The 56,599-nt window shown below is 69.3% G+C and carries 53 protein-coding genes, 1 tRNA gene and 1 pseudogene (1 of these 55 running past the window's edge); 31 read left to right on the top strand and 24 right to left on the bottom strand.

The genetic code is table 11. From position 1 onward, the window contains the following. The 4 genes from fbaA to ACIN94_RS01415 all read left to right on the top strand — a co-directional run. Positions 1-16, top strand: the 3' end of a protein-coding gene (gene fbaA, locus ACIN94_RS01430; RefSeq protein ID WP_400698005.1) for a class II fructose-bisphosphate aldolase. The gene continues 1,007 nt to the left of window position 1, outside the view; the window shows 16 of its 1,023 coding nt (coding positions 1,008-1,023); its start codon lies beyond the left edge, outside the window; the stop codon is at positions 14-16. 140 nt (positions 17-156) lie between these two features. Beyond that, a complete protein-coding gene (locus tag ACIN94_RS01425) occupies positions 157-579 on the top strand; it encodes a DUF3151 domain-containing protein (RefSeq protein ID WP_400698002.1) in 423 nt (140 codons plus the stop codon). Between the two features lie 128 nt (positions 580-707). Next, positions 708-1,991, top strand: coding sequence for an adenylosuccinate synthase (locus tag ACIN94_RS01420; protein WP_400698000.1), 1,284 nt, complete (start codon positions 708-710; stop codon positions 1,989-1,991). An 86-nt stretch (positions 1,992-2,077) separates the two neighbouring features. Further along, positions 2,078-3,004 (top strand): glycerophosphodiester phosphodiesterase family protein, encoded by a 927-nt coding sequence (locus tag ACIN94_RS01415; protein WP_400697997.1) that lies wholly within the window; start codon positions 2,078-2,080, stop codon positions 3,002-3,004. A gap of 33 nt (positions 3,005-3,037) precedes the next feature. Here ACIN94_RS01415 and corA read toward each other — a convergent pair whose 3' ends face one another. Then, entirely contained in the window at positions 3,038-4,153 is a 1,116-nt protein-coding gene (corA, locus tag ACIN94_RS01410) for a magnesium/cobalt transporter CorA (RefSeq protein ID WP_400697994.1), read from the bottom strand. A gap of 395 nt (positions 4,154-4,548) precedes the next feature. Between corA and purD the strand changes: the two genes are divergently transcribed. The 5 genes from purD (at position 4,549) to ACIN94_RS01385 (ending at position 10,988) form a co-directional block, all read left to right on the top strand. Next, complete coding sequence (gene purD / locus ACIN94_RS01405; RefSeq protein ID WP_400697991.1) at positions 4,549-5,781, top strand: phosphoribosylamine--glycine ligase; 1,233 nt, start codon at positions 4,549-4,551, stop codon at positions 5,779-5,781. 70 nt (positions 5,782-5,851) lie between these two features. Continuing rightward, positions 5,852-6,892: a hypothetical protein gene (locus ACIN94_RS01400; RefSeq protein WP_400697988.1), complete on the top strand. Its 1,041-nt coding sequence runs from the start codon at positions 5,852-5,854 to the stop codon at positions 6,890-6,892. A 222-nt stretch (positions 6,893-7,114) separates the two neighbouring features. Continuing rightward, positions 7,115-8,383, top strand: coding sequence for a UDP-N-acetylglucosamine 1-carboxyvinyltransferase (gene murA / locus ACIN94_RS01395; RefSeq protein ID WP_400697985.1), 1,269 nt, complete (start codon positions 7,115-7,117; stop codon positions 8,381-8,383). Between the two features lie 222 nt (positions 8,384-8,605). After that, positions 8,606-9,895, top strand: a complete 1,290-nt coding sequence (locus ACIN94_RS01390; RefSeq protein WP_400699919.1) for a GTP cyclohydrolase IIa — start codon at positions 8,606-8,608, stop codon at positions 9,893-9,895. 145 nt (positions 9,896-10,040) lie between these two features. After that, a complete protein-coding gene (locus ACIN94_RS01385; protein WP_400697983.1) occupies positions 10,041-10,988 on the top strand; it encodes an EamA family transporter in 948 nt (315 codons plus the stop codon). Positions 10,989-11,052: 64 nt separating this feature from the next. Here the strand turns inward: ACIN94_RS01385 and hisC are convergent, their stop codons facing one another. Then, positions 11,053-12,114: a histidinol-phosphate transaminase gene (hisC, locus tag ACIN94_RS01380; protein WP_400697980.1), complete on the bottom strand. Its 1,062-nt coding sequence runs from the start codon at positions 12,112-12,114 to the stop codon at positions 11,053-11,055. Positions 12,115-12,188: 74 nt separating this feature from the next. Between hisC and ACIN94_RS01375 the strand changes: the two are divergent. Next, positions 12,189-12,368, top strand: a pseudogene (locus ACIN94_RS01375) (Uma2 family endonuclease); the annotation flags it as partial. Positions 12,369-12,379: 11 nt separating this feature from the next. On the opposite strand, the gene ACIN94_RS01370 reads toward ACIN94_RS01375, so the two are convergent. The 5 genes from ACIN94_RS01370 to ACIN94_RS01350 form a co-directional block, all read right to left on the bottom strand. Continuing rightward, entirely contained in the window at positions 12,380-13,045 is a 666-nt protein-coding gene (locus tag ACIN94_RS01370) for an NUDIX hydrolase (protein WP_400697978.1), read from the bottom strand. Positions 13,046-13,063: 18 nt separating this feature from the next. Then, positions 13,064-14,914 carry a DUF4434 domain-containing protein gene (locus ACIN94_RS01365; RefSeq protein ID WP_400697975.1) on the bottom strand — a complete coding sequence of 617 codons (1,851 nt, stop codon included), beginning with the start codon at positions 14,912-14,914 and terminating at the stop codon, positions 13,064-13,066. Positions 14,915-14,974: 60 nt separating this feature from the next. Further along, positions 14,975-16,063, bottom strand: coding sequence for a glycosyltransferase (locus ACIN94_RS01360; RefSeq protein ID WP_400697973.1), 1,089 nt, complete (start codon positions 16,061-16,063; stop codon positions 14,975-14,977). 19 nt (positions 16,064-16,082) lie between these two features. After that, on the bottom strand, positions 16,083-17,345 hold the full coding sequence (locus tag ACIN94_RS01355) for a nucleotide sugar dehydrogenase (protein WP_400697971.1): 1,263 nt from the start codon (positions 17,343-17,345) through the stop codon (positions 16,083-16,085). A 198-nt stretch (positions 17,346-17,543) separates the two neighbouring features. Further along, the gene (locus tag ACIN94_RS01350) at positions 17,544-19,112 is read right to left on the bottom strand and encodes a glycosyltransferase family 4 protein (protein ID WP_400697969.1); all 1,569 of its coding nucleotides are present in this window, start codon (positions 19,110-19,112) and stop codon (positions 17,544-17,546) included. Between the two features lie 155 nt (positions 19,113-19,267). Here ACIN94_RS01350 and wecB point away from each other — a divergent pair, with 155 nt between their 5' ends. The 4 genes from wecB to ACIN94_RS01330 all read left to right on the top strand — a co-directional run bounded on the left by wecB (position 19,268) and on the right by ACIN94_RS01330 (position 26,759). Next, complete coding sequence (gene wecB, locus ACIN94_RS01345) at positions 19,268-20,437, top strand: non-hydrolyzing UDP-N-acetylglucosamine 2-epimerase (protein ID WP_400697966.1); 1,170 nt, start codon at positions 19,268-19,270, stop codon at positions 20,435-20,437. A 78-nt stretch (positions 20,438-20,515) separates the two neighbouring features. Continuing rightward, on the top strand, positions 20,516-22,585 hold the full coding sequence (locus ACIN94_RS01340) for a glycosyltransferase (protein ID WP_400697963.1): 2,070 nt from the start codon (positions 20,516-20,518) through the stop codon (positions 22,583-22,585). 332 nt (positions 22,586-22,917) lie between these two features. Then, complete coding sequence (locus ACIN94_RS01335) at positions 22,918-24,597, top strand: DEAD/DEAH box helicase (RefSeq protein WP_400697961.1); 1,680 nt, start codon at positions 22,918-22,920, stop codon at positions 24,595-24,597. A gap of 182 nt (positions 24,598-24,779) precedes the next feature. Beyond that, positions 24,780-26,759, top strand: a complete 1,980-nt coding sequence (locus ACIN94_RS01330) for an NAD(P)-binding protein (protein ID WP_400697958.1) — start codon at positions 24,780-24,782, stop codon at positions 26,757-26,759. Positions 26,760-26,781: 22 nt separating this feature from the next. On the opposite strand, the gene ACIN94_RS01325 is transcribed toward ACIN94_RS01330, so the two are convergent. Beyond that, positions 26,782-27,603 (bottom strand): SDR family NAD(P)-dependent oxidoreductase, encoded by an 822-nt coding sequence (locus ACIN94_RS01325; protein ID WP_400697956.1) that lies wholly within the window; start codon positions 27,601-27,603, stop codon positions 26,782-26,784. A gap of 177 nt (positions 27,604-27,780) precedes the next feature. Here ACIN94_RS01325 and ACIN94_RS01320 point away from each other — a divergent pair, with 177 nt between their 5' ends. From ACIN94_RS01320 to ACIN94_RS01305, 4 genes are all read left to right on the top strand, one after another. Beyond that, a complete protein-coding gene (locus tag ACIN94_RS01320; protein ID WP_400697953.1) occupies positions 27,781-30,084 on the top strand; it encodes a nitrate- and nitrite sensing domain-containing protein in 2,304 nt (767 codons plus the stop codon). Then, a complete protein-coding gene (locus ACIN94_RS01315; RefSeq protein ID WP_326819266.1) occupies positions 30,084-30,491 on the top strand; it encodes a roadblock/LC7 domain-containing protein in 408 nt (135 codons plus the stop codon). The genes ACIN94_RS01320 and ACIN94_RS01315 overlap by 1 nt, the downstream gene beginning before the upstream one ends. Positions 30,492-30,555: 64 nt before the next feature. Continuing rightward, on the top strand, positions 30,556-30,903 hold the full coding sequence (locus ACIN94_RS01310; protein WP_400697950.1) for a DUF742 domain-containing protein: 348 nt from the start codon (positions 30,556-30,558) through the stop codon (positions 30,901-30,903). After that, the gene (locus ACIN94_RS01305; protein WP_400697948.1) at positions 30,884-31,459 is read left to right on the top strand and encodes a GTP-binding protein; all 576 of its coding nucleotides are present in this window, start codon (positions 30,884-30,886) and stop codon (positions 31,457-31,459) included. The genes ACIN94_RS01310 and ACIN94_RS01305 overlap by 20 nt, the downstream gene beginning before the upstream one ends. A 72-nt stretch (positions 31,460-31,531) precedes the next feature. Here ACIN94_RS01305 and ACIN94_RS01300 read toward each other — a convergent pair whose 3' ends face one another. From ACIN94_RS01300 to xylA, 5 genes are all read right to left on the bottom strand, one after another. Continuing rightward, on the bottom strand, positions 31,532-31,903 hold the full coding sequence (locus ACIN94_RS01300; RefSeq protein ID WP_400697945.1) for a DUF742 domain-containing protein: 372 nt from the start codon (positions 31,901-31,903) through the stop codon (positions 31,532-31,534). After that, complete coding sequence (locus ACIN94_RS01295; RefSeq protein WP_400697942.1) at positions 31,900-32,289, bottom strand: roadblock/LC7 domain-containing protein; 390 nt, start codon at positions 32,287-32,289, stop codon at positions 31,900-31,902. Before ACIN94_RS01295 ends, ACIN94_RS01300 begins: the two co-directional genes overlap by 4 nt. Before the next feature lie 99 nt (positions 32,290-32,388). Continuing rightward, positions 32,389-34,596 (bottom strand): nitrate- and nitrite sensing domain-containing protein, encoded by a 2,208-nt coding sequence (locus ACIN94_RS01290; protein WP_400697940.1) that lies wholly within the window; start codon positions 34,594-34,596, stop codon positions 32,389-32,391. Between the two features lie 215 nt (positions 34,597-34,811). Continuing rightward, positions 34,812-36,206: a xylulokinase gene (xylB, locus tag ACIN94_RS01285; RefSeq protein WP_400697937.1), complete on the bottom strand. Its 1,395-nt coding sequence runs from the start codon at positions 36,204-36,206 to the stop codon at positions 34,812-34,814. Next, complete coding sequence (gene xylA / locus ACIN94_RS01280) at positions 36,203-37,354, bottom strand: xylose isomerase (RefSeq protein ID WP_400697934.1); 1,152 nt, start codon at positions 37,352-37,354, stop codon at positions 36,203-36,205. The genes xylB and xylA overlap by 4 nt, the downstream gene beginning before the upstream one ends. A gap of 78 nt (positions 37,355-37,432) precedes the next feature. Between xylA and ACIN94_RS01275 the strand changes: the two genes are divergently transcribed. Further along, the gene (locus ACIN94_RS01275; RefSeq protein ID WP_400697931.1) at positions 37,433-38,602 is read left to right on the top strand and encodes an ROK family protein; all 1,170 of its coding nucleotides are present in this window, start codon (positions 37,433-37,435) and stop codon (positions 38,600-38,602) included. A gap of 16 nt (positions 38,603-38,618) precedes the next feature. Here the strand turns inward: ACIN94_RS01275 and ACIN94_RS01270 are convergent, their stop codons facing one another. Next, positions 38,619-38,840 carry a hypothetical protein gene (locus tag ACIN94_RS01270; RefSeq protein ID WP_400697928.1) on the bottom strand — a complete coding sequence of 74 codons (222 nt, stop codon included), beginning with the start codon at positions 38,838-38,840 and terminating at the stop codon, positions 38,619-38,621. A 77-nt stretch (positions 38,841-38,917) separates the two neighbouring features. Further along, positions 38,918-39,367 (bottom strand): MarR family winged helix-turn-helix transcriptional regulator, encoded by a 450-nt coding sequence (locus tag ACIN94_RS01265; protein WP_400697925.1) that lies wholly within the window; start codon positions 39,365-39,367, stop codon positions 38,918-38,920. A 73-nt stretch (positions 39,368-39,440) separates the two neighbouring features. On the opposite strand from ACIN94_RS01265, the gene ACIN94_RS01260 reads away from it, so the two are divergent. Next, positions 39,441-39,950 carry a VOC family protein gene (locus ACIN94_RS01260; RefSeq protein WP_400697922.1) on the top strand — a complete coding sequence of 170 codons (510 nt, stop codon included), beginning with the start codon at positions 39,441-39,443 and terminating at the stop codon, positions 39,948-39,950. A gap of 16 nt (positions 39,951-39,966) precedes the next feature. Here ACIN94_RS01260 and ACIN94_RS01255 read toward each other — a convergent pair whose 3' ends face one another. From ACIN94_RS01255 to ACIN94_RS01245, 3 genes are read right to left on the bottom strand one after another with little or no spacing between them, the layout of a single operon-like run. Continuing rightward, positions 39,967-40,863 (bottom strand): DMT family transporter, encoded by an 897-nt coding sequence (locus tag ACIN94_RS01255; protein ID WP_400697919.1) that lies wholly within the window; start codon positions 40,861-40,863, stop codon positions 39,967-39,969. Between the two features lie 22 nt (positions 40,864-40,885). Next, positions 40,886-41,188: a transcriptional regulator gene (locus ACIN94_RS01250; RefSeq protein ID WP_400697917.1), complete on the bottom strand. Its 303-nt coding sequence runs from the start codon at positions 41,186-41,188 to the stop codon at positions 40,886-40,888. Then, complete coding sequence (locus tag ACIN94_RS01245; RefSeq protein ID WP_400697914.1) at positions 41,185-41,637, bottom strand: hypothetical protein; 453 nt, start codon at positions 41,635-41,637, stop codon at positions 41,185-41,187. The genes ACIN94_RS01250 and ACIN94_RS01245 overlap by 4 nt, the downstream gene beginning before the upstream one ends. A 217-nt stretch (positions 41,638-41,854) precedes the next feature. On the opposite strand from ACIN94_RS01245, the gene ACIN94_RS01240 reads away from it, so the two are divergent. Both ACIN94_RS01240 and ACIN94_RS01235 read left to right on the top strand, forming a co-directional pair. Next, complete coding sequence (locus tag ACIN94_RS01240) at positions 41,855-42,505, top strand: RNA polymerase sigma factor (RefSeq protein ID WP_400697911.1); 651 nt, start codon at positions 41,855-41,857, stop codon at positions 42,503-42,505. A gap of 41 nt (positions 42,506-42,546) precedes the next feature. Next, positions 42,547-42,786: an anti-sigma factor family protein gene (locus ACIN94_RS01235; RefSeq protein ID WP_400697908.1), complete on the top strand. Its 240-nt coding sequence runs from the start codon at positions 42,547-42,549 to the stop codon at positions 42,784-42,786. Here ACIN94_RS01235 and ACIN94_RS01230 read toward each other — a convergent pair. Further along, positions 42,751-43,032: an anti-sigma factor family protein gene (locus ACIN94_RS01230; RefSeq protein WP_400697906.1), complete on the bottom strand. Its 282-nt coding sequence runs from the start codon at positions 43,030-43,032 to the stop codon at positions 42,751-42,753. The two genes, ACIN94_RS01235 and ACIN94_RS01230, sit on opposite strands and share 36 nt — an antisense overlap. Positions 43,033-43,160: 128 nt before the next feature. On the opposite strand from ACIN94_RS01230, the gene egtA reads away from it, so the two are divergent. The 4 genes from egtA (at position 43,161) to egtD (ending at position 47,469) form a co-directional block, all read left to right on the top strand. After that, the gene (gene egtA, locus ACIN94_RS01225; RefSeq protein WP_400697903.1) at positions 43,161-44,387 is read left to right on the top strand and encodes an ergothioneine biosynthesis glutamate--cysteine ligase EgtA; all 1,227 of its coding nucleotides are present in this window, start codon (positions 43,161-43,163) and stop codon (positions 44,385-44,387) included. After that, on the top strand, positions 44,384-45,685 hold the full coding sequence (egtB, locus tag ACIN94_RS01220) for an ergothioneine biosynthesis protein EgtB (RefSeq protein WP_400697900.1): 1,302 nt from the start codon (positions 44,384-44,386) through the stop codon (positions 45,683-45,685). Before egtA ends, egtB begins: the two co-directional genes overlap by 4 nt. Then, on the top strand, positions 45,686-46,390 hold the full coding sequence (egtC, locus tag ACIN94_RS01215) for an ergothioneine biosynthesis protein EgtC (protein WP_400697898.1): 705 nt from the start codon (positions 45,686-45,688) through the stop codon (positions 46,388-46,390). Positions 46,391-46,488: 98 nt separating this feature from the next. Then, complete coding sequence (egtD, locus tag ACIN94_RS01210; protein WP_400697896.1) at positions 46,489-47,469, top strand: L-histidine N(alpha)-methyltransferase; 981 nt, start codon at positions 46,489-46,491, stop codon at positions 47,467-47,469. A 191-nt stretch (positions 47,470-47,660) separates the two neighbouring features. Here the strand turns inward: egtD and ACIN94_RS01205 are convergent, their stop codons facing one another. The 3 genes from ACIN94_RS01205 to ACIN94_RS01195 form a co-directional block, all read right to left on the bottom strand. Then, the gene (locus ACIN94_RS01205; protein WP_400697893.1) at positions 47,661-48,209 is read right to left on the bottom strand and encodes a hypothetical protein; all 549 of its coding nucleotides are present in this window, start codon (positions 48,207-48,209) and stop codon (positions 47,661-47,663) included. Positions 48,210-48,331: 122 nt separating this feature from the next. Then, entirely contained in the window at positions 48,332-49,822 is a 1,491-nt protein-coding gene (locus ACIN94_RS01200; protein WP_400697891.1) for an MDR family MFS transporter, read from the bottom strand. Between the two features lie 538 nt (positions 49,823-50,360). Beyond that, positions 50,361-50,433: transfer RNA gene (locus ACIN94_RS01195), tRNA-Arg, on the bottom strand. A 152-nt stretch (positions 50,434-50,585) separates the two neighbouring features. Between ACIN94_RS01195 and ACIN94_RS01190 the strand changes: the two genes are divergently transcribed. The 3 genes from ACIN94_RS01190 (at position 50,586) to ACIN94_RS01180 (ending at position 52,978) form a co-directional block, all read left to right on the top strand. Beyond that, positions 50,586-51,761 carry an esterase-like activity of phytase family protein gene (locus ACIN94_RS01190; protein ID WP_400697888.1) on the top strand — a complete coding sequence of 392 codons (1,176 nt, stop codon included), beginning with the start codon at positions 50,586-50,588 and terminating at the stop codon, positions 51,759-51,761. Between the two features lie 628 nt (positions 51,762-52,389). Continuing rightward, on the top strand, positions 52,390-52,686 hold the full coding sequence (locus ACIN94_RS01185) for a hypothetical protein (RefSeq protein WP_400697886.1): 297 nt from the start codon (positions 52,390-52,392) through the stop codon (positions 52,684-52,686). Between the two features lie 97 nt (positions 52,687-52,783). Further along, positions 52,784-52,978, top strand: a complete 195-nt coding sequence (locus ACIN94_RS01180; protein ID WP_400699917.1) for an SIP domain-containing protein — start codon at positions 52,784-52,786, stop codon at positions 52,976-52,978. A 413-nt stretch (positions 52,979-53,391) separates the two neighbouring features. On the opposite strand, the gene ACIN94_RS01175 is transcribed toward ACIN94_RS01180, so the two are convergent. Further along, positions 53,392-53,571, bottom strand: a complete 180-nt coding sequence (locus tag ACIN94_RS01175) for a hypothetical protein (RefSeq protein ID WP_400697884.1) — start codon at positions 53,569-53,571, stop codon at positions 53,392-53,394. A gap of 480 nt (positions 53,572-54,051) precedes the next feature. Between ACIN94_RS01175 and ACIN94_RS01170 the strand changes: the two genes are divergently transcribed. Further along, a complete protein-coding gene (locus ACIN94_RS01170; protein WP_400697882.1) occupies positions 54,052-54,405 on the top strand; it encodes a hypothetical protein in 354 nt (117 codons plus the stop codon). 343 nt (positions 54,406-54,748) lie between these two features. Here the strand turns inward: ACIN94_RS01170 and ACIN94_RS01165 are convergent, their stop codons facing one another. Next, on the bottom strand, positions 54,749-55,183 hold the full coding sequence (locus ACIN94_RS01165; protein ID WP_400697879.1) for a hypothetical protein: 435 nt from the start codon (positions 55,181-55,183) through the stop codon (positions 54,749-54,751). 465 nt (positions 55,184-55,648) lie between these two features. Between ACIN94_RS01165 and ACIN94_RS01160 the strand changes: the two genes are divergently transcribed. Continuing rightward, positions 55,649-56,257, top strand: coding sequence for a hypothetical protein (locus ACIN94_RS01160; protein ID WP_400697876.1), 609 nt, complete (start codon positions 55,649-55,651; stop codon positions 56,255-56,257). Positions 56,258-56,599: the final 342 nt, after the last annotated feature.

Here is a 56,599-nt window from a genome sequence, read left to right as displayed (position 1 = left end):
CACCAGGCTCTCCTAGGTCCGGGTCTTTCCGGATCCCGGTCATCGGCTCCCTGGCGACTCTCCGGGGGGCCGATCCCGGCCTGGCGGCGGCATGCGGGACGGCAGAAGGGGAGCGAACCGCCTACCGGGCGATCTCAGCAAGTACCCTCACTAGGCATGACGGAATCGCACGAGAACCTCCTCGCCGGCCCTCCGCCCACCCGGCTGCCCGACCTCCCCGAGGCCCGCGAGGCGCTGGAGTCCGGCGTCCAGGCATCCGATGTCGCCGCACGTTTCCCGGCCTATCCGGCCGCCTGGGCCGCGCTCGCGGACGAATACTTCGCGGGCGGACACGCCGTGACGTCGTACGCGTTCGCCCGTACCGGCTATCACCGCGGTCTCGACCAGCTACGCCGGGCAGGCTGGAAGGGCCATGGCCCGATTCCGTGGGGACACGGGCCCAACCGCGGTTTCCTGCGCTGCCTTCACGCGCTGGCCCGCGCCGCCCAGGCCATCGGCGAGAAGGACGAGGCCGAACGCTGCTTCCAGTTCCTGAAGGACTCCAGCGCCGAGGCCGCCGAGGAACTGATCGGCCGCTGAACCCCGGGATCTCTCCCCCTGAAGGGTGGGGGATCCCCCTTATCTCATTCGGTCGGGTATTCTCTCCACGCAAGAGCCCCTGTCGCGATTGCGTCAGGGGTTTTCGTTTTTGTGGTGGGAGATTAACAATGCCGGCTGTCGTTCTCGTGGGTGCCCAGTGGGGCGATGAGGGCAAGGGTAAGGCGACCGACCTGCTCGGCGACAAGGTCGACTACGTCGTCAGATACCAGGGCGGAAACAACGCGGGGCACACGGTTGTCATCGGCGACCAGAAGTACGCGCTGCACCTGCTGCCGACAGGCGTGCTCTCCCCGAACGTCGTCCCGGTGATCGGCAACGGCGTCGTCATCGACCCGGGTGTGCTGCTGAGCGAGATCGATGGCCTGGCGGCCCGCGGGGTCTCCTCCGAGCGCCTGCTGATCTCGGCCAACGCGCACCTGATCATGCCCCACCACAAGGCCCTCGACAAGGTCAGCGAGCGCTACCTCGGCAAGGCCAAGATCGGCACCACCGGCCGGGGCATCGGCCCCGCCTACGGCGACAAGATCTACCGGATGGGCGTGCGTGTCCAGGATCTGCTGGACCCGGGCATCCTGCGGAAGAAGATCGAGGTCGCCCTCAACGAGAAGAACCAGATCCTCACCAAGATCTACAACCGCCGGGCGATCGATGCCGACAAGGTGCTGGAGGAGTATCTCGGCTACGCCGAGCGTCTCACGCCGCACATCGCCGACACCTCGCTGATCCTGAACAAGGCCCTGGACGAGGACAAGGTCGTGCTGCTGGAGGGCGGCCAGGGCAACCTGCTCGACATCGACCACGGCACCTACCCGTTCGTCACCTCCTCCTCCCCGACGAGCGGTGGCGCCTGCTCCGGCTCCGGCATCCCGCCGACCCGCCTCACCCGCGTGATCGGCATCCTCAAGGCCTACACCACCCGTGTCGGCTCCGGTCCGTTCCCGACCGAGCTCACCGACGAGATGGGCGAATGGCTGCGCTCCACCGGCGGCGAGTACGGCGTGACCACCGGCCGTAACCGCCGCTGCGGCTGGTTCGACGCGGTGATCGCCCGTTACGCCAGCCGGATCAACGGTGTCACCGACTTCTTCCTCACCAAGCTCGACGTGCTGTCCGGCCTGGAGAAGATCCCGGTCTGCGTCGCCTACGAGGTGGACGGCGTGCGTTACGACGAGATCCCGATGACCCAGACCGACTTCCACCACGCCAAGCCGGTGTACGAGGAGTTCCCCGGCTGGCAGGAGGACATCTCCGGCGCCACGTCCTTCGAGGACCTGCCCGCCAACGCGCAGGCCTACGTGAAGGCCCTGGAGCAGATGAGCGGCGCCCGGATCTCCGCCGTCGGCGTCGGCCCCGGCCGTACCGAGACGCTCCAGATCCACCCGATGATCTAAATTTCCCCCATTATGGCTCGCGCCTGGCGCCTCCCCTGCGCGAGCCATAACAAGAGATCGGCACATGAGATCGGTAAGGTCCCCCTGTGCATGCCGAGATTCATGGTCACCGCGGAGCCCGCGGACTCCGCCCGGAGAACACTCTGCCCGGTTTCGCCCATGCCCTGGAGCTGGGCGTCGACGCGCTGGAGTTCGATGTCGCGCTGACGGCCGACCGCCGGCTGGTGCTCACCCACGACCTCACGGTGTCGGCGGTGACCAGCGTCGACACCCGGCCGGCCCGCCACGGCGATCCGCTCTTCCCCTACGTGGGCAGGCCGGTCGGCGAGCTCACCTTGGCGCAGCTGCGCACCCTCAACTGCGGAGTACGGCTGCCGCGCCATCCTGAAGACCGTTTTGTCCGGACCCAGCTGCCGTTGCCGCACACGCGGATGCCGACGCTCGGAGCGGTGCTGGGGTTGGTGGACGCTTACGGCGCCGACGGCGTGCGGATACACGTGGAGCTCAAGTCCGATCCGACGAGGCCGGAGCTCAGTGCCGATCCCCGCGAGTTCACCGAAATGGTGATCGCCGAGCTCGACCGGCACCACCGGCTCGGCGGGGCGGCGATCCTCAGTTTCGACTGGCGGATTCTCGACATCGCCCGCTCCCTGGCCCCCGCGACCCAGCGGTACGCCCTGATCGAGCGCGCCACCATGGACAGCGTTTGGCTGAACGGCCTGCGGCTTGAGGACTTCGACGGCGACATCCCCGCCGCCGCCGTGGCTGCCGGGGGCACCACCCTGTCTCCGGACCATGTACTGGTGGAGGAGGAGCTCGCGCGCCGCGCCCAGAAGGCCGAACTGCCGCTGGCCGTCTGGACCGTCAACGAACCCGAGCGGGCCGCCGAGCTGCTCGACCTCGGGGTGGCCGGGGTCATCACCGACTACCCCGACCGGATGCGCGCGCTCTGGACCGACCGGGGGATGCGCGTCCCCGCGCCCGTCACCTCCATGCGCCACGGGGACGTATAGAGGTCGTCTCCACGCGCCGCACGGGCGTGGAGGTCACATCCAGCCGTTGCGGCGGAAGCCCCGGTAGAGCAGGGAACAGACGACCACCATCACGATGAGCACCAGGGGATAGCCGAAGACGGAGTCGATCTCGGGCATGTGCGTGAAGTTCATGCCGTAGATGCCGGCGATCATCGTGGGGACGGCCATGATGGCGACCCACGAGGAGATCTTGCGCATGTCCTCGTTGGCGAGCGCGTTGGAGCGTGCCAGTGCCGCCTGGAGGATGGAGTTGCACAGCTCGTTGGACGACTCGACCTGCTCGCAGACGCGAGCCAGGTGGTCGACGACGTCACGGAAGTACTCGCGCATCTCCGCGGGGATCATCCGGCGCTGGGAGAGCGTCGACATGGGCGACTGGAGCGGGGTGACCGACCGCTTCATCTCGATCATCTCGCGCTTGAGGTTGTAGATCCGGCCGATGTCACGGGCGCTGACGTCGGCGAAGACCATCGCCTCGACGTCCTCCAGCTCGGTCTGCATCAGGTCGGCCACGGTGAGGTACTTGTCCACGACGTGGTCGGCGATCGCGTGCAGCACACCGGTCGGGCCGCGGCGGAGGAGCTTGGGCTGGTCCTCCAGGCGCTCACGCACCTCCGACAGCGGGCAGTGCCTGCCGTGCCGTACGGTCACCACGAAGTCGGGTCCGACGAACACCATTATCTCGCCGATGCCGATGACCTCACTGTTGGCGGTCAGCACGTCGTGGTCGATGTAGGCGACGGTCTTGAGAACCATGAACAGCGAGTCACCGTAGCGCTCGACCTTGGGCCGCTGGTGAGCCTTGACGGCGTCCTCGACGGCGAGCGGGTGCAGGGCGAAGACCTCAGCCAGCCACTCGACCTCGGGGGCGTCGGGTTCGTGCAGGCCGACCCAGACGAAGGCGTTGCCCTTCTCCTCCGCGGCCGCGTTGTGCGCGCGGACGAGCTCCAGGGCGTCCGGGATGCCCATGGCGTCGATCCTCTCGCCGTCGACGTAGGCGGCGTACTCGACGAGCGAGTCGCTCGGAGGGACGCAGCCGCCGTTCATCCGGTCACGGACGAGAACGGGGGCGGGGGCGTGGATGACCCGCGCGTGCTTGATGCGGGGAAACAGGAGCGAGGAGCGCATGGCAAGCCTTTCCCGCCCAACCTGGCAGCGTCCGCGCGCGACGCGATGTCACCTCGGTTCGAACGGGAATGCGCGCGGAGTCCGGTCGGGCACTGATCCGGAGTGGTGGGAGGGTGCGCACAGAGACCGTGCGCGGCACGTACTGCTGGGATCACCAGAGGACATCCCCAACCACCTCCAATCAGCAAGAGACAGGCATAGCCGATCAAACCTAGCACAGATCTGACAGGTCCCCCAGTTTACTCCCGACTCCGCTGGTGGATCCTCCAGAACCTGACGAAATTCACGCGTCCCTTACGGCCGTGCTCATCGCACTGATCGCGGGCGGCACGCGCGGAACCTCTGTCCACAACCTGTGGACGGACGGCGGGGCTGCGGCCGATAGGCTCTCATGGGTGCGCGTTCTTGTGATTGGGTCCGGCGGGCGTGAGCATGCCCTGTGCCGGTCGCTCGCAGCAGATCCCCAGGTCACCGAGGTTCACTGTGCTCCCGGCAACGCCGGCATCGCACAGGTCGCGACCCTGCATCCGGTGACCCCGACCGACCCCGCGGCGGTCAGCCGGCTGGCCACGGAACTGCGGGCCGATCTGGTCGTGGTCGGCCCCGAGGCACCGCTGGTCGCCGGAGTCGCCGACGCGGTCAGGGAGGCGGGCATCCCGTGCTTCGGCCCGTCCCGGGAGGCCGCCCGGATCGAGGGCTCCAAGGCCTTCGCCAAAGACGTCATGGTCGCGGCGGGCGTGCCCACCGCGCGGTCCCGCACGTGCGTCACGCCCGAGGAGGCCTCCGCGGCACTGGAGGAGTTCGGCACGCCGTACGTGGTCAAGGACGACGGCCTGGCGGCCGGTAAGGGCGTGGTGGTCACCGACGACCGGGACGAGGCCCTCAGGCACGCCGCGTCATGCGGACGGGTCGTCATCGAGGAGTTCCTCGACGGTCCCGAGGTGTCGCTGTTCGCGCTCTGCGACGGGTCCACGGCCGTGCCGCTCCAGCCCGCCCAGGACCACAAACGCGCCTACGACGGTGACAAGGGTCCCAACACCGGCGGTATGGGCGCCTACACGCCGCTGCCGTGGGCGCCGGAGGACCTCGCCGGCCGGGTGATGGCCGAGACCGTCATCCCGACCGTGACCGAGCTGGCCAGGCGCGGCATGCCGTACACCGGGGTGCTCTTCGTGGGGCTGGCCCTCACGGCCGAGGGCCCGAAGGTGATCGAGTTCAACGCGCGGTTCGGCGACCCGGAGACCCAGGTCGTGCTGGACCGGCTGGAGACGCCGCTCGCCGGTCTGCTGCTGGCCTGCGCGAACGGCACACTCGACGCGTTCGGGCCGCTGTCCTACCGCGACGGCGCCGCGGTGACCGTGGTGGTCGCGGCGGAGAACTACCCGGCCGACCCCGTCAGGGGCGACGTCGTCGAGGGGCTCTCCGACATCGACGGGGACGCCTACGTGCTGCACTCCGGGACCGCGTTCGACGGCGACCGGATCGTCGCCAGCGGCGGCCGGGTGCTCAGCGTGGTCGGCACCGGCCCCGACGTGGCCGCGGCACGCGCGGCCGCCTACGAGGCGGTCGGCCACATCCGGTTGCGTGGCTCGCACCACCGCACGGACATCGCAGGACGTGGCGCCTGAACGGTACGTCACAGTAAGCCGGGGGTAGCCTCTGCCTCTCCCCGGCCGCTCCGCCCCCCACGGAGGAACGATGGCGTTCGACCAGCAGTCGACATTCCCAGAACGGATCGGCGACACCGGTGTGCTGCGCTGGCCCGGCACCTGGCGGGTCTACGTGGCCACGCGCAGCGAGGAGATCCGGGCCGACGCCGAGCGCGCCCTGACCATGCGTGAGGGAGCGGGCCAGCTGGTGGCCATGGGCGAGGGCATCGGCACGCACCTGGCCCGCGCGGAGGCCTACGCGCACAGCAGGCACGGCCTGCGACGCTGGCTGACCGGCCAGGCCGTCGAGGGCGCCTGGTCCAACATCAACAGCGCGACCGTGATGCTGTACGGCGTGCTGCCGACGGCCGAGCTGTGCGGCCGGGCCACCGAGGTGGTGGCGATCGGCTGGGCCTACCTGCCCGGTGACGACCCCCGGCTGGTACAGCTGCAGGCCAGGCTCGCCGCCGGGGACCTGGGGGAGGACGACAGGCCACTGATGCAGTCGGTGCTGCGGGCCGCCTACACCGCGCAGGCGATGGAGACCGGACGGGTGCGCAGCTTCCGCAATCTGCTGCTCGGCGGCGTGGTCATGCTGAGCCTGATCGTGCTGAGCGTGGTGGCCATCGGCGCGATCTGGCCGGACGTCATCCCGATGTGCGGCGACCAGTCGGTGATCCACACCCAGGGTCTGATGCCCGCGCAGATCTGCCCGACCGGCACCCTGCGGCCCAGCCACGGCGACGTCCCCCTGGTCGCCCTGGTCGGGATGCTGGGCGCGGCGCTGGCCACGGCGGCCTCGATCTCCACCCGCTCGGAGCTGTCCACGCGCTACTCGCTGGCGGTGGTCCAGAACCTGCTCAAGGCCCCGGCCGGAGTGGCCACCTCCGTGCTGGGACTGCTGATCCTGAACTCCGGCTTCGTCCCCGGCTTCGCGGGGCTCGGCTCCCAGCCCGCCATCCTGGTCTGGGCCATGGCGTTCGGGTACGGCCAGCAGATCGTCACCCGCTTCGTCGACCAGCGGGCCGACAATCTCCTGTCGGCCGCCTCGCCACTCATCCCGGCGGGCAGAAGCACCAGAACCACGTGAGAACCCCGTCTCTACGCGCCAAGTCATCGAGCGCGATGCGGGACCATTGTGCGGAGGCTCACAGGCCTCAGAGTGATCAGTGACCTATGGGGTAATCGGCGCATGGAGTGGCCGGTTCAGGGACATCCAGCGACTAGTGTTGACCGATAACCCCTCCGGCTGCCGCCACTCGTTTTCTCGTTACCCCAATCCCCGATTCCCCTTCCCCAAGGAGCATGACGCATGGTCCGTTACCGCGTGCGCGGCGGCAACCCACTCCGTGGAACCGCCTTCATCCAGGGTGCCAAGAACGCCGTGCTGCCCATGATCGGTGCGGCGCTTCTGGCAGCCAAGGGCCGTACGGTGCTGCGCAATGTTCCGATCATCGAGGACGTACGCCGCGCGGTCGAACTGGCCGAGGCGATCGGCGCCAAGGTCGAGCTCCACGAGGCCGAGCGCACATTGGTGATCGACGCCTCCAGCTTGAAGAGCCCGGTGCTGCCCGCGGAGATCGCCCGCCGCTTCCGCGGCTCCGTGCTGTTCGTACCCGCACTGCTGCACCGCCTCGGCGAGGCGATCATCGAGGGCGTGGGCGGCTGCAACCTGGGCAGCCGCAACCTTGACTTCCACTACCTCGGCTACAAGCGCCTGGGCGCGATCGTGGACGAGGGCGACTCGGTCATCCACGTCAAGACGGCCGGCTTCACCGGCGCCACGCTGTACCTGGACACCCCCTCGCACACCGGCACCGAGAACCTGATCATGGCGGCGGCCATCGGGCGCGGTACCACCGTGATCGAGAACGCGGCGCTGGAGCCCGAGGTCCTCGACGTGATCGAGATGCTGACCCGGATGGGTGCGAAGATCAGCGGCGGAGGCACCGGGTTCATCACCGTGGAGGGCGTGGAGGAGCTCCAGGCCGTCGAGCACACCGTGATGCCCGACCGCCTCGACGCGGGCGTGTTCGCCATGGCGGCGGCCGTCACCGGCGGCGAGGTCAACCTGGTCGGCGCCGACCTGGACCACCTTGGCGTGGTCCGTTACAAGCTGGAGCAGATGGGGGTGGAGTTCGCCGACCACGGCGCGGTGCTCCACGTGCGCCGGGACCGTCCGCTGCGGCCGATCAACGTCATCACCGACACCTACCCCGGCTTCGCCACCGACCTGCAGTCACCGATCATGACGGTCGCCTGTCTCGCCGACGGCGCCAGCTACATCCACGAGCGCATCTTCGACGGCCGGTTCGCCCTGGCCTCCGAACTGAACAAGATGGGCGCCGACATCGAGGTCAAGGAGAACAGCGCCGTCGTCCGCGGCGCCACCCCGCTGACCGGTACCGAGGTGACCGCGCACGATCTCCGTTCCGGAATCGCCCTGGTTCTCGCCGGTCTCGCCGCCGAGGGGGAGACCGTCATCGAATCCGGTTATCTCATCGACCGCGGCCACTCATATCTGGCGGAGCGCATGCAGGCTCTGGGCGCAGATGTGCGGCGGGAGATTTCACGTTCATAATCATTGGGTTTCAGTCTCTCAAAACTGCTCTGACCTGTGTAAACACTTACAGTTAGGGGTTTAGCCGAGGGGTTCCCCCGGAATTGACGGCAAATCGGGCGTGACATTACGGCCCCCACAAGCGATCGTTCCAAAAGAGAGCCGAAAACAAACGGACGCAGGATGGGACGAACATTGGTCGAGCGGGCCGAAGAAACTCCACGGGTGTCACGCCCGGGGGCCATGACACCGGACCTCACTATCGGTGTGGTGGGCCCCCATGACCTCGTCGAGCGAGTGATGCTGATGGGACACGCGGCGGCACCCCTGCCCTGTCGCCTGGTGGCCGCCGCCTACCGGGACGAGCAGGAGGCCGCCGACAAGGTCATCCGGCTGGGGGCGGGCGTGGACGCCTGCCTCTTCGCCAGTCCGGTCCCCTACGACCTGGCGCGGCGCTCGGGGGTGCTGACCATGCCCGCGACCTACGTCCAGCTCGGCGGTGCCGCCTTGATCGCCGCGCTGGCCAAGGCGGCGCTGGACGAGCGGATCGACCCGCGCAAGGTCAGCGTCGACGTGCTGAGCCGGGCCGACGTCGAGGAGGCCTACACCGATCTGAGCCTGCCGGCCGCGGACGTGCACAGCCGCGACGAGCCAGGCGCCACCGGCACGATCGTGGCCTTCCACGAACGCCTGGTCCGCCAGGGCGCCACCAGCGGGGCACTGACCTGCCTGCCCGCCGTGGCCGAGCGCCTGCAGACGGCGGGGATCCCGGTGGTCAGGATCCGGCCGACCTCCGCAGCGGTCCGTACGGCCCTGCACACGGCCGCCCTGCTCGGCGCGCACCACCGGCTGGAGGAGTCACAGCTCACCGTCGTCCTGGTGGAGGTGCCGACGCTCCGCGAGCCGGTCCGCCGGTCCGCGCCGCGCTACTGGCGCGACGAGCTCCGGCTGTCCCTGCACCGGCTGCTGGTGCAGGAGGCGAATCGGATCAACGCCTCGGTGACCTCGATCGACGACCACAGCTACATGGTCACCGCGACCCGGGGTTCGGTGGCCATGGCCACCGAGGGCTTCCGGGTGCTGCCGTTCGCGGCGCGGGTGCGCGACGAGCTCGGCCTGGCGGTGGAGGTGGGGGTCGGCATGGGCCGCACCGCTCATGACGCCGAGTCTCACGCGCGGGCGGCCCTGGCGCGCACACAGGCGGGCAAGCAGGCGCAGGGCTTCGCGGTGGACCGTGAGGGCCGGGCGCTGGTCCCCGCGCCCCGGGTGCCTCCACAGGGCAGCGGATCGCTGAAGCCGAAGGGCGTGGAGGTGCTGGCCCGGCTGGCGGCCAAACTGGAGGACGGAGACACGGTGGTGGACGCGGAGGGCGCGGGCAAGATGCTCGGCGTCACCCCGCGCACGGCACGGCGACTGCTGCGCACGTTGGTCGACGAGGGACTCGCGTGGCCGCTTCCGCCGAACCGCACCCCGCAGCCGGGCCGCCCCCGCCAGCTCTACCGCCTGATCGTGGAGAAACTCGGCAGCCGCTGAGAGCCGTCAGGCCACTTCCCGTGATCCGGGAGCTCCGCCTCGCCCCGCGCGGCGGGAGCCTCGGGTCACGGTCGCGCGGGGGATGCGTCTCACGGTCCCCACCACGCGCACGGTCTGTCCGGCATAGGCGATAATGTCATGAGCTATGGATCGTGACACTACTGACGGCCGCACATCGCTGCTCGTCTGGGGAGCACTTGCGATCGTCTATGTGGTGTGGGGTTCCACCTACCTGGCGATCAGGATCGTCATCGAGACGATCCCGCCGTTGCTCAGCGGGGCCATGCGCTTCACCGCGGCCTCGCTGATCCTCGGCACCGTGGTGTTCCTGCTCCGGGGACGGCGGGCCTTCCGGATGAACTGGAAGGAGCTGGGCGGGGCCGCCCTGGTCGGACTGTTGCTGCTGAACGGCGGCAACGGCCTCGTGGCGGTGGCCGAGCAGCATATCTCCAGCGGGCTGGCGGCGCTGCTGGTGGCCTCGGTGCCGCTCTGGCTGGTGATCTTCAGGATCGTCGCCAGGGACAGGCCGGGGGTGCTCACGCTGGCCGGGGTGCTCATCGGGTTCGGCGGGGTGGCGGTGCTGTCACTGACCGGCGGGGGCGACGCGTCGGACAGCACCGGGATAGTGATCATCCTGCTGGCGTCGCTGTCGTGGTCGGTGGGCTCGTTCCTGTCCGGCCGGATCCCGATGCCCGCCGACCCCTTCGCCGCCAGCGCGATCGAGATGGCCGCGGGCGGGATCGGGCTGATGCTGACCGGCGTGCTCGTGGGTGAGCACCTCGACCTCGGCGCCGCCTCCGGGCGTTCCTGGGCGGCCCTGGCCTACCTGGTCGTGATGGGCTCGCTCGTCGGCTTCACCGCCTACGTGTGGCTGCTGGGCAACGCCCCGATCTCCCTGGTCTCCACCTACGCCTACGTCAACCCTGTGGTCGCGGTCCTCCTCGGCGCGCTCGTCCTGAGCGAGCCGGTCACGGCCTCGATGGTCACGGCCGGCCTGGTGATCGTTCTCGGTGTGGCCCTGGTGGTCTCCACCGAGCGGCGCAAGAAGGCGCGGGCCGTACCGGAACCGGCGGAGGAACCCGCGTCCGTATAGGACCCGGAACCGGCGGAGGAACCCGCGTCCGTATAGGACGCGGGACCACCCGCAGGGGAGAGCCTCAGGCGCTCCGGAAGGCCGCGGCGGCGGCGAGGAAGGTGTCGTTGGCCTCGGGACCGCCTACGGAGATCCTCGCGCCCTCGCCGGCGAAGGGACGCACGGCGATCCCCTCGGCCGCGCAGGCCCCGGCGAACTCCATGGTGCGCTCGCCCAGGCGGAGCCAGACGAAGTTGGCCTCGGTGATGGGCACCGTCCAACCCTGGGCGATCAGGGCCTCACGGACCCGGGTGCGCTCCTTGACCACGGTGTCCACCCGCTCCAGCAGCTCGTCCTCGGCCGCCAGGGAGGCGACGGCCGCGGCCTGGGCCAGGTGGTTGACCGCGAAGGGCACCGTCGTCTTGCGCACCGCGGTCGCCACCGGCTCGCCGGCGATCAGGTAGCCCACCCGGAGCCCGGCCAGGCCGTACGCCTTGGAGAACGTGCGCAGCACGGCCACGTTCGGCCGCTCGCGGTAGACGGTGAGCCCGTCGGAGACGTCGGCGTCCCTGACGTACTCCCGGTAGGCCTCGTCGAGGACGACGAGCACGTTCTCGGGGACCCGGTTCAGGAAGGCCTCCAGCTCGGCCGCGTGGACGACCGTGCCGGTGGGGTTGTTCGGGTTGCAGACGAAGATCATGCGTGTCTGCGGGGTGATCGCCTCGGCCATGGCGTCCAGGTGATGGGTCTCGGCCAGGAGCGGGACCTGGACCGAGGTCGCCCCCGCCAGGTCCGCCAGGAGCGGGTAGGCCTCGAACGACCGCCAGGCGTAGATCACCTCGGCGCCCGGCTCGCTCACCGTCTCGAAGAGCTGCTGGGCAACCGTCACCGAGCCCGCGCCGAGCGCGACGTGCTCGGGCGGCACGCCGAACCGCTCGGCGAGGGCGTTGGTCAGTCCGGTCGCCGCGGGGTCCGGGTACCGGTGGATCTCGGTGGCGGCTCTGGAGACCGCCTCGACCACCGAGGGCAACGGCTCGTAGGGGGATTCGTTCGAGGACAGCTTGTAGGACCGGCCGTCGGCTGAGACGACGGCCTTGCCCGCCTTGTAAGGGGGCAGTGTGTCCAGGATCGCGCGGAAACGAGGCATGGCCTTACTTTATGAGGAGCGGGCGGATGGGGCATCCTCCTGCAAGACTGGAGGTGAGAGGCGTGCCCGACCGGGAGGCCGGTATCCCCCACTTCTGGCGGATCGAGGACACCGAGGGCCACCCGACGGTCTACGTCTACGAGCTGGACCCGGCGACCAGTGCCTACGCGCTCACCGGGATCCACCACGACCGGCTGAAGCTCACCCTCCCCTTCGAGATCGACATCGACCTGGCGGAGATCGACGACCTCTGAACGCCGCCCGGCTATTCCTTGAGGGAGCGGAGCATCGGGGGGTGGAGCAGCACGGCGGGCCCCCGGCGGTAGAGCTTGGCGGGACGGCCGCCGTCGCGGGTGGTGGTGCGGCCGGTGGGCACCAGGAAACCTTCGGCCTTGGTGACCTTGCGGTGGAAGTTGCGCGGGTCCAGGAAGCGGCCCCAGACGATCTCGTAGACCCGGCGCAGGTCGGCGACGGTGAACTCCGGCGGGCAGAAGGCCGCCCCCAGCGGGGTGTACTCAAGCTTGCTGCGGGCGCGCTCGATCCCGTCGACCATGATGCGCCGGTGGTCGAAGGCCATGTCCCGCAGGGAGGCGACCGGCTCCCAGCTCATGTGAGCCTCGGTGGAGGCCGGCAGGTCGGGGGCAAGACCGAGGTAGGCGACGCTCAGCACGCGCTGGCGCGGGTCGCGGTCGGGATAGCCGTAGGTCTGGAGCTGCTCCAGATGAACCGGAGCGCCGGGCAGGCCGGCCCGCTCGGCGAGGACCCTGGCCGCTGCGGCGGGCAGGTCCTCGTCCAGCTGGATGAAGCCGCCTGACAGGGCCCAGCGTCCCTCATAGGGGGGTTTGTCGCGCCGCCAGACAAGCGCGCTCAGCGCCTGGCAGCGCACCGTGAGGACGACCAGATCCACGCTGACGGGAATGCGCGGAACCATGGCAGCACGTTACACCGGTCAGACCTTCACCCGGACGTGCAGAGCAGCGGCCGCCGTCCGCCCGTTGGGCGAGGTGACCTCAATTCTGATCCAGGTGCCGCCGGGCACCTGCCTCCAGTCGAACGGAATCCACGCCGTCCCCATCCCGACGGGCAGATCGGGCGGCGGTTCCGTCAGGTCCACCCCGGCCACCTCGACGACCCTCGGGGCGTCCTGGCCGTCCCAGGTGATCGTCACCTCCGAACCCAGCGGCATGTTGTATCCCCGGATCTCCACGCCGTCCTGGATGTCGCGCTCCCTGCGGACGGCGTCCACCGGGATCGGCCGGTCGTAGTCGCGGGCGATCTCCTCGGCCAGGGACGGTGAGCCGCACGTGAAGAAGTCGCTCCACATGTAGGAGACGACCTTGGAGACGTAGCGGCCGACCTGGGTCACGGCCGTGTCGAGCCGCTTTTTGTCGGTGCGCCCCCGGCTGCCCGTCCTGTCCTGGCAGAACTCCCCCTGGGACGGCTCGAACGCCTCCACGTTGGCCCAGAGCTGCACGTTGTAGCCCCGCTCGACCATCCGGTCCCGCGCCGCGGCCATCTCCCGGTAGTAGTCGCGGGTGGAGCCGTGGTAGGCGCTGCCGTTGGTCGCCGTCTTCCCGACCACCGAGCGGAGCCGTTCGTCCACCCGGTCGTCCCGCTCGTCCGGCCAGAACAGCCCCACCTTGCCGGTGCCCCGGCTGTCCTGCGGCGCGATGATCCCGACCCCGGTCTTGGCCAGAGCCTCGAATCCCGCGGCCACCTGCTTCGGGGTGGCGCTGATCGGCCACTGCTTGCGTGCGTCCAGGTAGGGGCTGACCAGGATCGGCTTACCCGGCATCTCCTGCTCGACGATCTGGTGCTGTGCGGCGTAGACCCTCAACGTCGGATGGTCCTTCAGCGCCTCCGCGGGGTCAATCGACCCCGTGTACCTCATCTCCCGCATCTGCAGCTCGAACGGCTGGTAGAAGCCGCCGAGCGAGTCCCGGCCCTGGAACCGGGCGCCGTAGTCCTGCAGGATGCGCCGGGTGATCGTGATGAGGGTGTTCGTCCCCTGCTTGGCCGCCCGGGTCTTCTGTCCCGGGTCGCGTGGGGCCAGGGGCAGCGCGGGAAAGACCCTCACCCCGAACCGGTCGCCGAGGTCGAGCAGCTCGGCGAGGCTGTCCTTCTCCGCGGCCGCGATCAGCATCACATGGTAGCCGCGGCCCTTGTTCCTGATGTTCGCGCAGGTCGGGTCGTCGGTGCCGTTGTCGGTCGTGACGAGCCGGTAGAAGACGGTCTTGCCAATCGTGATCTTCCGCTCGAACTCGGGGCAGTGGAAGAGATCGGGCCCGAACGCCTCGTCGGTCCGGTAGACGAACGTCCAGGTCACCCGGTTCCCTGGGTTGGCCGCCTGGAGATCCCGCTCGGCCGCCGCCATGCACGGGAGCCCGTCCTCGACACACGGCTCGTAGCGGGGGTCGACCGCCTTGCCCTCGTTGTCCAGGACCCGGCCCTCGCCGTCGAGGCGACGGGCCTGCAGGCCCCAGCCGATCCGGATCACGGTGTCGCCGCCCACCTTGTGGATGGCGGCGAGCTGTCGCCGCCAGGTGCAGTGGTCGACGGTGGGGATGAGCCAGTAGCCGGTCACCGCGTACGGCGAGGGCGTCTCGGTTCCGAACGTTCCACACGGGTCGGTGAAGGCGCTGGCCTCGGGGATCAACGCCGCGGAGGAGGCGGTGGAGGGCGACGGCGCGGTCGGTGACCGGTCACTCTCGGGAGCGTCTCCCTCCTTGGGTAGGACGAGCACGATCGCCGCCACCGCCGTGAGAATCGCCACGCCGAGGAGAGCAGTGAACCAGCGCACGTTCAGGACACTACCGTTCTTGTGATCAGGCGGACATAAGCGGCATCGCCATACAAGAAATCAGCTCTTGACCCCTGCCCAATCCTCAAGCTGGGACACGAAACGACGGGCCGAGTTCGGCCAGTGGTGGTTCGCACGGGCCGCCGCATACCCTCGGGCGCCCTGGGCATGCCGCTCCCGGACGTCGTCCCTCAGGAGGAGCACGGCCTGCGCCACGGCCTTGGGGTCCTCCCAGGGGACGACCATTCCGCTGTTGTAGCGCTCGATCAGCTCCACCGCGCGCGGCGACGGGGTGGTGATCACTGGAATCCCGTGGGCCATGTACTCCACGATCTTCGTGGGCATGGAGTGCCGGTAGTTGGGCTCGTCGCGCAGCAGCGAGAGACCGGCCAGCGCGCCGTCGAGCCGCTTGAGCGCCTCGTCGTTCGGCATGAAGTCGCGCCACTCCAGGATGCCCTCGGCCACCGCCGCGTTGAGCATGGGGCGCGACTGCGGGTCGGCGTAACCGATCAGCTCGACCGTCACCCGGTGCGGCTGGAGCAGCCGGCCCACCTCGATGGCATCGCGCACCCCGCGCGCCTCCGACAACCAGCCGAGGTAGACGACGCGGTCGTCTCCCGGCGGGGTCACGTCGTCAGGCACCCAGGTCTCGTTCGGGACCACCAGATGGGCCTGGTGAAACCGGCCGGCGTAGGCGGTCTCGGCGAGGAGCAGGTGCAGGTGACGCTCCGCCGTACCTTCGAGCATGCGGGCCAGGAACCGGACCGGCGGGCGCAGGAACGCGGGCAGCCAGGGCTTCAACGACAGCGTCGCCGGGGTGTCCTCGTGCACGTCCCAGACCACCGGTGGCCGCTTGCGCACGCCCACCACCGCGAGCAGCAGCTCGGGGTCGTGGACGACCACCAGATCAACCTGGTCTCGCATGCGTTTGAACACCTTGCGGGCGGCACGCACGGCCGACAGCCGCTTGCGCTCAGCCGCCCGGGGGAGGTCGACGCCGTTCACCCACGACCGGGCCATGACGCCCCGTGCCGTGTACGGCGCGGCATACGTGACCTCATGACCGGCATCCACGAGCGCGCGGATCTGCCGGTGCAGGATCCGGGCGTCCTCGGGGTGATGCACCACCGTCATGACGAGCACGTGCACTGAGCGCAGCCCTCCGTTGCTAGAGCCGCTCGACGCGTTCACCCTCGGCGAGCACGCCTCGGGTGTCGAGCACGAGCCTGCCGTGGTCCTCGACGATCGACAGATCGAAGGCGGCGTGCTGCTGCAGCAGCAGCGCCACATCCGCTTCGGCGACCGCCCTGGAGAGGTCTTCCTCACGCGGTACCGGAACCCCGTCCACGTGCCATTCCTTGACATACGGGTCGGCGAAGACCAGTTCCGCGCCGAGGTCCAGCAGCGCCCGCGCGACCGGCAGGGCCGGCGTCTCGCGCTCGTCGGCGATGTCGGGCTTGTAGGTGACGCCGAGCAGCAGCACCTTGGAGCCGTTGACGGCCTTCCTGTGCCGGTTCAGCAGTCGCTGGACACGGGCCACCACGTAGGACGGCATCCGCTCGTTGATCTCCTGCGCCAGTTCCACGAACCGGAACGGGTAGCCCAGCTTGCGCACCGTGTAGGACAGGTAGGACGGGTCGACGGGGATACAGTGCCCGCCGACGCCCGGTCCCGGCAGGAACTTCTGGAAGCCGAACGGCTTGGTGGCCGCGGCCTCGATGGACTCCCAGAGGTTGATCCCGAGCTCGTCACAGAAGATCGCCATCTCGTTGACGAGGGCGATGTTGACGTGCCGGTAGGTGTTCTCCAGGAGCTTGGCCATCTCGGCCTCGCGGGTGCCGCTGACCGGCACGACCTGCTCGACGAACTGGGAGTAGAACCCGACCGCCCGGTCCCGGCAGGCGGCCGTGTAGCCGCCGACAACCTTGGGGGTGTTGCGCAGGCCGTACTTGGAGTTGCCCGGGTCGATGCGCTCGGGCGAGAAGGCGAGGTGGAAGTCGGTGCCCGCGGCGAAGCCGTTGGCCTCCAGGATCGGACGGGCGACCTCGTCGGTGGTGCCGGGCCAGGTCGTGGACTCCAGAACCACGAGGGTGCCCGACGACAGGTTCCGGGCGACGGTGCCGGTGGCACCCTCCACCGCCGACAGGTCGGGGCGGTGGTCCTCGTCCAGCGGGGTCGGCACGCAGATGACGATGGTGCGGCTGTCCGCCAGCACGGACTCGTCCGTGGTGGCCCTGAATCCGCCTGCCAGCATGTGTTCGAGGTCGGCGTCGGTCAGATCGTCGATGTGGGACTGTCCCGCGTTGAGAGCGTCCACCTTGCCGGGGTCGACCTCGAAGCCGACGACCCGCAGTCCTGCCGCCGCGGCCTCCTTGGCCAGGGGCATGCCGACGTAGCCAAGACCGATCACGGCCAGGTCATAGGCGCTCACGCGGCCCCCTTCCTCGGCCGTGTTCGCGACGACGCTATGCCCGCTGGATGGCTGGCTACGCTCGCTCACGGGGTGACCTTGGAGAGCCGGAAACAACACTTCATGGTGGCAAAGGCTATCTCAACTCCACGCAAGCCACGCCTAATGCGTTTGAACGCACAAGAAACAGATGGTTTAACTCCCATGAACACGAGGCCATCAACCGGCAAGCGATCGGTAAATGTCACGGTAGGTCTCCGCGACGCGGCTCCACGTGCGCTTCGCGGCCACTTCGGCCCGTCCCGCCTCGCCCATCGCGGCCCGCCGCTCCGGATCGCCACGCAGCTCGGCGAGCGCCTTGGCCAGCGCCTCGGGATCGCCGGCGGGGACCAGGAGTCCGGCTCCCTCCGAACCCACGAGCTCCGACAGGGCGGGCAGGTCACTCAGCACGACCGGCTTGCCGAGAGCCATCGCCTCGACGGGTTTCAACGGCGTGACGAGCCGGCATACCCGCAGGTCCTCGCGGGGGCAGACGAAGATGTCGATGGCCGCCTGGGCCTGCAGCGCCTCGTCCGGGCCGACCCGGCCGGGCAGGATCGCGATGTCGCCGAGCCCCAGCTCCTCGACCTGCTCCAGCAGCGCCGGACGCTCAGCGCCGTCACCGACGAGGAGCAGCCTGACCGGGGCGCCCTGGTCCCGCAGGAGGGCCGCGGCACTGATCATGGTCGCGAAGCCCTCGTAGGCCACGATGCTCGACACCGAGCCCATGACGATCTCGCCGGGCTCGATGCCGTAGGCGGAGCGGAACGCCGCCCCGTCGTACTCGGCGGTCAGCAGTGAGTCGTCCACCGCGTTGGGCGCGAGAAAAATCTTCTCCCGCGGCACGCCACGCTCGACGATCTCGGTGGCCATGGTCTCCGCGAGGGTGACCACGGCGTCGGCGGAGCGCATGAGGAACGCCTCGCGCTCGCGCTGGAGCACGTGCCGCTGGCTGCCGACGCGCTTGGGGTCGCGGGACGCCCAGGTCTCCTCCAGGAAGCCCCGGACCTCGTAGACCATCGGTGTGCCGGTCCGCTCCCGCACCGCCAGCGCCACCGAGCCGTTGCGGTGGTCGGTCGCGGCGTGCAGAACCTGCGGCCGGAGCGTCCTGACCAGCTCGGTCACCTCGCCCGCGCCCCGGATCATCCGGCCCTGGCTCTCGAACGGCACCTCACCGCTCGGCAGCAGCCGGTGGTAGGGGATGCCGTCGATCTCCTCGTACGGCGTGGCGTCCGCGTGGCCCTGCATCATCGGCCAGCCCCAGGCCGTCACGATGTGCGGGTCCAGTCCGGCCGCCTTCTGCGCGGTGACGATGCGGTGCGTGCGTACGGTGTATCCGGCCTGCGTGTACGGCAGGGCGTTGGTGACGCAGTGCAGCACCCGGCCCTCGACCCGCTCGCCCACGATCACCTTGGACTTGGGCGGGATCGGGTTCGGCTGGATGGCGGCCAGCTCGCCGGCGTAGTAGGCGGCCCGGCGCTTGATGAAGGGGTATTTGGTATGCGCCTGGAGCACCGCGGCGGCCTCGGTCATCCGCCCGGCGTCGAAGTGCTCCTTGGCCTCGTTCCACGGCCCCCTGATCAGGCGCATGCCGATCCTGCGGACGGCGAGCCTGGCCTGGCGGGCGATGGGCCAGGCGATCCGTCCCACGACGGGACGCAGGCTCGGCGGGAGCGTCTCCGCGGCCGCCTGCGCCACGCGGACCGGGTCGGACTTGACCTTGGTCGCCACGACCCGGGAAACGATCACAGGGTGCTTGACGAACCCTCTGAGAAGCCCGCTCAGGCCGGCACGGGCCGACTTCGCGGAAACCTTGGGGGGGTCTGGCCTGCTGGCATCGGATACCACGCCGTGACCGTACCATAGGCAACGTTTGACACACTCCCGCATGAAAGGCGAGGTCAATGAGGGACTACGCCCCTCCGGGGACGACCCCGGACCCCGAGAATCCCCTCGTCCTGCACGTGCTGGGCGCTCGGCCCAACTTCGTGAAGGCCGCTCCGGTGGTGCGCGGTCTCGCCGGGCTGGGGGTGCGGCAGGGCATCGTTCACACCGGTCAGCACTACGACGCGCTGATGTCGGACGTGTTCTTCGCGGACCTCGGACTCCCGGAGCCGGTCGCCAATCTGGGGGTCGGGTCCGGCTCGCACGCGCGCCAGACGGCGGCCCTGCTGACCGGCCTCGAAGAGGTCGTGCTGGAGCACCGTCCCACGCTGGTCGTCGTCTACGGTGACGTGAACTCGACGCTGGCCGCGATCCTCGTCTGCGCCAAGCTCCACATCCCGACCGCGCACGTCGAGGCGGGCCTGCGCTCCTTCGACCGGGGAATGCCCGAGGAGGTCAACCGGATCGTCACCGACGCCCTGTCCGACATCCTCTTCGCCACCTCGCCGGACGCGCTCTCGCACCTGGCCAACGAGGGTGTGGACCCGGCGCGCGTCCACCTCGTCGGCAACCCGATGATCGACAGCCTGTTCTCGGCGCTGGACCACCTCGACCCGGCCCCGGTCCGTGCCCGGCTCGAGCTGCCCGAGCGGTACGGCGTGGCGACCCTGCACCGGCCCGCCAACGTGGACGACCCCGCCTCGGCGAAGGAGCTCGTCGACGCCGTTCTCCAGGTCGCCGAGCGCCTGCCGGTCGTGGTGCCGATCCACCCGCGTGGCCGCGAGCGTCTGGCGGCGGCGGGGCTCGTGACCGGCGGGAACCTCCTCATCGTCGATCCGCTGGGCTACGTGGACTTCCTCTCCCTGGTCCGGGGCGCCTCCCTGGTCGTCACCGACTCCGGTGGCGTGCAGGAGGAGACCACCATGCTCGGCGTCCCCTGCCTGACCGTCCGGCCCAACACCGAGCGGCCGATCACCATCACCCACGGCACCAACCGCCTGGTCACCCCGGCGCTGCTGCCCGCCGCCGCCGACAAGGCGCTGGCCGACGGCGCGGCGACCCCCTCGGGCGAGCTGCCCCCGCTCTGGGACGGTAAGGCCGGTCTCCGGATCGCCCGGGTGATCGACTCCTGGCTCAAGGGCGGCAACCTCTCCCCGGCCGCGCAAGCCGTACCGCCCAAATCCATGTAAAACGGTTATTTCATAACGACCGAAGTCGTACGCTGGCACGATCTCGGATACCCGGATACCCGGATAAAGGCGATTCCCATGAGTTCCCCCATGAGTGAGCAGACCCCCGAAGAGCCCACCTACCGGCGTCTCGGGCCGGTCAACTGGCTGCCCGAGGAGCGCAAGGTCGCCGAGCGCTTCGAGGAGCAGGTCCGGGATCTGGAGCGGCGGCTGGCCATCGCCGAGGCCCGCGCCGACTACGCCCAGTGGAAGCTGGAGTCCACCAAGGTCCAGCGGCCCTACCGGGTGGCCGAGGCCATCACGGGCGCCAAGGGGTCGGGGGTCGTGCGGCTGCCGGGCAAGCTGCGCATGGCGCTGCGGCCCCGTAAGGGACCCGCGGCGCCCCGGCCGGTGGCCGAGGTGGTCGAGGAGCTGAACAACCGGGGGCCCGTCGTGGACGTGCCGCAGGTGAAGTGGCCGGCCGGCCCGATCAACCGGCCGGACCTGAAGGTCGCGGTCATTCTGGACGACTTCTCCCGGATGGCGTTCAAGTACGAGTGGGACCAGATCGAGTTCGGGCTCCGCGACTGGCCGGAGATCTTCGCCGAGCGGCGGCCCGAGCTGCTGTTCGTCGAGTCGGCCTGGCACGGCAACCAGGGCCGCTGGCGCTACCAGATGACCGGGTCCAACGCTCCCAAGCCGGAGCTGCGCGCCCTGATCGACTGGTGCCGCGAGGAGCGGATCCCCACGGTCTTCTGGAACAAGGAGGACCCGCCGAACTTCGACTTCTTCATCGACACGGCCAAGCTGTTCGACTACGTCTTCACCTGCGACGGCGACACGGTGCCCCGCTACCGCGAGGTGCTCGGGCATGATCGGGTCGATGTCCTGCAGTTCGCGGCCCAGCCCCGGGTGCACAACCCGATCCAGGAGAGGCGCGGACGCCTGCACGACGTCGTCTTCGCGGGCATGTACTTCCGGGACAAGCACCCCGAGCGCCGCGAGCAGATGGAGACCGTCATCGCTCCCATCCGTGAGCTCGGCCTGCACATCTTCGCCCGCAACGGCACCGTCGACGAGAAGTACGCCTGGCCCGAGGAGTACGTCCCGCACATCGTGGGCGAGCTCCCCTACGACCAGATGCTGGCCGCGTACAAGATGTACAAGGTCTTCCTGAACGTGAACTCGGTGCTCGACTCGCCGACCATGTGCGCCCGCCGGGTCTTCGAACTGTCGGCCTGCTCGACGTCGGTCGTCTCCGGCTGGTCCCGCGCCATCCAGGAGACCTTCGGCCCGCTGATCCCGATCGCCCGTGACGAGCTGGAGTCCTACAACCAGGTCCTGCACCTGATCAACAGCCCCGAGCTCCGTGCCCGCCAGGGCCACCTGGCCATGCGCGAGGTCTTCGACAAGCACCTGTTCACGCACCGCGTGGACCAGATCCTCCAGTTCCTCGGGCGGCCCGTCGCGCCGCGGGCCCGGTCCGTGTCCGTGGTGCTGCCCACCAACCGCGCCTCGCAGATCGAACACGCGATCTCCTCGGTGGCCAAGCAGATCCACCGGCCGCTCCAGCTCGTGATGGTCCTGCACGGCCTGGACATCGACCCGGTCGTCGTCGCCGACAAGGCCCGCATGGCGGGTATCTCCGACGTCGTGGTGCTGCCCGCCGACCCGTCGCTGTCCCTGGGCGCCTGCATGAACCTGGGCATCTCCGCCGCCGAGGGCGAGCTGATCGCCAAGATGGACGACGACAACCTCTACGGCGAGCACTACCTGTCCGACCTGGTCCGCGCCTTCGACTACTCCGACGCCGAGCTCGTCGGCAAGGGCGGGCACTACGCCTACTTCGAGGGCACCAACACCACGATGCTGCGCATGCCCGGCCTGGAGCACCGTTACAGCTGGCTGGTCCAGGGCGGCACCTTCCTCGGCAAGGCCGACATGTTCCGCCAGTACGGATTCGAGGACGTCACCCGGGGCGAGGACACCCGGCTGGTCAAGAGACTGAGGGAGGACCGCGTCAAGATCTACTCCGCCGACCGGTTCAACTTCGTCTACTGGCGCAGCGGCGACCCCTCGATGCACACCTGGCAGCCCGACGACCACAAACTCACCCGCGGGGCGCAGTTCTCCTTCGTGGGCCACCCCGAGGCACACGTGATGATCTGACCCTGCGCGGCCGTCCGCGCCGTGGGTGAGGCCGGGCGCCGCGGTGAGTGATGTTCGCCTGGCCTGCTGTGGGGAATGTCATGTAATACGAACTTTGGCCTGCCAAGGGTTGCCTGGTTCGCAGCGTCCGGTCCCGCACCGGTAAGGTCGATCGGCCGACCTGACGGCGCTTACGGCCGGTTGTCCACCACGGCAGCCGCGCTGCCGGTGGAACCGGCGGGCGAGATCGCCCCAAAGATGGAACACGCCACAGGGATGGAACACGCCACAGGGGTGGGACGTGGAGCCGGCGTGATTTCCGTGCGCGTCCGTCCCGGAACGAGGAGCCCGACATGACCCTGAACACGACAGACGACACGAGCAGCTTCGCCGACCTGGCGCTCCGTCCCGAGCTCCTGCACGCGCTCTCCCGCCTCGGCTACGAGGAGCCCACGCCGATCCAGCGCGAGGCGATCCCGCCGCTGCTGGAGGGACGCGACCTGCTGGGACAGGCGGCGACGGGGACGGGGAAGACGGCCGCGTTCGCGCTCCCGGTGCTCCAGCGGATGGCTCCGGACGGCGAGGGCGGGCAGCCGATGGCGCTGGTGCTCGTCCCCACGCGCGAGCTGGCCGTACAGGTCTCGGAGGCCTTCCACCACTACGGCCGCGACCTGGGCGCGCGCATCCTGCCGATCTACGGCGGGCAGCCGATCGGCCGGCAGCTGCGGGCGCTCCAGCAGGGGGTCGACGTCGTGGTCGCGACGCCCGGGCGCGCACTCGACCACATCGGGCGCGGGACGCTCCGCCTGGACGATCTCAAGATGGTCGTTCTGGACGAGGCCGACGAGATGCTCGACATGGGATTCGCCGAGGAGATCGAGGCGATTCTCCAGGAGACGCCCGAGGACCGGCAGACGGTGCTCTTCTCGGCGACGATGCCGCCGCGCATCAACGGGATAGCCCGCCGGCACCTGAGTGACCCGGTCCGGATCGAGATCGGGCGCGACACGACGGCCCCGGGTGAGGCTCCGCTCGTACGGCAGGTCGCCTACATCGTCCCGCGCGCGCACAAGCCCGCGGCGCTGGGGCGGGTGCTGGATGTGGAGGCGCCCACGGCCGCGATCGTCTTCTGCCGCACCCGCGACGAGGTCGACCACCTCACCGAGACCCTGAACGGGCGCGGCTACCGCGCCGAGGCGCTGCACGGCGGAATGGGCCAGGAGCAGCGCGACCGCGTGATGGGACGGCTGCGGGGCGGGACGGCGGAGCTGCTCGTCGCGACCGACGTGGCCGCGCGAGGGCTCGACGTCGAGCAACTCACCCACGTGGTCAACTACGACGTCCCCTCCGCCCCGGAGTCCTACGTGCACCGGATCGGCCGGGTCGGGCGGGCCGGCCGCGAGGGCGTGGCCATCACCCTGGCCGAGCCGCGGGAGCACCGGATGCTCAAGACCATCGAACGGGTGACCAAACGCCGGATCACGGTCGAGAAGGTGCCGACGATCGCCGACCTGCACGCCCGGCGGCTGGAGCTGACGCGCGCCGCGCTGCACGAAAGCCTTCTGGAGGACGACCTGGAGCGCTTCCGCGTCGTGGTCGAGACGCTCGCCGACGAGTTCGACATCATGGAGGTGGCGCTGGCGGCGGTGAAGCTGGCGCACGAGGCCGGCGGGGCCGCGGACGACGAGGAGGAGATCCCGGACGTCGCCCCGATGACCGTGCGGGAGGGACGCGGCCGCCGCGAGAGCGGCGGATTCCAGGAGAGGCGTGGCCGTGGCCCGGCGGGCGGGATGACGCGGCTGTTCATCGGCGCCGGGCGCAGTTCAGGGGTCCGGCCGCAGGACCTGGTCGGCGCGATAGCGGGCGAGTCGCGTCTCAGCGGGCGTGAGATCGGGGCGATCGAGATCTCCGACCGCTTCTCACTCGTGGAGGTCCCGGAGTCCGCGGCCGACGAGGTGATCGCGGTCCTCCGGGGAAGCACCATCAAGGGGAAGAAGGCGACGGTCCGCCGGGAACGCCACAGCGGGCGCTGAACCGTCGGGCGTCGCGCCCGCCGTGGCGTCCCACGTGCCGGAGGCAGGGGGACGGACGGTCCGGATTCCGGGCGGAGCCCGACGTCCGTCACTCCTTTCCGGTGGATAGCGTTCGGGCAAAGACTTGCCGGGAACGCCGCGTGGCAGCTATGGCCTTTCTTCCTGATCGTGAGGATCGCCCCATGAGCGATCCCCAGGACATCACCCCACGTAAGGCCCGGGAACTGGGCATGGACCGGCCCATCAGCCGCCGGGACTTCTTCGACGGGGTGGCCATGGTGGCGGGGGTCGCGGCGCTGGGCTCCCTGGCCGGATGTGCCGACGACGACGGGCTGCCCAACACCATCGGCACGGAGAAGCTGAGGGTCCCGCGTGAGACCGACTACCCTCCGAACCTCACGGGGCTGCGGGGCAACACCCCCCGGGCGCTCAGCGTTCCGCACGCCCTCCGCGACGACCGGTTCTGGGATCACGCGGGCACGCCCGAGCCCACCGGCGAGCACTACGACCTGGTCGTGGTCGGTGCGGGGATCAGCGGCGTCAGCGCGGCCCACAGGTGGCTGGAACGCGCCCCGGACGCGCGGATCCTGATCCTGGACAACCACGACGAGATCGGCGGGCACGCCCGGCGCAACGAGTTCCATCCGAAGGAGCGCAGGGGACTGCTGATCGGGTACGGCGGATCACAGTCGATCGAGGCCCCTTCGGTGTGGACTCCCGAGGGCAAGGATCTGCTCGACAAGATCGGGGTGAAGGTCAAGAAGTTCGAGAAGTACTTCGACCAGGCGCTCTACACGGACCTCGCGATGCACAACAGCGTCTTCTGCGACCGGGAGACCTTCTCCACGGAGAAGCTGGTCGTCTTCACCCCGGGCAAGCAGGCCCCGCAGTGGATCGCCGAGCTGCCCGTCGCCGAGCAGGCCAGGAAGGACCTGCTCATGCTCTACAGACAGCCGCCGGACTGGTTCCCCGGCCTGTCCGACTGGCAGAAGAAGGAGCGTCTGGCGGAACTGACTTACTCGGGTTTCCTCAAGGACGTCTGCAAGGTCCACCCGGACGTGCTGCGGTACGTCCAGACCATGCCGAACGACGACTGGGGCTACGGCTCCGATGCCCTGGGCGCGATCGACGCCTGGGGCAGCACCAACGAGTACAGCTACCCCGGATTCCAGGGGTTGGGGCTCGACGGCTCCACACCGTCCATGTACAACTCGCCGACCATGATCAGGAGGTGGGGGGTAGCCGATCCGTACATCTACCACTTTCCCGAGGGCAACCAGGCGATCGTCCGGATGATGATCGGACGGATGATCTCGGGCTTCACCACGGCCGCCGACATGGAGGGCATCAGCACGGCGACGTTCGACTACGGCAGGCTCGACCTGCCCCGCAACCAGGTCCGCATCCGTCTGTCCAGTCCGGTGGTGTCGGCGGCCAACAACGGCGACCCCGCCACGGCCACCAGCGCCACGGTGGGCTATTTCGACGGAGAGAAGGTCAGGACCGTCGAGGCCGCCAACGTGATCATGGCCTGCTGGAACATGGTGATCCCCTACCTGGTCGGCGAGCTTCCGGCCGAGCAGAAGGACGCGCTGCGCAAGGCGATCAAGGTGCCGCTGCTGTCCGCGATGGTCCAGCTCCGCGACTGGAAGGCCTGGCTGAAGACGGGTGTCCACCGCACCCGCTTCACCGGTGCCTACTGGTCCGTGGCCGAGCTCGACTACCCGGTGAGCATCGGGGACTACCTGCACCCGAAGGTCCCCGACCAGCCGATCAACGTGCACATGATCGCCACCCCCGCCGTGCCGGGCATGTCACCCACGGCCGGCTCGATCGCCGGGCGCTACGAGCTGCTCAAGACGCCCTACCGCTATCTGGAGTACAGCATCCGCGACCAGCTCACCCGGCTGCTCGGCCCGGGCGGTTTCGACCCGGGCCGCGACATCCAGGCGATCACGGTCAACCGGTGGGGGCACGGCTACGCGCCCGAGTACGCCACCCCGTGGAATCTCGACTTCTACCCCTGGGGTCCGTTCCCCGCGACCCTGGCCCGCCGACGGGCAGGCCGGATCGCGATCGCCAACTCCGACTCCGTACCGGCCGCCTACGCCGACGCGGCGATCACCGCCGCCTATCGCGCGGTCAGGGAGCTGCAGACGTGACCGGTCGGTCCTCGGCGCCCCGCTACGTCCCGGCGGGAAGGGCGACGGCCGAGGCGCTGGCGTCCCAGAGCGCGCGGGCCAGAGCGGGGTCGCTCATGCTCCTGGGGACGGCCTCGGGGGCGCTCTTGGCGAAGTAGCGGCCCGGGTGGGCGGCGCCGTCCGGCTGGGTGGCGAGATGGACCATGGTGCTCGCACCCTGCTCGGCGGTCTGTCCCATGCCGGGGATGTTCTTCACCATCCACATCATGAACGTCTTCGCGGCGAACTCCGTTCTGATCACACCCGGGTGGAAGCAGGTGGCGGTCACCTCCGTTCCGGCGAGCCGCCGGGCCAGCTCCACCGTGAACAGGGCGTTGGCCTGCTTGGAGTCGCCGTACTGCAGCCAGCCGTTCCACCGCCGCCGCTCCCGGTTCAGGTCGGCCGGGTCCAGGCGTCCGGTCTTGCCGGCCCGGGACGAGGTGGTGATCACCCGGCTGGTCACCCGGTCCAGCAGCAGATCCGTCAGAAGAAAAGGCGCGAGGTGATTCACCTGGATCATCATCTCGTGGCCGTCGCGCGTGAGCGTCCGCTCGGTGGTCATGACGCCCGCGTTGTTGATCAGCACGTCGATCCGCGGATAGCGTGAGCGCAGCTCCGCGCCGAGCCTGCGCACGTCTTCCAGCGAGGTGTAGTCGCAGGTGAACGTATCCGGCACCGTTCCGGAGACGGCCTTGACCCGGTCGGCTGCCCCGGCCACCTTGGCGGGGTTGCGGCCGACCAGGACGACCTGCTGCCCGCGCCTGGCGAGCTCCACCGCGGCGGCCTCACCGATTCCGGCACTAGCCCCTGTAATCACGCTAATCATCAGATCCTCCACTGCGCAAAAACCTTATCGGTGCTAGTCTCCTGTGCGATCTTCCGGAGGCATATTCATCCCCAAAGCAGCGTGAGCCTCCACACTCAGAAGTTGGGACGAGTGGGCATGGGCTCTGGAAACCGGTCGATTCGGTTTAAGATCTTTCTGCTGCTGCTCGTACCCCTGTTGTCACTGAGCGCGCTGTGGGGTTTCGTCCTCAACCTGACCGTCGGCGACGGAACGGCTCTGCTGCGGTCGAACACCCTTTACCAGACCGTCGGCGTCACCTCCACGGAACTGGGAATCCAGCTTCAGGCCGAGCGGACGCAGTCCTCGGTGGCGATCAGCTCCCGGATTCTGACCAGCGGGGTCGGCGAGCAGCGCGGCCGTACCGACCAGGCGGTCGAGAATTTCCGCACCGCCGCGCTCGCCGACGGCTCCCACGGTCCGGAGCTGAGCTCCTCGCTGGAGGCTCTGCTCCACCAGCTCGACCGGCTGCCGGCCATCCGCGCCGGTATCGACGGCGGCCAGAACGCCCGGCTGGAGGTGCTGTCCAACTACAACCAGATCCTGGACTCGGTCTTCCTGCTGTACGACCAGCTGGTCGCGGTCCCCGACCTGTCGATCTTCCAGCAGGCCACGGCCATGCAGTCGATGGGCAGCGCCCGCGAGATGATCGCCAGAGAGAACGCGCTGATCAGCGGGGCGCTGATCGACCACCGGATGTCCATGGAGGAGCGGATCGCCTTTGGCGAGTACGCCTCCACCCGGCGCTTCCTGCACGCGCGCGGCCTGTCCGCCCTCAATCCCGAGCTGGGCAAGCCGTACCAGGACATCTTCGACTCCGCGGCCTTCGAGAAGTTCACCACGCTGGAGAGGTCCATCGCGAGGACCGCCGGCGGCCGGCTGCCGGCCGAGGCAGCCAACTGGAAGACCACCACGGACGGGATCACGACCTGGCTTGACCAGCTCGGCGTCTCCTCCTCCCACACGTTGGCCGAGCGGTCCCAGTCGGTGGCCACCGGCATCATGGTGCGGATCGCCATCGCCGGCGGCATCGGCCTGATCGCGGTGATCGTGTCGATCATCATCTCGATCCGTTTCGGCCGCCGCCTGGCCGCCGAGCTGGCCGGGCTCCGCTCGGCGGCACTGGACCTGGCGGAGCGGCGGCTCCCACGCGTCATGGAACGGCTCCGGCGCGGCGAGGAGGTCGACGTGCACGCCGAGGCCCCGCCGATCAGCGCGAGCGGCTCGGTCGAGGTCCGCGACGTGGCCCACGCGTTCGGCTCGGTGCAGTGCACCGCCGTCGAGGCCGCTGTCAGCCAGGCCAACCTGCGCCGCGGCGTCAGCCAGGTCTTCGTGAACCTGGCCCGGCGCAAGCAGAGCCTGCTCCACCGCCAGCTCACCCTGCTGGACAGCATGCAGCGCCGGGCGAGCGACCCCGACAGCCTTGAGGATCTGTTCCGGCTGGACCACCTGACCACCCGTATGCGACGACACGCGGAGAGCCTGATCATCCTGTCCGGTGCCGCACCCGGCCGGACCTGGCGCCGGCCGGTGGCCGTGGTCGACGTGGTCAGGGCCGCGATCGCCGAGGTCGAGGACTACACCCGGGTCAACGTGCCGCCGATGGCCGACGTCTCGCTCGACGGAACCGCGGTCGCCGACATCGCCCATCTGATAGCCGAGCTCGTCGAGAACGCCACGATCTACTCACCCCCGCAGACCACGGTCACCGTGCGCGGTGACGTGGTGGCCAACGGATTCGCCGTCGAGGTGGAGGACCGGGGCCTGGGCCTGAGCGACATGGAGTACTCGGCGATCAACGAGCGGCTGGCCAGCCCGCCGGAGTTCGACCTGACCGACAGCGACCGGCTCGGCCTGTTCGTCGTGGGCCAGCTCGCCGCCCGGCACGGCATCCAGGTTCTGCTGCGTGGCTCACCGTTCGGCGGCACCACCGCCATCGTGCTCATTCCTGGCACGGTGCTCGCCGACCCCTCCTCGCCCCTCGCCCTCACCGCCGAGCGGCTCACCGAACGGCAGACGGAGCCCTTCCAGCCCACGGCGCCCGCCGCACTGGCCTCCGCCTCCGCCCGCTCCGACCAGGGTCTGCCGCGCCGGACGAGAACGGTTCCCCCGGCTGCGGGCTCCCCCGCGCCGCCTCTCGCCGCGCCGACCCTCGCCGTGGTGACCGACCTGCCTGACCGTGAGGCCGCCCGCGAGCCCGCTCAGGAGGCGGCCGGCGGACCGGCCCGCGAGGTCACCGGACCGGGGAGCCTGCCCCGCCGCGTACGGCAGGCGAACCTGGCCCCACAGCTCCGGCAAGAGCCCCCGGCGCCTGTCGAGCCGGAGCAGCCGCCGGACCCCCCCGAGCGTTCACCGGATGAGGTCCGCGCCCTCTTCTCCGCCTTCCAGGCGGGCGCAAGGCGCGGGCGCGAGGAGCAGGGAAATAACTTCGCACACCAGACGACAGGCGACAAGGGGGACTAATGACCGGAAAAGCAACTAATACCGGCGAGCTGAACTGGCTCCTCGACGACCTGACCACCAGGGTGGGCGCGGTACGCCAGGCGGTGATCCTGTCCACCGACGGGCTCGCCGTCGGCTTCTCCAAGGGGCTCAGCCGGGAGGATGCCGAGCACCTGTCCGCGGTCGCGGCCGGGTTCCAGAGCCTGGCACGCGGAGCCGGGCGTCATTTCGGCGGCGGCGAGGTACGCCAGACCATCGTGGAGATGGAATCGGCGTTCCTGTTCGTCACGGCCGCCGGCCAGGGAACCTGCCTGGCCGTGCTGAGCAGTTCCGACGCCGATGTCGGCCACATCGCCTACGAGATGGCGATGCTGGTCAAGCGGGTCGGCCAGCACATCTCCACCCTTCCACGCCAAGGACTCTCGTGAGTGAGGCAGGCGCGCGCAGAGGACACTGGTCGTCCGACCTCCCAGCCGAAGGCACAGGAGTCGGATGATGCAGTGGATGGACGAGGAGGCCGGACCGATCGTCCGGCCCTACGCGCTGATCGGAGGGCGCACCCGCTCCTCCGGTGACGAACTGGACCTGGTCGCGATGGTCACCGCGACCGGTGCCGTCGCGTCCGACGGATTCGTCCCCGGGCCGGAACAGGAGCGCATCCTCTCCCTCGTCACCACCGCGACATCGGTGGCCGACGTCGCCTCGGATCTCGACCTGCCGCTCGGCGTGGTCCGTGTCCTCCTCGGCGACCTGCAGGACCACCAGCTCATCTCGATCGGGCGCGCTTCGGCGAGCGAGCGCATTCTCAAGGAAGTGATCAATGGACTTCGGGCCCTCTGACGAACCTGTCGCGCTCAAGATTCTCATCGCGGGCGGCTTCGGGGTGGGCAAGACCACGCTCGTCGGCGCGATCAGCGAGATCCGTCCACTCCGCACCGAGGAGGTGCTCTCCGACCGCGGCATCGGCATCGACGACGTCGAGGGCGTGGAGGGCAAGACCACCACCACGGTCGCCATGGACTTCGGCCGTATCACGATCCGGGAGGGCCTGGTCGTCTACCTGTTCGGCACCCCCGGGCAGGAGCGGTTCTGGTTCATGTGGGACGAGCTGTCGTACGGCGCGCTGGGCGCGGTCGTGCTGGCCGACACCCGGCGGCTGACCGACTGCTTCCCCTCGATCGACTACTTCGAACAGCGCGGAACGCCGTTCATCGTGGCGGTCAACTGCTTCGACGGAGCCGAGCGCTACGAGGCCGAGGACGTGCGGGTGGCCCTCGACCTGGATCCGGACGTGCCCGTGCTGTTGTGTGACGTACGGCGGCGCGCGTCAGCCAAGATCGTGCTGGTGACGCTCGTGGAGCACTCCCTCAAGGTGCTGACGGCAAGCCAGCGCTGACCGGACCCTGCGGTCCGTGATCTTCACCACGGACCGCCGGCCTGTCACGACCTCTCCGGCGGCCTCCGGGATTCACAGTGCCCGGAGACCGCTGATCACTTCCTTCAGAAGGCTCTCCGCAGGCGAGACGGCGGCCGGAAGCGGTGATCTCACCAGGATCAGGCCCTGGTCCAGCAGATCTCCCAGTAGCACCTTGATCACCCCGATCGGCAGCCCGGCGTCCGAGGCGACCTCCACGATCGGCCGGGTCCGCCGCATCATGCCGAGCAACCGCCGGTGCTCCGAGCCCAGGTGTGACCTCACGGAGACCGCCGACCCCGTCGCCACCACCATCGACAGCAGGTCGAAGGCGCCGGAGGACGTGCTGGTCCGGCCGCCGGTCAGCGCGTAGGGACGGACGACCGGTCCCGCCTCCTCATCGATCCACTCGATGTCGTCGCTCATTGGTCGGCCATCCGTGGGCCGGTGGCGAGATGCCGTCCGACGCGGGTGACCAGACGGGCCATCTCGTAGGCGATCAGGCCCACATCGGCGGCACCCGTGGTCATGACCGTCAGGCAGCTTCCCTGGCCGGCCGAGGTGACGAAGAGGAACGCCGAGTCCATCTCCACCATCGTCTGGCGTACGGCTCCGCCGTCGAACTGCAGGCTGGTCCCCTTGGCCAGGCTCTGGAAGCCGGAAGCCACCGCTGACAGGTGATCGGCATCCTCCTTGCTCAGCCCTCGGGACGAGGCCACCATGAGCCCGTCGTTGGACAGGATCAGCGCGTGCGAGACATCTGCCACGCTCGTGACGAAATCATCCAGAAGCCAATAAAGCTCACCCGGCACGTGGTAAAACCCCTTCCCCTCTGATGGTCACGCTCGTTGTGGCCCCCGTCGGCTCCGCGGCTCCGGCCTGGCGGCCGCGCCCCGCCTCTGGGCCCCGGCTCACCGCTCCATACCGTCGCCCTCCCCGTTGTGCTCTCCGTCCGACCGGCCGCGTCGCCACCCCGTCTGCAGGGAACTCAGCAGCGCTCGTGCTTCCTCCGGTGACCGCTCCTCCTCCGGTTCGGCTGCCAGGGAGGGCGCCTGCCGCAACTGCGGCGAGATGTTCGCCTGGCGCACCCGGCGGGGCAGCCCGCCGTGGCCGCGCCGCTGCGACGTCTTCCACAGGTCCGCGGGGACGGGCACCAGGGGCTCCGCGGCTCTCCCGGGCTCCGCCGGTCCGGCGGGCTTGACGATCTCCCGCAGCACCGGCTCCTCCGGCTCGACCTGCTCCGGATCGCCCAGCAGGGACTCCGGCAGCAGGATAACCACGCCGGTCCCGCCGTACGGCGAGGGCCGCAGCGTCACGCCGACCCCGTACCGCGCGGCCAGCAGGCCGACCACCGCGAAACCCAGCCGGTCGGTCTCGGCCGGGTCGAGCTCCGGCGGGCTGGCCAGGCGCTCGTTGATCGCGGCACGCTTCTCGGGGGTCAGCCCGAGCCCCCTGTCCTCGATCTCGATCGTGAAACCGCGCCCCACGAGCTCCCCCCGGACCGACACCTCGCCCCCGGGCGGGGAGAAGATCGTGGCGTTCTCGATGATCTCGGCGAACAGGTGCATCATGTCGGCCACCGCGCCGCCGGCCAGGGTGGTGCCGGACATCGGGTAGATCCGCACCCGGGCGTAGTCCTCGACCTGGGCGGCCGCGCCGCGCAGCACGTCCTCCATCAGGACCGACGAGCGCCACTTGCGGCCCGCGGCGCCGCCGGAGAGGATCACCAGCCCCTCGGCGTGGCGGCGCATGCGGGTGGTGAGGTGGTCGAGCCGGAACAGGTTCTCCAGCGCCTCGGGGTCCTCGGCCTGCTTCTGCATCCCGTCGAGCAGCTTGAGCTGGCGCTGCAGCAGGGACTGGCTCCGCCGGGCGAGGTTGCGGAAGGACTGGGCGATGCCCTCACGGAGCCTGGCCTGCTCCACGGCGGAGTCCACCGCGCGGTGCTGGACACTGTCGAAGGCGGCGGCGACGTCGTGCACCTCGGCCGTGCTGCCCAGCGGCTGCAGCAGGGGCGCCTCGGCCGCCATGTCCACCCGCTCGCCCCTGCGCAGCTTCTCCATGACCCGCGGCAGCCGTACCTCCGCGAGTTCCGTGGCGGCCCGTCGCAGGCCGGCGAGTTCCCGGGTGAGCCCGCTGCCCACCCGGTAGGAGACCAGCAGCGACGCGATCACCGCGACGAGCCCGAGCACGCCGGCGATCCCGGCTCTGGCGAAGGTCTCCACGGCGGCCGGCGTCGCCCGGTCGTAGAGGGCGATGCCGGCCGCCGTCACGGATCTCTGGTAGGCGGCTTCCAGCTCATCGCTGGTGGCCCGCCATTCGGTGGGCGACACGGCGACGCCGGCCAGCAGGCGCTCCTCCAGGCCGGTGAACCTGGCGTACAGCCGCGAGTCGGTCAGCTCGTCGAAGGGCCGGCGCAGCGCCGGTTCCAGCTCCGGCAGCCCCTGGTCCATGAGGAAGAGCCGCTTGGCGGAGAGCTGCGTGAACAGGCGTAGCTCGCCGGCCGGCAGGGGGCGGCCGCGCGCCAGCGACCCGGCCGCGAGCGCCCGCTCACGGCCGAGGAAGTCCTTGGCGTAGGTAATCATGGCGAGACTGCGCGACTGCCGGTAGAGCGGCAGGTCGTGGCCGAGGCTTACGGTGGTGAAGAGCCGGTTCAGGGCGTCGGGCACCAGGGAGAAGGCGTTGGAGAGCGCGACCGGCCCGATCCGGCCGTTGTCGACCTTGGCTCGGACCGTGTCGAGCGCGTTCACCTGGTCCATCAACTCGTTGAAGCGGACCCGGGTCTCCGCGGTCATGGCCGACTGGGCCGCGTCGGAGGTGGCCGCCTTCCGGAAGCGTTCGCGGGCCTGGTCGGTGACGACGCGCTGCCCGGCGAGGGTGGCGTGGTCGGCGTCCGAGCGACCGGCCAGATACTCGGCCGACAGCAGGTGCTCCCGTTGGAGGGCGCTGCTCAGCGTGTCACCCGGTCCGCCGAAGGAGCCGTACAGCGTGGTGACGTCGAGCAGGCTCACCGAGGCGCCGACCGTGACGGTGGCTGCGAAGCCCCAGAGGGCGACCAGCGAGGTCAGGGGGATGGCCACCAATACCGAGATCTTGAACCGGATGGACTTGCTCGATGCCATGTCACCTCTACGGTCCGGTCTCGGAGCGCCGGCGGCGGAGGCCTCCGGACGATCTCTAGATCGCCGACGAGGATAGCACTGAATTGTAGTGGTATTCGTATCCTATTTGTGACCTGTCATGAAATAGTCATGGTGCGAGACAAGTCCGCTCAGAGCGGCGCCCTGGCCACCCCGGAGGGAGCGCCGCAGCGGTGGCCAGGGCGTAGGACGGACCGTCAGCTCCCGCCGTGGGTCCGGCCGTCGCGGACCTCGGCGTAGCGGGCTCTCACGGCCGGCGTGGCGTCGGCCTCGAAGCGCTCCGCCCCGGCCGTCTCCCAGGCGGGGGGCTCGTCGCCACCGCTGAGCAGCCAGGCGGCCTGCCTGGCCGCCCCGTCCGCGACGTACTCCCCCGGCTGAGAAACGACCACGGGCCGTCCGAAGACCGCCGGGGCGATCCGCCGTACGGCCTCCGACCGGGCACCGCCCCCGATGAGCAGCACCCGCTCCGGGTCCAGCCCGAGGGCGTCGAACGCGTCGGCCAGGTGGCAGAGCATGCCCTCCACCGCCGCCCTGGCCAGATGGGCGGGGGTCGAGGTGCCCAGGGTCAGGCCGTGCAGCGACCCGGTGGCGTCGGGCAGGTTCGGGGTCCGCTCTCCCTCCAGGTAGGGCACGCAGACCAGGCCGCCCGCGCCGGCCGGGGCCTCCAGGGCGAGCTGCCCGAGCCGGTCGAGGTCGACCCCGAGCAGCCGGGCGGCAGCGTCGAGCACCCGCGCCGCGTTGAGCGTGCACACCAGCGGCAGGAACCGCCCGGTGGCGTCCGCGAACCCGGCCACGGCGCCCGAGGGGTCGGCGCTCGGGCTCTCGGCGACCGCGAACGCCGTCCCCGACGTGCCGATCGACACGACCACGTCCCCCGGCAGCGCCCCGACGCCGAGGGCCGCGGCCATGTTGTCCCCCGTCCCGGGGGCGAGCCGGACCGGCGGCCGGCCGCCGCCGGGGACGCGCAGCTCACCCGCCGGATCGCGGGGCCCCAGCACGCGCGGCAGCTCGGGGACGGCGCCGAAGGCCGCCTTGAGGAGATCGGTCCGGTAGGAGCCGGTCGCGGGCGACCAGTATCCGGTCCCGGACGCGTCACCCCGGTCCGTGACGAACTCCCCGCCCAGCCGCCAGGTGAGCCAGTCGTGCGGCAGGCACACCCTCGCAGTACGGCGGGCGTTGCCGGGCTCGTGCTCGGCCAGCCAGCGGAGCTTGGTCACCGTGAACGACGCGACCGGCACGCTGCCGACCGCCTCGGCCCACCTCACCGGCCCGCCCAGCTCCTCCACCAGATCCCGGGCGGCCCCGGCCGAGCGGGTGTCGTTCCACAGCAGCGCGTCCCGCACGACGGCGCCGGAGGAGTCCAGGCAGACCATGCCGTGCTGCTGGGCGCCGACGCTCATGGCCGCGACACCGTCCAGGCCGCCCGCCCGCGTGATCGCCTCCTGGAGCGCCGACCACCAGGCGGCCGGATCGACCGCGGTCCCGTCCGGATGGGCGGCGCGCCCCTGCCGCACCAGGGCGCCCGTCTCGGCGTCCCTGATCACCACCTTGCAGCTCTGGGTCGACGAGTCGACCCCGGCCACGAGGGTCATCCGCGGACCCCGAGGAGGTGCTCCATCGCGAGCTGGTTCAGCCGGGAGAAGTGGAAGCCGCGCGCGGCGGCCCCGTCGAGGTCGAAGTCGTCACCGTGCAGGTCCGCCAGCGTCTCGTCAGGGGCCAGCGTGGGCTCGGACAGTTCGGCGACCCTGCTCTCGGCCAGCGCCTCGGCGACCTCGGGGTCGGCACGGAAGGCCTTCACCTTCTCCTTCAGGATCAGGTAGGTGCGCATGTTGGCCGCGGCCGAGACCCAGACGTCCTCGGCGTCCTCGGTGCGCAACGGCTTGTAGTCGAAGTGCCGGGGACCGTCGTAGCCGCCGCTCTCCAGCAGGTCCACCAGGAAGAACGCGTTCTTCACATCACCGTGGCCGAAGACCAGGTCCTGGTCGTACCTCGTGCCGTGCTGGCCGTTCAGGTCGATGTGGAAGAGCTTGCCGTGCCAGAGCGCCTGCGCGATGCCGTGCGCGAAGTTGAGCCCGGCCATCTCCTCGTGGCCGACCTCGGGGTTGAGACCGACCCGCTCGGAGTGCTCCAGCTCGCCGATGAACGCCAGCGCGTGGCCGACGGTCGGGAGCAGGATGTCACCGCGTGGCTCGTTCGGCTTGGGTTCGATGGCGAACCTGATGTCGTAGCCCTTGTCGATCACGTAGGAGGTGAGCAGGTCCATGCCCTCCTTGTAACGGCTGAGCGCGGCCCTGATGTCCTTGGCGGCGCCGGACTCGGCACCCTCCCGGCCGCCCCAGCAGACATAGGTGGTCGCACCGAGCTCGGCTGCCAGGTCGATGTTGCGTATCACCTTGCGCAGGGCGTAGCGGCGGACCTCGCGGTCGTTGCTGGTGAAGGCGCCGTCCTTGAAGACCGGATGGGTGAACAGGTTCGTGGTGGCCATCGGGACCTTCAGCCCGGTCTCCGCCAGGGCCTTCTTGAAACGCTCGACGGCCCTGTCCCGGTCCGGCTCGACGGCCAGCAGGTCGTCGTCATGGAAGGTGACGCCGTACGCGCCGAGCTCGGCGAGCCGGTGGACGCTCTCCACCGGGTCGAGCGGGGCCCGGCTCGCGTCTCCGAACTGGTCACGGGCGGGCCAGCCGACGGTCCACAGCCCGAAGGTGAAGCGGTCCTCGGGCCTGGGCGTGTAGTCGCTCATGCGCAGTCCTCCAATTTAATCCACTTTGTGGACTTAATATGGGACGAGATGGTGAGATCGTCAAGAGGTGGGTGTTTCATGACGCAGGCCGTACGCCACGACTCGATGCGCGCCCGCAACCTCGGCGTGGTCCTCGGTGAGGTCCGCCGGAGCGGGCCGATCACCCGTGCGGCGCTGGCCGAGATCACCGGACTGACCAAGACCACGGTGTCCAAGATGGTCGGCGACCTGCTCGACGCGGGCATGGTCACCGAGTCGGGCGCGCTGCGGGACGGCGAGCGGGGACGGCCGGGCACGGCGGTCAGCCTCAGCGGGGACCGGGTCGCGGCCCTCGGCCTGGAGATCAACGTCGACTACCTGTCCGCGTCCGTCGTGGATCTCACGCTCTCGGTGCGACTGCGTTGTACACAGGCTGTGGACAACAGGACGGCCTCACCTGTGGAAACCCTTGCTCACCTGCAAGAACTTGCCCACAGGGTTGTGGATGAAGCCCACTCGAAAGGCCTCACCATCGCCGGATCCACCCTCGCGGTCCCCGGCCCTGTGGACGACGGGCTCCTGCACGCCGCCCCGAACCTCGGCTGGCACGACGTCCGTGTGGACGACCTGCTGGACTTCCCCGTGACCGTGGAGAACGAGGCCAACCTCGCCGCACTGGGCGAACTCTGGTTCGGTTCCGGCACCGGCGACTTCCTCCACGTGTCCGGGGAGATCGGCATCGGCGCCGGCCTGGTGGTCGGCGGCACCCTGTTCCGCGGCGCCCGGGGCCTGGCCGGAGAGCTCGGCCACGTGATCGTCTCCCCCGACGGTCCCCCCTGCCGCTGCGGCGGCCGGGGCTGCCTGGAGCAGTACGCGGGCCAGGAGGCCCTCCTGCGGGCCGCCGGCCTCGGCGGGGTGCCCGAACTCGTGGAGCGTCTCCGGGCGGGTGAGCCCGGCGCGCTGCGCGCCTGCGAGCGCGCCGGGCGGGCACTCGGCGTCGCGCTCACCTCCGCGGTCCACCTGATGGACCCCGGGACGGTCGTGCTGGGCGGCATCTTCGCCCCGCTGTTCCCGTGGATCCACGGCCCCGCCCACGACACGATGACCGCCCGGCTGGCCGGGATGCGCCATGCCGTCCCCGAGCTCACGGTCTCCCGGCTCGGCGGCGACGCCGCGACCCTTGGTGCCGCCGGGCAGGTCATCCACCAGATCATCGCCGACCCCGGAGCCCACCTGACCGCAGCCCGTACGGCCCCCGCCCCGCGCTGACCTATCGGGCCCATGGTTACAGACCGGACGGGTCCCGGCCCACGCTGATCTCCTCGGCTATCCGCCGGAGCCCCTGCTCGTCCAGGCCAGGCACGTCGACCAGCCGTCGGCGGAGCACGGCGATCACCTGGGGCACGGCCGCTCCGGCATATCCCACCGCGATCTCGTGAACGGTCCTGAAGAGCACGCGGTTCGCCTCGTGCTCGGCGTCCGTCCGGAGCAGAGAAGCCTCAGTCATGCCCGCGTCTCCCTGTTGAGTCGGAACGATCGGTGGCAACGCTACGACGGGCGACCGACAGTTCGCGGGAGACCCGCTCAGGGTGCCGTTTCCCTCAGCACCGCCGTACAGATCCCGGCGAGCTGACGGACCTGCTCGGGGGTGAGCCGGTCGAAGAGGCTCTGCCGTACCGCCTCGACGTGACCGGGCGCGGCCGCGGCGAGCACCGCGAACCCCTCGTCGGTGAGGACCGCCCAGCTCACGCGCCTGTCGGCGGCACAGGGCTCGCGCCGCACCCAGCCCCGCTCCTCCAGCCGGGCCACCGCGTGGGAGAGCCGGCTCTGCGAGGAGTTGACCTCCGTCGCGAGCTCGCTCATCCGCAGCATGCGGTCCGGCGCCTCCGACAGTTTCACCAGCACCGCGTAGTAGGCGTGCGGCATGCCGGAATCCCGTTGCAGCTGCCGGTCCAGCTCCTCCTGGACGAGCTGCGAGGCCGCCAGGAACGCGCGCCAGGTGCACTGCTCGTCATCGTCCAGCCATCGCGTCACGACATCAGTTTACTTGAACTCTCAAGGAAGTGGAGGTAATGTACTTGAGAGTTCAAGTTTTATGGGAGGAACCATGCCGGTCCAACGGCTCAACCACGCGGTCCTGTTCGTGCGCGACGTCGAGCGCAGCGTCGCCTTCTACCAGGAGGCCCTCGGCTTCAGGGTCGTCATGGGCGCGCGGGGCGCCGCGTTCCTGCAGGCCTCCGGCTCCACCAACGACCACGACCTCGGCCTGTTCGAGCTCGGCGCCCAGGCCGGCCCCTCCGGCGCCGGACGCTCCACCGTCGGGCTCTACCACCTGGCCTGGGAGGTGGACACCCTGGAGGAGCTGGAGCGGATCGCACTCAAGCTCGGCGAGCTGAACGCGCTGGTCGGCGCCTCGGACCACTCCACCACCAAGGCCCTGTACGCCAAGGACCCCGACGGCCTGGAGTTCGAGGTGTCCTGGCTGGTCCCGGCCGACCTGCTCACCGAGGAGCTGCTGAGCGGGCGCAGCAGCATCAAGCCCCTCGACCTCGCCAGGGAGAAGGAGCGCTACGGCGCGCGGACCCGCGGCGGCCTCGGAGTCTCGATCCCCGTCTGACCGCCCCGCCCGGAACTCACGCCGTTCCGGGGCGTCTCCGCGAGACGGCCACGCCGGCCAGGCAGAGCAGGCCCCCGGCCAGGGTCAGCAAGCCGGGGATCTCGCCAAGGACGATCCAGGCCATCAGCACCACCAGGGCGGGGACGACGTAGGTCGTGGCACCCATCCTGCCCGCGGTGGTGCGGGCGAGGGCGTAGGCCCAGGTGGTGAAGGCCAGAGCCGTCGGAAAGACACCCAGGTAGAGCACGTTCAACGTCGCGGACAGCGGCGCGGTCCCGAGCTGCGACACCAGCTCGCCCGCGAACGGCAGGCAGGCCACCATCCCGACGAAGCAGCCGAAGGTGGTGACCTGCAACGCCGAGGCGTGCCTCAGCGCGGGCTTCTGGCAGACCACGCCACCGGCGTAGGTCACCGCCGCGAACAGGCAGAGCAGGACTCCGACGATCGACGCGTGGCCGCCGCCGGACATCGACACCCCCACCACGACGGCACCGGCGAACGAGACCGCCATCCCCGCCATCAGAAGGGGCGGGAACCCCTCCCTGAGCAGCCAGCCACCGAGGAGCGCGATCACGATCGGGCCGACGTTGACGACCATTGCTGCGGTCCCCGCGTCCACCTCCTGCTCGCCCCAGTTCAGGACGACCATGTAGAGGCCGAACCAGAGGATCCCCGACCCCAGGATGCCGGGCCAGGCGGCGCGCGGCGGCAGCCCCTCGCCCCGCACCAGCCAGATGGCACCGAGCACCACCGAGCCCGCCAGCAGTCGGCCCAGGGCCAGGGCGCCGGGAGAGAAGTCCTGCGCGGCGCTGCGGATGGCCACGAAGGCCGAGGCCCACAGCAGCACGGTGACGCCCGCCGCCACGAGCGCCCGGCGGTCTGCCCGAGTCTCCGCCGTCATGATTTGTTCCATATGCGGAACTTTAGGGCCCGGGTCACTCCCCGACGATCGCCCGGAGAGCGGCGACGTGGGCGCGGTAGGCGGCACGGCCGGCATCGGTGAGCTGGAGCCACACCCGCTGCCGGGTGTCGCGGGTGGCCTTGCGCTGCCTGACGTAACCGGCCTCGATCAGCACGCTCACGTGCTTGCTGAGCACGGAGGCGCTGACGTCGAGCCGCTCCTGGACGACGCCGAACTCCGCCTCGGTCACCGCGTCCAGCAGGGCGCAGACGCGCAGCCGGTTCGGCGCGTGGATCGTCGCGTCGAAGCCGTCGGCGGCCTCACGCGCGACCGTCATGCCTGCCTCCGGACACGCCGCCGGTGGTAGTGACCGAGGCCGAGAACGGCGCTCCCGCCCACCACGGCCGCCACGATCCATCCCCACTCCTGGCCGTAGCCCAGGTCGAGCACGGCGGCGGCACCGTAGATGAGCACGAGAGGCACCACCGCGGGCCACACCTCACGCCCCCTGGCCTGTCGCCAGAACCCGACCTTGTTGATGTACACGCGTACCGTCATCCCCATCCCCGCCGCCACGATCAGGGCCACCACCACCGTGGCGGTCGTCGGCAGCAGCTGGCACAGTGCGGTCCCGGCGACCAGGAGGGCCAGGATGGTTGTGTACCACCCCGGCATGGGGACGCTGTCGAGTGAGGATCGGGCCTGCTCCACCTCGCGGAGCGCGGCGCTCGCCTCTTCGGGGGTCGGACGGGGGGCGGGATCGCCGGATCCGGCGTGTGTTTCCATACCGGAAAGCGTGTCACTGACTTTCCAACACGTCAACTCATGATTTTCCGATACGGAAAGAGATGAGGGCGGTCCGGACCGGAGGAGAAGGTGTCGGTCCAGTTCGGGGCGGGAATCCTCCCCTTCGGACATCCGCCTCGCTCCGGAAGCGCTTCAGCGGAGAGGACACGCCACGACGTGATGAAAGTCCCAGAGGCCCGACCGGGAGGAGACAGCCGTGGAGCCGTTCCCGGGCGGTAGGTTGCCCCCGGACGACGTCGTCGTCGCGGCGCTGCGCGCCGGGGACGAAACGATGTTCGCGGCACTGCTGGACACCTGGTCACGGGGGATGCTCTGGCTGGCCCGCTCGCACGTGTCCACCAACGACTCGGCGGAAGAGATCGTGCAGGACACCTGGCTGGCGGTGATCCGGGGAATCGACGGCTTCGAGGGCCGCTCGTCGGTCAAGACCTGGGTCTACCGGATCCTGGTCAACACGGCCAAGAAGCGGGGGGTGCGCGAGAACCGCACGGTCCCGTGGAGCAGCGCTTTCGAGCAGGAGAGCCCGACGGTCGACCGTTCGCGTTTCCAGGGCGCGGGCGACCCCTTCCCCGGACACTGGAAGGAGTTCCCGTCCGCCTGGCCGACTCCGGAGGGCGAGGTGCTCGCCGCGGAGGTGCGCGGCCGGATCGGGGCGGCCCTGGCCGAGCTGCCGCCCAGGCAACGGGCGGTGATCACACTCCGCGATGTCGAGGGGTGCACGTCCGAGGAGGTCTGCGAGATCCTGGAGATCTCCGCGGCCAACCAGCGTGTCCTGCTGCATCGCGCCCGCGCGTCGGTGCGCGGGCGGCTGGAGGAGTATTTCGAGACGGCGAGGCGGTCGGCGTAGTGGAATCAGTGCAGCACCGAGAAGGTAAGGCGGTCAGCGTCGTGAAGCGGTTCAGCTGCGACGAGTTGGTGGAACTCGTCACCGCCTACCTGGAGGGCGGGCTCGACGAACCCACGGGCGGCCGGTTCGAGGAGCACCTCGGCGACTGCGAGGGCTGCAGGCGCTACCTCGGCCAGTTCCGCACCACCGTCGTCACCCTTGGCGAGCCGCAGCCCGGAGGGCTGCCCGGCGAAACACGCGAGCGGCTACTGTCCGCCTTCCGCGACCGGGGACGTTCCTGAGCCGAGGAAGGCCCCGCACAATCTTCTGAGCGTCCGATCCGGAATGACGCCGGTCCTGAGGCAGCCGAGGACCTCGACCGTCGCCCGGATCTGCTCCAGGCGGCCGGAGCACCCGGCGCATGCGGACAGATGGGCTTCGAGGCATCGCCGCCGACCGGCGGGGAGAGCCCCTTCGAGATAGTCCGTGACGAGCCCCACGGCCTCGCGGCAGTCGGCCGATCGCCCCCGGCGTGACCCGGCTCGCATCATCCCCACCCGTGTTCCATACGGCGTAGTGCCGTCTGCGGATCGATCCGTTACACCCGGCCGTCCGCTGTAACGCTGGCGCGACTCACGGGTCTATAGATCCGTACACATCGGACGGAAGGGGCACGATGACCGAGCTGGCCGCCGAGGACACCCTGGTCCGCGACGTCTCGGATGTGGAGGACTTCGCCCGAGGCTGCTTCCGCGGTTCCACCGGGGATCAGGTGGGAGTCGAGCTGGAGTTCCTGGTCTTCGACCGTACGGCCCTCACCCGCCAGGTCCCGGTGGCCAGGACCGCCGAGGCGCTGCCACCTCTGCCCGGCGGGAGCCGGGTGACCTTCGAGCCGGGCGGCCAGCTTGAGCTCTCCGGGCCGGCTGGTCCGCTGCCTGACGCGATCGCCCGCCTCGCCGCCGACGTGGACGCCACCCGCGCGGCCCTGTGGAAGGCGGGCCTGGTGCTGGCCGGGGTGGGCCTCGACCCGGTACGGCCGGCACGGCGGCAGCTGCGCCTGCCCCGCTACGAGGCGATGGCCGCGTTCCTCGGCGCGCCGTACGGGGCACTGATGATGTGCTCGACGGCGTCCGTCCAGATCAACCTGGACCTGGGCGAGAGACCCGCGGTGCGATGGGAACGCGCGCACCTGCTGGGGCCCGTCCTGCTGGCCGCCTTCGCCAACTCGCCGCTCAGCGAGAACCGGCCGTGCGGGTGGATGTCCGGCCGCCAGGCGGTTTGGGAGAACCTCGACCGCACCCGGACGGCTCCCCTCCCCGCGGCCGGCGACCCGGCCGCCGCCTGGGCGGAGTATCTACTCGACGCCCGGCTGATGCTCGTGCGCGAGAACGAGCAGCGGTTCCGTGTCGTCCGCGACGGCTCGACCTTCCGCGACTGGCTGGCCGCGCCCGCGCGCCCGCCGACCCTGGTGGACCTGGCCTACCACGCCACGACGATCTTCCCTCCGGTACGGCCACGTGGCTGGCTGGAGATCCGTTACCTCGACGCCCAGCACCCGGCTGACTGGCCGGTGTGCGTGGCGGTGATCCACGCCCTCGTGATGGACGACCACGCGGCGGACGCGGCGATGGCCGCGGTCGAACCGTACGCGGCGACGTGGCCGCGGGCGGCACTCCACGGTCTAGCGGATCCCCGGCTGCGGAGGGCCGCCGAGACCTGTTTCCGGGCCGCCCTCGCGGCGATGCCCCGCCTGGGTGTCACCCCGGCCCTGACCCGCGAGGTGGCCGCGTTCGCCGACCGTTATGTGACACCCGGCCGCTCACCGGCCATGGACCTGCTGGATCTGGCGAAAGGGCCGGCGCGGCGCCTGTCGGCCTGGCTGACCGAGGAGGGGCGAACATGAACGACCTCAAGGAGCGGATCGCCGCCGAACTGGTCGCGGCGCGGAACCGGTCGCTGACCTACACCGACGCCGACGACGATCTGCTGGTCAGGCAGCACTCGCCGCTGATGTCACCGCTGGTGTGGGACCTGGCGCACGTGGGCAACTACGAGGAGCTCTGGGTGCTGCGGGAGGCCGGCGGGATCACCCCGCTCCGGCCCGAGATCGACGACCTGTACGACGCGTTCAAGCACCCCCGCAAGGACCGCCCGAGCCTGCCCATGCTGGGACCGGTCGAGACACGCCGCTACATCAAGGGCGTGCGTGGCCGGGTGCTGGACATCCTGGACACGATCGACCTGCACGGCCCCGACCCGCTCCAGCGGGACGGCTTCGTCTTCGGCCTGGTGATCCAGCACGAGCACCAGCACGACGAGACGATGCTCGCCACCCTGCAGCTGTCGGGGGAGCCCGGCCTGGTCAGCGACGGCGCCCTGCCGCCCGGCAGGGCCACCGGGGAGGAGGAGGTGTTCGTCCCCGAGGGCCCCTTCCTGATGGGCACCGACACCCAGCCGTGGGCCTACGACAACGAGCGCCCCGCCTACCGGGTCCACCTGCCCGGCTACTGGATCGACCGGTTCCCCGTCGGCAACGGCGCCTACATCGCCTTCATCGAGGACGGCGGCTACGACGACCCACGCTGGTGGATTCCGGAGGGCTGGCGGTGGCTGCAGGAGAACCACGTCACCGCCCCGCTGTTCTGGACCAGGGAGGGCCGCGCCTGGTGGCGTACCCGTTTCGGCCGGCCCGAGCCCGTGCCCATGGACGAGCCCGTCCAGCACGTGTGCTGGTACGAGGCCGACGCCTACGCCCGCTGGGCCGGCAGGCGGCTGCCCACCGAGGCCGAGTGGGAGAAGGCCTGCGGCTGGGACGCGGCGGCCGGACGGGCGCGGACGTACCCGTGGGGTGACGACGCTCCCGGACCCGGCCGGGCGAACCTCGGCCACCGGGCGGCCCGGCCCGCGCCGCTCGGCGCCTTCCCCGCCGGGGCGAGCCCCTGCGGCGCCGAGCAGATGATCGGGGACGTGTGGGAGTGGACCGACTCCCGGTTCCTGCCCTACCCCGGCTTCCGCAGCTTCCCCTACCGGGAGTACAGCGAGGTCTTCTTCGGCGGGGACTACCGGGTGCTCCGTGGCGGGTCCTGGGCGGCCGACCCGGCCGCGGTCCGCACGACGTTCAGGAACTGGGACCATCCGATCCGCCGGCAGATCTTCTCCGGTTTCCGCTGTGCCCGCTCCGCCTCCTCGGAGGAGGTGTAGATGTGCCGTCACGCGGCCTGGCTGGGTGCGCCCCGCAGCCTCACCTCGCTGATCCACGAGCCCGAGTACGGCCTGCTCCGGCAGTCCTACGCCCCGCGCCTGCAGCGCCACGGCGCGTTGAACGCCGACGGCTTCGGCGTCGGCTGGTACGACGCCAACGGCACGGAACCCGTCCGCTACCGTCGCGCCATCCCCATCTGGACGGACGCCAACCTGCCCGGCCTCGCGCGGATCGCCCGCTCGGGATGCCTGCTGGCCGCCATACGGTCGGCGACCGTTGGCATGCCGATCGAGGAGACGGCGACCGCGCCCTTCACCGACGGGCCGTGGCTGCTCAGCCACAACGGCCGCGTCGCGCGGGAGGCGGTGCGAGGTCTCGCCGACAGCGCGGAGAGTCCCTGCGACTCGGCATGGCTGGCCGCCGCGGTGTTCGCACGGCGGCGCGCGGGCCACCCGCTCGGCGACGCGCTGGCGGAGGTCGTCATCCACGCCGGAACGGAGGATCCCAAGGCCCGTCTGAACCTGCTCGCCTGCGACGGGACGTCGATCGCGGCGACCGTCTGGGGCGACACGCTCTTTCTCCATCTCGACGACGGCGTGCTCGTGGCGAGCGAGCCACTGGACGACCGGCCCGGCTGGCAGGCCGTACCGGAGCGGACCCTGGTTCTCGCCTCACCTGACGGGGTGCGCATCCAGCCCCTGTGACCCAGCGGAGCGAGGTCACAGGCAGACACAGCATCGTGATCACGGACCGGCGAGCCGCCAGGCGAGAGGGGCCGTGACCCATCGACTCAGGAGGACCCGTGTCCGTCAGCCAGTCAGCCGTACACCTGGTCAGCCATCTCGAACACGACTACCTGCGCCAGGCACTCGAACACGACGTCCGCACCGGTCTGACGTCTAAACCCAAGTGGCTCCCGCCCAAGTGGTTCTACGACGCGGCGGGCAGCGACCTGTTCTCCCAGATCACCCGGCTTCCGGAGTACTATCCGACCCGCCGCGAGCTGACCATCCTGCGCAGGGAGGCGCTGGACATCGCGGCACGCAGCGGCGCGGACACCCTGGTCGAGCTCGGCTCGGGAACCAGCGAGAAGACCGTCCTGCTGCTCGACGCCCTCTCCGTGACGGGGACACTGCGCACCTACACCCCGGTGGACGTCGATGCCGTCACCCTGGGTGACGCCGCACGGCGGCTCGCCGGCCGCTACCCCGGCCTGGCCGTGCGGGCGGTCTGCGCCGACTTCGAGCGCCATCTGGCGCTGCTGCCCCGCCGAGGGCGGCGGATGGTGGCCTTCCTCGGCGGCACGATCGGCAACCTCGATCCGGAGGCGCGCGAGGTGTTCCTGAAGGAGCTGCGCAACACCCTCCGTCCCGGCGACACCTTCCTGCTCGGGGCCGACCTGGTCAAGGACACCGGGCGACTGATCGCGGCCTACGACGACGCGGCCGGGGTGACCGCCGCCTTCAACCGGAACGTCCTGCACGTGATCAACCGGGAGCTGGAGGCCGACTTCGAACCTGACGCCTTCGAGCACGTCGCGCTGTACGACGAGCGGAACGACTGGATCGAGATGCGGCTGCGCGCGACCCGCGCCATGCGCGTGCGGATCGGCGGCCTCGACCTGGCCGTCTCCTTCACCTCCGGGGAGGAGATGCGCACCGAGATCAGCGCCAAGTTCCACCCCGAGGGCCTGCGGCGGGAGCTCACCGCGGCAGGGTTCACGGTGATCAGCCTCTCCACCGATCCCACCGGCGACTTCAGCCTCGTCCTGGCCGGCGTGTGATCGCCGGGCGCGGCGACGTCGACCGGATCACGGCAGGGGCGCGGGACGCGCTGGGCGAGGCCGGTTTCGCCACCGCGTGAAAACCACTCTGCCCGCGAGACGACCCTCTCGCGGACGGGGAGGACGTCACCGGTCGGCCCAGGCACGTCCTCGACCGGACAGGCGGGGGCGGCAGCAGTGCGTGCCAGGCCTCAGCCGACCTTCTTGCCCTCCGCGGTCACCGCGTACCACTCGGCACCGAAGCTTTCGATGTCGTTCCCCGTGGTGTCGCCGGCCTTCTTGTCCTTGACGTAGTAGTAGAGCGGGTGGTGGTTGTAGGTCACCTGCGTCTTGCCGTCCTCCCGCTTGATGGTGTCGAGCAGGTCCGCCTTGACGCCGTTGCCGGCCTCGGGCTTCCCTTCCGTGAGGTACGGCGGCCATACCATCGCGCAGGCGTCCGAACACGATGACTTGCCGTCCTTGTCCTTCTTGAAGAGGTAGAGCGTGCGGCCCTCCTCACCCACCAGGACTTTTCCGATCTTCGTGTCTCCCAGCTCGACCATGGCCCTGCCCGATGGCATACCGGACTCGGTGGGACTGCCCGATGGCGTACCGGACTCGGTGGGAGTCGCGTACGGGGTGAGCGACGCGTGGGCCTGGTCCGCGGCGACCAGGTCGGCCGCACCCCCCTCACTGGCACTACCGCATCCAGCCACGGACAGGCTGAGCGCGAGCACGCCAGCATGGAGCAACTTCCTCATCTCCGGCCTCCAGGAAGAGTGGGACCAACACTCCTGCCAAGGAGACACGCGACCGCGCCACTCCGCAGGCACGACACGGACCGCTTGAACATGCCTTTGCCCGACGGGGCAAGCAGCCCTGATCACCGCGACGGCGGCGTCCCCTCGATCTCGCTGGCGCTGTCCGCTCGGGCGGGTAGGAGCAGGGCGGTGACGACCACGGCCACGGACAGCACCGCGCCGATGATGAAAGCCAGCCGCATGCCGTCGAGGTTGGCGAGCGCCTCCGTGGCTCCCGCGGATCTCAGGGCATCGGCTCGCGCGCTCATCACGGTGATCACGAGCGCGGTGCCGATGGCCGCGGAGACCTGCTGCAACGTGCTCAGGATCGAGCTGGCGTGGGAGTAGAGCGGCGGTGGAACCGCTCCGAGCCCGAGGGTGAACACCGGGGTGAAGGTCGCGGCCAGACTCACCATCAGCAGCGCGTGCAGACCGAGGAGCTGCCAGAACGGCATGGTCATCGTGACCTGGGTGAAGCCGGTGAGCGCGAGCGTGATCCCGATCGCGCCAGGGATGACCAGAACCCGGCCGCCGAACCGGTCGAACAGGCGGCCGACGGTCGGACCGAGCAGCCCCATCGCGAGGCCGCCCGGCATCACGAGGAGTCCGGTCTGCAGGGCGCTGAGCTCGCGGACGTTCTGCAGGTACAGCGGCAGCAAGATCATCGAGCCAAGCATCGCCATGAAGGCCACCGACATCATGATCAGCGCGACCGTGTAGGTGCGGTAGCGCAGGGTACGCAGGTCCAGCAGCGGCACGCCGCACTTCTGCAACGACAGCTGGCGGACGACGAAGACGACGATGGCCACCAGGCCGGCCGCCACGATCGCGGCGGCGACGCGGACGTCACCACCCTCGAACCAGCTGAGCCCGTAGACCAGGCCGCCGAAGCCGGCGGCGGCGGTCACCACGCTCAACCAGTCGATGGTGCTGACCTGGGGCTCCCCGACGTTCTCGAGCTGCTTCAGGCCGCGCCATGTGATCACGGCGGCGATGGGGAGCACCACGGCGAACAGCAGCCGCCAGGACCCGAACTGGAGGATCACTCCCGAGACCGTCGGGCCCATGGCGGGCGCGACCGAGATGGCCAGGGAGACGTTGCCCATCACCCGGCCCCGGTCCTCCTCGGGCACCACCTGCATCAGCGTGGTCATCAGCAGCGGCATCATCACAGCCGTCCCGGACGCCTGGATGATGCGAGCGCCCAGCAGCACCTCGAACGACGGCGCGACGGCGGCCAACGCCGTGCCGAGCAGGAACAGGCCCATCGCGGTGCTGTACGCGCTGCGGGTGGACACCCGCTGCAGGAACCATCCGGTGATCGGGATGACAGCGGCCATGGTCAGCATGAAGGCGGTCGAGAGCCACTGTGCGGTCTGCTCGGTGATGTGCAGCGCGCCCATCAGCCGCGGGATCGCGTTGATCATGATCGTCTCGTTGAGGATGACCACGAATGTGGCGAGCACCAGCAGCCGGATCACGGCCGGGGTGCGACCGGAAACGGCGGTCGCGGGCTTGGCGGGTGAGTCGAGCTGTGGGCTGAGCACGGGACCTCGATCGGAGTTGTCGGACATGACGTGGTCATGGCTGGCATCCCAGCCCTGGGTCTCACAAGAAGTTGTGGTCATGCAAAGTCTGACCGGCACCACCGACAAAACTCATCGCCCGCCCCCAGCATTCCGGCAGGTGACGCGAAATGTCACCCGATTTTCACCGGCGGACGACGATCTCCAGATCGCGCGAAGGAGCAACCGAATCGCTCTATGATCTGGGCGAACACCTCGCACACCACACGCCCCGAGGGCTGGGTCACCACGGTAGCGAGCACCACGGACCGGGAAGGGTCATCGATCCCGAGTGACCAGCTTGCACCTGCGGTCGAACAACCTGATGATCCTCTGCGGTAAGGAACGGCTATCGATCAGCCAGGCCGACAGCCGCCTCATGGGTGCCGGCGTGTGCCCGATACTTCATAATGACCACGCTCGAAGGGTGATGGGAGCCAACCGGGAGCCCCCTGTTAGCAAGGGTGTTAGCAAGAAGCTCGAACGATCAAGAAACCAAGAAGGCCCCCGATGGCGTAATGCCTGCTCAGGGGCCTTCTTGCATGTGTGCGGCCGGAGGTACTCGAAACCCCAACCTTCTGATCCGTAGTCAGATGCTCTATCCATTGAGCTACGGCCGCTCGCTGCGTAAGTAATCATAGCGGGTCTCGAGCCGTGCCTCGAACCACTTAACGGATGCATCCCCGACAGACTCCTCGATGATCGGCACGACGGCGTGGCGCGACATCATCCGTCCGCCCGGGTTTCCTAACGTGCTGCAATGAGACGGCGTATGACGATCACCGTTGGCGTGGCCGTACTGGCACTGGCGGTGGCCACACCCGCGATGGCCGGCCCCCGGCACCCGGATTTCGGCCGCGCCACGCTGGCCGGGTTCGCCTCCCTGCCCGCCCGGACGTCCGTACCCGGCAGCGAGCCGTCGGGCGCCCGGCTTGGCACGGCCCCGGTCAACGGGGTGACCCCGCCGTTCGCCGCACAGCCGGTGCAAGGTTTCAGCGGCATCGTGCGCCGGGACGACGGCACCTTCGACGTGTTGTCTGACAACGGGTACGGCGCCAGGAAAAACAGTTCCGACTTTCTGCTGCGCGTGCACCGGATCAAGCCCGGCTTCCGGCAGGGCAGGATCGAGGTGCTGGGCGGCTTCGACCTGAGTGACCCTGACCGTCATGTGACCTGGCCGCTGACCCGGACCGACCGTAAGCTGACCGGCGCTGACTTCGACGTGGAGTCGATCGTGCGGATCTCCGACGGGACCTACTGGATCGGCGACGAGTTCGGCCCGTTCCTGCTGCACTTCTCGGCGTCCGGCAGGCTGCTGGAAGCTCCGATCTCGCTGCCTGGCGTGAAGGCACCGGAGAACCCGCTCCTGAACGGCGGCAAGCCGAATCTGGGCCGGAGCAAGGGCTTCGAGGGCATGGCCCGCTCGGTTGACGGCCGTACGCTGTACCCCCTGCTGGAGGGCACCGTGAAAGGCGACCCGGCGGGGAGCCTGCGGATGCACGAGTTCGACCTGCGCAAGAGGGCCTACACCGGCAAGCGATGGATCTACCGGCTGGAGAGCCCCGGCAACGGGGTCAGCGACATGACCGCGGTGGACCGGCACCGGTTCCTGGTCATCGAGCGGGACGATCTCGACGGTGACGCGGCGAAGACCAAGAAGATCTACCTCGTGGACACCCGCGGCGGCAAGGACCTGCGCAAAACCCTCGTCGCCGACCTGCTCGACCTGGCCAACCCGCGTGGGCTGGGCGGCTTCGGGAAGACCTTCCGCTTCCCGTTCCGGACGGTCGAGGACGTCGTGATCCTCGACGACCGGACCCTCGGCGTCCTGAACGACAACAACTTCCCGTTCTCCGCCTGCCGTACGCCGGGCAAGCCCGACGACAACGAGTTCATCACCGTACGGCTGTCACACCCGCTCCAGGCCGACGCGCACGTCTACACGTGACGGGCTGAATCTCCACCAAGCACCCTCATCGCATATTAATTCTATCTAATTCGATGATGCGCCTTGAAAGTGCAGCCCATCACGGAAAGCGAAGGGCGGGGCATTTTTACGCCGCCGCGACGCGCATTTAACTTTCGTTAACCGAATAAATGCACTGTCACGTCGGCCAACGGGTACCTTCCAACTATCACCGCCACAGCAGTCCACCCAAGTCCGATCCGTCGGAATGGCAAATGATATGGAATTCAATGCAATGACCTCTAACGGCAACCTGGGGGTTCCAGGCCCCCGGCCCGGCAAGCGGATTCGGGTCTGGGTCGTCGCGACGACATTAATCAGCGCATTTCTTGCAGTATCGGACCAGGTACCGGCCGGCGCCACCACCGGTAATTCCGAGGCCACCCAACAGCACCTGAGCTCCCTCAGCGGCGAGGTGGCTCTGCGTCAGTATTCCGTCAGTGCTTTCAGGAAGCCGGAGACCGGAAAACGAGACGGCCGCAAGAACGGCCACCCCAAGCAGTCCAAATGCCCGCGCGGTCCGCAGGGTCCGCGGGGACTCCCAGGCACCCCGGGACCGCAGGGCCTCCAGGGACCACTTGGCCCTCAGGGGCTGGGGTCGAGCATCGCCATGGCGTTCCAGGGCAGCCTCACGTTCATCGGAGCCGTCAGGAGTGACGGAGCGACATTCATCCGGGACCTGCGGACGGTGCCCCGCTGGGTCGACATCTCGTCACTGGCGAACTATCCCGGCGGAGTGGCCGCCGTGGCCCTGGCCGGCATGGGCAATGACATTCATGTCACGGTGCGGAGCGCGGGCGAGATCGCCTACACCCGATGCACCGTCCAGCCCACTCCGGGAACCCCCGGAAATCCGGCCTGGCCGGAAAACTGCACCCCCTTCGTCAACCTGACCCCGCCGAACTGAGACCTGCGGGCTCAACAGACGGTGTACGGAACCGTCGCCACCGGCGGCCCCGACGGGCGCCTGCCACTGCTCCGGTCCGACGAGCTCACCTGGGTGTATCGGGACAGGCCATCCCCGGCGGGTACGGACCTGCTCGCTCTCCCTGCCCGGCTATCCGGGTGTGGCCTACGTCGCCGGACAAACGCAAACGTGCCAGGCCGTGCGGAGGCACCTCATCCACGAGCGCGGCTGGCCACGCGGCACGGTTCTGGTCAAAGCGTTCTGGGCACCCGGGAAACGGGGCCTGGACTGACACGGCGTCGCCCGGCACCGGCGACACTCTCGCTTCGAACGTCGTGGCGTCGATCCGCGAGCCGATGGAGCGCATGGGCCAGTCCAGCACGCAAGCCGCGATGAGCTATCGGCATCCGAAGAGCAGAAAGGCCCTCTCCCGAAACTCTGGAGAGGGCCTCTGACCTGCGGAGGCTCGGGGATTTGAACCCCGGATGGGCTGTAGACCCAAACCGCATTAGCAGCTCGGGGCGCCATCGTTCAGGACGGTCCCACCTGGACCAACGCCCGTCGGCGATCCTTCTGGAACGGACTGGTACGGCGGTGAACTGCAACCCAAACTGCAACCCAAACTGCAACCCAAACTGCAACCCCGTACAGGGTCTTCACCCTGCCTTCGGTCGCCGCGTCCTCCGGCACTCACATGTGCGGATGTCACTCAGCCGGCTGGCGTTGCCTTTTCCCGATCTTCCGCACCAACCACACAACGAAGGCCACGAGTCCCAGCAGGACGGACAAGCCGATGAGTGGCGCGAAACGGCCACTCAGCACGTCCACCAGCCACGGCAAGTCGAACAGCACGGATATTCCGAAGATCACACCGAACCCGATCAACCCAAAGACCATCATGAAGGCGAACCCTGTAGCTGCTTCCCGCAGGCGGCCCGTCCGGCACCTTTCGTCGTTTAACCCGATTCTGTCTGGTAACAGGCGAGGGTGCATGACCGTCGGTAAGCGGGTTCGTGGTCAAAACCGAACGGGAGTAGCGACCCACGCGGAGTGAGCAGGGCGCCGGTGGCCGGCGAACCGCTGAAGTACAGCACGCGCTGTGTGACGGCTCGAACTCCTGACATCCTGCTTGCAAAACGGCCTGATCACCTGGGGAAACGTGCCTGACCTCGGCGGCAAGCCTGCGCCGAGTCCCCGTGACTCCCCCTTGATCACCCCCTTAATGGCACGCTAATGGCACGCGATCGCGCGCATATCCCGTAGTACACCGAGAGCCCTCCACGTACCATCGTGGGCATGCTGACCTGGGAAGGATGCACCGACGCGGACATCAGCGCCATCCTCTAGGCTCACGGCCTCAGCCAAATGCCCCATGTCTATGAGGAGTGGCTTCGGCAGTACGGCCGTGGCCCGGGACGCGACCCGATCTTTCATAGGCAAGGCGGCACCGCCTACATGCCCGGGGTCCTCGAAAATTCCGCTGAAGCAAGAGCCATCGTGGCCGGCATGCCTACCTCGTACGAACTGCCGCCTAACGCCCTGGTGGTGTCGACATGGCAGGGCTACATGTTCGAGTTCGTCGTGATCGACGAAGGTGACGCCCCTCCGCTTCTCGTCTACATCGAGGGCGAAGGTGACGCTCAACAGCAAGGGAGCCGGACGCTGTCGAATTGGCTGGCTGGCCTTCTCCGAACAGAGAACGGCCAAGGCTGTTCGTGATCACCAGGTTGGAAGATTTCGGCACGATCTTGCCCCACATGCTGCGTCGCAGGTCGGGCAATGCCTTGCTCTACTTGTGATGCTCCGCGACTTCCCGTGATTCACTGCTCTGACGGGCACGCAACGGGCACGCTTCCGACCGCCTACTGTTCTGGTTGGCCATATGGGTGTGCAGGTCAGCGGGGGGACTTGAACCGTTCGCCTACCTCGTTGACCAGGGAGAACGTTGGCTAGAGCTCGACTAGGTGTTCTCCCCCGTGAGGTTGGGTACGCGGGCTTCCCACGATGGCCTTTGGAGGTTCCATGTCACCCTCGGCCAGGCGTCCGTTACCAAGGCGGCAACTCAGCCCGAGCCGTACCCCTTGACGAGCCAGCGCCCGCCTTCGTTCTGGACCGTGAACGGGTGGGTCCACGGGTCGCCGTCACCGGTGAACTCGTGGGCGCACAGCTTGAAGCTGACCGGGACCCGGACACACTGTTCGCCCGGTTCGCAGTCGATGGCCTCGTAGGGTTCGCCGACTTCGAGGCCCGAAATGTCGATCCAGTTCTTGAAGGGGCCCTGTGAATGCTCGAACTCCATCGAGTGGTCCTCGCCGGGGACCATCAGGGCCAGCGCCGTCTCCGAATCCTTGGCGGTCATCGCCTCCAGCCACACCGCGACGACCTCCTGCGGGGTCGCGTTCGCGGGCGGCATGGCCACTTCGTGCCGGGACGGAACGCACACGCACCCGGCCATCAATGGCAGCGCTAGCAGATAGCACCAGACCCGGAAAGTCATGAATCGATATTGTAGATCGACTCAGGACACCAGTTCATCGTGAACGAGTTCTCCGTCGGCGTAGCCTCGATGCGCTTTAGGCTGGCCAGCCTAAAGCTGGGGTCGCAGTGGGTGGATGAAGGTCTCGTCTTCGCTCGCGGCTCTCACAAGCTCATGAACTATCAGACCGCAGGCGGTCCGCTCCCTCCTGAGCGGACGTCTCGTCTCTTCAAGGTGAGGATCGCCAAGCATGAACTGCCAGACGTAACTCCCATAAACGCCCTTGAACTGCAACAGGGATTGCAACTGGCTGGCTGGCTGGCCCCGGCTCAGCTGACCTCTTCCTTATCAGGACCACACCACCCGTGGTTAGGGGCGCGCAACCCGGTCCTGAGCAGTGCTGGATGGATGTGGACGTGAGCGGTTGTGTGGCTCTGCTGCAGTACTTGCTGCAGTCGCGATCGGTAGCTCTGGAAAGATCTCCGCATGCATCACGAAGCAATCGCCCGCTACCGCGACATGCTCGACCACTGGGTGCTGGACCCTGAGGCTCTGTGCTGGACCGTCACGTTCCCCTTGACAGGAACGCTGTCTCCGAAGGAAGTCGTCACCCGCATGGGCATGCGTCCTCGTGATCTGGGCACATCCACCGATGAGGACAACCCGATAGAGGAGGGCTACTTCCTCATCGAGCAGGCAGGTTCCGGCATCGTCACATACGACATGGGTGGGTACGGGCGATTCTCCCGCCAGATCCACGACGCTCTCACCCCGAATGCCCGCCATTGGTGCGTCCAATGGGACTCCTACAACCTCGGGCTCAGCTACTACCAAGGCGACGGAGGCGGTGGAGGCTGGGACATCGAATACTTCGAGGAGCACTCATCGGAAACGGTGACTGCGGCCCTCGGGCCACTGGTGAAGTACGCCGACCTCTTCCAGCGATACAACCTTGATGACGACGAGTACGGCGCCATCTACATCAGGGCGTTGTGTCTGGCGGTTGTCGAGTGGGAGAGCGGGATTAGCCTTGATCGTGAATGGCTATACCGTCCTCACCCTGTATTGGACCTTCCCGCCCGCTTCATGATGTGAGGGACGGGATGTGACTCTTCGGACCCGCGCTTTTCCATGCGCCACTCTCCCCCTGCCCCCGCTAGCTGCCTCCTCCGGGACTGCCAGGCGGGTTCTGTCAAGGATGGCATGGCGTGTCCCTGAGCCGGTGACCTTCCACCTTGGGCGGTTGTCCTGCCTGCACAGCCATCCTTGACAGGTTCCGTCTGCCCCGGACAATCGGGCGGCGGGTGCAGGGCTACGGCGAGAACTTGGCGGCGGTGTGCCGGTGGTCGGCGCGTTGGTCTGGTACGGCGTGGCGTGCCTGCGGCGATGCCCCGCGTGACGCTCGCGCTGTGACCGGCCCCCAGGCCGCAGCGCGGC

Source organism: Streptosporangium sp. NPDC087985 (assembly GCF_044741965.1).
In the GTDB taxonomy this organism is placed as follows: domain Bacteria; phylum Actinomycetota; class Actinomycetes; order Streptosporangiales; family Streptosporangiaceae; genus Streptosporangium.
Note: the sequence above shows the minus strand (reverse complement) of the source record. Positions and strands in the feature narration are given on the sequence as shown.

Excerpts from the sequence above, each read along its gene's own strand:
- xylA (WP_400697934.1), bottom strand. The coding sequence starts at position 37,354 with ATGAGCGACTACACGCCCAGGCCCGAGGACCGCTTCACCTTCGGGCTG.
- ACIN94_RS01160 (WP_400697876.1), top strand. The coding sequence starts at position 55,649 with ATGCATCACGAAGCAATCGCCCGCTACCGCGACATGCTCGACCACTGG.
- ACIN94_RS01260 (WP_400697922.1), top strand. The coding sequence starts at position 39,441 with ATGCCGGTCCAACGGCTCAACCACGCGGTCCTGTTCGTGCGCGACGTC.
- ACIN94_RS01390 (WP_400699919.1), top strand. The coding sequence starts at position 8,606 with ATGACACCGGACCTCACTATCGGTGTGGTGGGCCCCCATGACCTCGTC.
- ACIN94_RS01185 (WP_400697886.1), top strand. The coding sequence starts at position 52,390 with ATGGCGTTCCAGGGCAGCCTCACGTTCATCGGAGCCGTCAGGAGTGAC.
- egtB (WP_400697900.1), top strand. The coding sequence starts at position 44,384 with ATGAACGACCTCAAGGAGCGGATCGCCGCCGAACTGGTCGCGGCGCGG.
- ACIN94_RS01315 (WP_326819266.1), top strand. The coding sequence starts at position 30,084 with ATGACCGGAAAAGCAACTAATACCGGCGAGCTGAACTGGCTCCTCGAC.
- ACIN94_RS01335 (WP_400697961.1), top strand. The coding sequence starts at position 22,918 with ATGACCCTGAACACGACAGACGACACGAGCAGCTTCGCCGACCTGGCG.
- ACIN94_RS01370 (WP_400697978.1), bottom strand. The coding sequence starts at position 13,045 with ATGGTTCCGCGCATTCCCGTCAGCGTGGATCTGGTCGTCCTCACGGTG.
- wecB (WP_400697966.1), top strand. The coding sequence starts at position 19,268 with ATGAGGGACTACGCCCCTCCGGGGACGACCCCGGACCCCGAGAATCCC.
- ACIN94_RS01300 (WP_400697945.1), bottom strand. The coding sequence starts at position 31,903 with ATGAGCGACGACATCGAGTGGATCGATGAGGAGGCGGGACCGGTCGTC.
- ACIN94_RS01425 (WP_400698002.1), top strand. The coding sequence starts at position 157 with ATGACGGAATCGCACGAGAACCTCCTCGCCGGCCCTCCGCCCACCCGG.
- egtA (WP_400697903.1), top strand. The coding sequence starts at position 43,161 with ATGACCGAGCTGGCCGCCGAGGACACCCTGGTCCGCGACGTCTCGGAT.
- ACIN94_RS01290 (WP_400697940.1), bottom strand. The coding sequence starts at position 34,596 with ATGGCATCGAGCAAGTCCATCCGGTTCAAGATCTCGGTATTGGTGGCC.
- ACIN94_RS01190 (WP_400697888.1), top strand. The coding sequence starts at position 50,586 with ATGACGATCACCGTTGGCGTGGCCGTACTGGCACTGGCGGTGGCCACA.
- ACIN94_RS01385 (WP_400697983.1), top strand. The coding sequence starts at position 10,041 with ATGGATCGTGACACTACTGACGGCCGCACATCGCTGCTCGTCTGGGGA.
- ACIN94_RS01325 (WP_400697956.1), bottom strand. The coding sequence starts at position 27,603 with ATGATTAGCGTGATTACAGGGGCTAGTGCCGGAATCGGTGAGGCCGCC.
- corA (WP_400697994.1), bottom strand. The coding sequence starts at position 4,153 with ATGCGCTCCTCGCTCCTGTTTCCCCGCATCAAGCACGCGCGGGTCATC.
- ACIN94_RS01165 (WP_400697879.1), bottom strand. The coding sequence starts at position 55,183 with ATGACTTTCCGGGTCTGGTGCTATCTGCTAGCGCTGCCATTGATGGCC.
- ACIN94_RS01310 (WP_400697950.1), top strand. The coding sequence starts at position 30,556 with ATGATGCAGTGGATGGACGAGGAGGCCGGACCGATCGTCCGGCCCTAC.
- egtC (WP_400697898.1), top strand. The coding sequence starts at position 45,686 with ATGTGCCGTCACGCGGCCTGGCTGGGTGCGCCCCGCAGCCTCACCTCG.
- ACIN94_RS01270 (WP_400697928.1), bottom strand. The coding sequence starts at position 38,840 with ATGACTGAGGCTTCTCTGCTCCGGACGGACGCCGAGCACGAGGCGAAC.
- ACIN94_RS01275 (WP_400697931.1), top strand. The coding sequence starts at position 37,433 with ATGACGCAGGCCGTACGCCACGACTCGATGCGCGCCCGCAACCTCGGC.
- ACIN94_RS01340 (WP_400697963.1), top strand. The coding sequence starts at position 20,516 with ATGAGTTCCCCCATGAGTGAGCAGACCCCCGAAGAGCCCACCTACCGG.
- ACIN94_RS01420 (WP_400698000.1), top strand. The coding sequence starts at position 708 with ATGCCGGCTGTCGTTCTCGTGGGTGCCCAGTGGGGCGATGAGGGCAAG.
- ACIN94_RS01245 (WP_400697914.1), bottom strand. The coding sequence starts at position 41,637 with ATGGAAACACACGCCGGATCCGGCGATCCCGCCCCCCGTCCGACCCCC.
- murA (WP_400697985.1), top strand. The coding sequence starts at position 7,115 with ATGGTCCGTTACCGCGTGCGCGGCGGCAACCCACTCCGTGGAACCGCC.
- ACIN94_RS01400 (WP_400697988.1), top strand. The coding sequence starts at position 5,852 with ATGGCGTTCGACCAGCAGTCGACATTCCCAGAACGGATCGGCGACACC.
- ACIN94_RS01305 (WP_400697948.1), top strand. The coding sequence starts at position 30,884 with ATGGACTTCGGGCCCTCTGACGAACCTGTCGCGCTCAAGATTCTCATC.
- ACIN94_RS01255 (WP_400697919.1), bottom strand. The coding sequence starts at position 40,863 with ATGGAACAAATCATGACGGCGGAGACTCGGGCAGACCGCCGGGCGCTC.
- xylB (WP_400697937.1), bottom strand. The coding sequence starts at position 36,206 with ATGACCCTCGTGGCCGGGGTCGACTCGTCGACCCAGAGCTGCAAGGTG.
- ACIN94_RS01330 (WP_400697958.1), top strand. The coding sequence starts at position 24,780 with ATGAGCGATCCCCAGGACATCACCCCACGTAAGGCCCGGGAACTGGGC.
- hisC (WP_400697980.1), bottom strand. The coding sequence starts at position 12,114 with ATGCCTCGTTTCCGCGCGATCCTGGACACACTGCCCCCTTACAAGGCG.
- ACIN94_RS01230 (WP_400697906.1), bottom strand. The coding sequence starts at position 43,032 with ATGCGAGCCGGGTCACGCCGGGGGCGATCGGCCGACTGCCGCGAGGCC.
- ACIN94_RS01200 (WP_400697891.1), bottom strand. The coding sequence starts at position 49,822 with ATGTCCGACAACTCCGATCGAGGTCCCGTGCTCAGCCCACAGCTCGAC.
- ACIN94_RS01170 (WP_400697882.1), top strand. The coding sequence starts at position 54,052 with ATGCCCCATGTCTATGAGGAGTGGCTTCGGCAGTACGGCCGTGGCCCG.
- ACIN94_RS01250 (WP_400697917.1), bottom strand. The coding sequence starts at position 41,188 with ATGACGGTCGCGCGTGAGGCCGCCGACGGCTTCGACGCGACGATCCAC.
- ACIN94_RS01205 (WP_400697893.1), bottom strand. The coding sequence starts at position 48,209 with ATGAGGAAGTTGCTCCATGCTGGCGTGCTCGCGCTCAGCCTGTCCGTG.